General features: G+C 43.6%; 53 protein-coding genes and 1 tRNA gene (1 of these 54 running past the window's edge). 45 read left to right on the forward strand and 9 right to left on the reverse strand.

Going from position 1 to position 57,671, the window contains the following annotated elements:
• Positions 1 to 104: 104 nt before the first annotated feature.
• The gene (locus tag O3629_RS06465) at positions 105 to 350 is read right to left on the reverse strand and encodes a hypothetical protein (protein ID WP_023919916.1); all 246 of its coding nucleotides are present in this window, start codon (positions 348 to 350) and stop codon (positions 105 to 107) included.
• Positions 351 to 502: 152 nt separating this feature from the next.
• Entirely contained in the window at positions 503 to 2,191 is a 1,689-nt protein-coding gene (gene argS, locus O3629_RS06470; RefSeq protein ID WP_049515225.1) for an arginine--tRNA ligase, read from the reverse strand.
• 104 nt (positions 2,192 to 2,295) lie between these two features.
• On the opposite strand from argS, the gene argR reads away from it, so the two are divergent.
• Together argR and mutS are read left to right on the forward strand one after the other, a co-directional pair.
• Complete coding sequence (argR, locus tag O3629_RS06475; RefSeq protein ID WP_023919910.1) at positions 2,296 to 2,736, forward strand: arginine repressor; 441 nt, start codon at positions 2,296 to 2,298, stop codon at positions 2,734 to 2,736.
• Positions 2,737 to 2,868: 132 nt separating this feature from the next.
• Positions 2,869 to 5,418: a DNA mismatch repair protein MutS gene (gene mutS, locus O3629_RS06480; protein WP_371608930.1), complete on the forward strand. Its 2,550-nt coding sequence runs from the start codon at positions 2,869 to 2,871 to the stop codon at positions 5,416 to 5,418.
• 304 nt (positions 5,419 to 5,722) lie between these two features.
• Here mutS and O3629_RS06485 read toward each other — a convergent pair whose 3' ends face one another.
• On the reverse strand, positions 5,723 to 6,178 hold the full coding sequence (locus O3629_RS06485; protein WP_024054970.1) for a DUF3021 domain-containing protein: 456 nt from the start codon (positions 6,176 to 6,178) through the stop codon (positions 5,723 to 5,725).
• Complete coding sequence (locus tag O3629_RS06490) at positions 6,172 to 6,612, reverse strand: LytTR family DNA-binding domain-containing protein (RefSeq protein ID WP_049503862.1); 441 nt, start codon at positions 6,610 to 6,612, stop codon at positions 6,172 to 6,174. Before O3629_RS06490 ends, O3629_RS06485 begins: the two co-directional genes overlap by 7 nt.
• 248 nt (positions 6,613 to 6,860) lie before the next feature.
• On the opposite strand from O3629_RS06490, the gene mutL reads away from it, so the two are divergent.
• The 36 genes from mutL to O3629_RS06670 all read left to right on the forward strand — a co-directional run bounded on the left by mutL (position 6,861) and on the right by O3629_RS06670 (position 47,447).
• On the forward strand, positions 6,861 to 8,804 hold the full coding sequence (gene mutL / locus O3629_RS06495; protein WP_254728763.1) for a DNA mismatch repair endonuclease MutL: 1,944 nt from the start codon (positions 6,861 to 6,863) through the stop codon (positions 8,802 to 8,804).
• Between the two features lie 20 nt (positions 8,805 to 8,824).
• Positions 8,825 to 9,418: a Holliday junction branch migration protein RuvA gene (gene ruvA / locus O3629_RS06500; protein ID WP_003002260.1), complete on the forward strand. Its 594-nt coding sequence runs from the start codon at positions 8,825 to 8,827 to the stop codon at positions 9,416 to 9,418.
• 9 nt (positions 9,419 to 9,427) lie between these two features.
• A complete protein-coding gene (locus tag O3629_RS06505) occupies positions 9,428 to 10,003 on the forward strand; it encodes a DNA-3-methyladenine glycosylase I (RefSeq protein ID WP_371495700.1) in 576 nt (191 codons plus the stop codon).
• Between the two features lie 356 nt (positions 10,004 to 10,359).
• A complete protein-coding gene (locus tag O3629_RS06510; protein WP_125329284.1) occupies positions 10,360 to 11,628 on the forward strand; it encodes a competence/damage-inducible protein A in 1,269 nt (422 codons plus the stop codon).
• Between the two features lie 46 nt (positions 11,629 to 11,674).
• Positions 11,675 to 12,820 carry a recombinase RecA gene (gene recA, locus O3629_RS06515; protein WP_371495702.1) on the forward strand — a complete coding sequence of 382 codons (1,146 nt, stop codon included), beginning with the start codon at positions 11,675 to 11,677 and terminating at the stop codon, positions 12,818 to 12,820.
• Between the two features lie 87 nt (positions 12,821 to 12,907).
• Complete coding sequence (gene spx / locus O3629_RS06520) at positions 12,908 to 13,306, forward strand: transcriptional regulator Spx (protein ID WP_150906729.1); 399 nt, start codon at positions 12,908 to 12,910, stop codon at positions 13,304 to 13,306.
• Positions 13,307 to 13,442: 136 nt separating this feature from the next.
• The gene (locus O3629_RS06525) at positions 13,443 to 14,039 is read left to right on the forward strand and encodes an SP0191 family lipoprotein (RefSeq protein ID WP_031576799.1); all 597 of its coding nucleotides are present in this window, start codon (positions 13,443 to 13,445) and stop codon (positions 14,037 to 14,039) included.
• 124 nt (positions 14,040 to 14,163) lie between these two features.
• On the forward strand, positions 14,164 to 14,430 hold the full coding sequence (locus tag O3629_RS06530) for an IreB family regulatory phosphoprotein (RefSeq protein ID WP_003002070.1): 267 nt from the start codon (positions 14,164 to 14,166) through the stop codon (positions 14,428 to 14,430).
• Positions 14,430 to 14,849, forward strand: coding sequence for a Holliday junction resolvase RuvX (ruvX, locus tag O3629_RS06535; protein WP_023919889.1), 420 nt, complete (start codon positions 14,430 to 14,432; stop codon positions 14,847 to 14,849). The genes O3629_RS06530 and ruvX overlap by 1 nt, the downstream gene beginning before the upstream one ends.
• A gap of 22 nt (positions 14,850 to 14,871) precedes the next feature.
• The gene (locus tag O3629_RS06540) at positions 14,872 to 15,177 is read left to right on the forward strand and encodes a DUF1292 domain-containing protein (RefSeq protein WP_003001941.1); all 306 of its coding nucleotides are present in this window, start codon (positions 14,872 to 14,874) and stop codon (positions 15,175 to 15,177) included.
• Positions 15,178 to 15,384: 207 nt separating this feature from the next.
• Positions 15,385 to 16,617, forward strand: a complete 1,233-nt coding sequence (locus tag O3629_RS06545; RefSeq protein WP_371495705.1) for a folylpolyglutamate synthase/dihydrofolate synthase family protein — start codon at positions 15,385 to 15,387, stop codon at positions 16,615 to 16,617.
• Positions 16,618 to 16,693: 76 nt separating this feature from the next.
• Positions 16,694 to 17,104, forward strand: a complete 411-nt coding sequence (locus tag O3629_RS06550) for an SP_0198 family lipoprotein (RefSeq protein ID WP_024055234.1) — start codon at positions 16,694 to 16,696, stop codon at positions 17,102 to 17,104.
• Between the two features lie 276 nt (positions 17,105 to 17,380).
• Positions 17,381 to 18,916, forward strand: a complete 1,536-nt coding sequence (cls, locus tag O3629_RS06555) for a cardiolipin synthase (RefSeq protein ID WP_371495707.1) — start codon at positions 17,381 to 17,383, stop codon at positions 18,914 to 18,916.
• 171 nt (positions 18,917 to 19,087) lie between these two features.
• Positions 19,088 to 20,944 carry an MFS transporter gene (locus tag O3629_RS06560; RefSeq protein WP_371495709.1) on the forward strand — a complete coding sequence of 619 codons (1,857 nt, stop codon included), beginning with the start codon at positions 19,088 to 19,090 and terminating at the stop codon, positions 20,942 to 20,944.
• Between the two features lie 122 nt (positions 20,945 to 21,066).
• On the forward strand, positions 21,067 to 23,277 hold the full coding sequence (gene nrdD, locus O3629_RS06565; protein ID WP_201087993.1) for an anaerobic ribonucleoside-triphosphate reductase: 2,211 nt from the start codon (positions 21,067 to 21,069) through the stop codon (positions 23,275 to 23,277).
• 11 nt (positions 23,278 to 23,288) lie between these two features.
• Complete coding sequence (locus O3629_RS06570) at positions 23,289 to 23,429, forward strand: hypothetical protein (RefSeq protein ID WP_003002079.1); 141 nt, start codon at positions 23,289 to 23,291, stop codon at positions 23,427 to 23,429.
• A gap of 320 nt (positions 23,430 to 23,749) precedes the next feature.
• Positions 23,750 to 24,250 (forward strand): GNAT family N-acetyltransferase, encoded by a 501-nt coding sequence (locus tag O3629_RS06575; protein ID WP_023919877.1) that lies wholly within the window; start codon positions 23,750 to 23,752, stop codon positions 24,248 to 24,250.
• A 4-nt stretch (positions 24,251 to 24,254) separates the two neighbouring features.
• Complete coding sequence (gene nrdG / locus O3629_RS06580; RefSeq protein WP_023919875.1) at positions 24,255 to 24,860, forward strand: anaerobic ribonucleoside-triphosphate reductase activating protein; 606 nt, start codon at positions 24,255 to 24,257, stop codon at positions 24,858 to 24,860.
• Positions 24,861 to 25,048: 188 nt separating this feature from the next.
• Positions 25,049 to 26,518, forward strand: coding sequence for an LCP family protein (locus O3629_RS06585; protein WP_371495712.1), 1,470 nt, complete (start codon positions 25,049 to 25,051; stop codon positions 26,516 to 26,518).
• A complete protein-coding gene (gene cps4B / locus O3629_RS06590) occupies positions 26,515 to 27,246 on the forward strand; it encodes a capsular polysaccharide biosynthesis protein Cps4B (RefSeq protein WP_371608931.1) in 732 nt (243 codons plus the stop codon). Before O3629_RS06585 ends, cps4B begins: the two co-directional genes overlap by 4 nt.
• 44 nt (positions 27,247 to 27,290) lie before the next feature.
• Positions 27,291 to 27,986, forward strand: a complete 696-nt coding sequence (locus O3629_RS06595; protein ID WP_003009081.1) for a Wzz/FepE/Etk N-terminal domain-containing protein — start codon at positions 27,291 to 27,293, stop codon at positions 27,984 to 27,986.
• A gap of 12 nt (positions 27,987 to 27,998) precedes the next feature.
• Complete coding sequence (locus O3629_RS06600; RefSeq protein ID WP_021154082.1) at positions 27,999 to 28,691, forward strand: tyrosine-protein kinase; 693 nt, start codon at positions 27,999 to 28,001, stop codon at positions 28,689 to 28,691.
• A 19-nt stretch (positions 28,692 to 28,710) separates the two neighbouring features.
• Entirely contained in the window at positions 28,711 to 30,087 is a 1,377-nt protein-coding gene (locus tag O3629_RS06605) for a sugar transferase (protein WP_371495717.1), read from the forward strand.
• Between the two features lie 3 nt (positions 30,088 to 30,090).
• Positions 30,091 to 30,876 carry a phosphorylcholine transferase LicD gene (locus O3629_RS06610; RefSeq protein ID WP_023919863.1) on the forward strand — a complete coding sequence of 262 codons (786 nt, stop codon included), beginning with the start codon at positions 30,091 to 30,093 and terminating at the stop codon, positions 30,874 to 30,876.
• A 17-nt stretch (positions 30,877 to 30,893) separates the two neighbouring features.
• Entirely contained in the window at positions 30,894 to 31,619 is a 726-nt protein-coding gene (locus tag O3629_RS06615; protein WP_371495749.1) for a WecB/TagA/CpsF family glycosyltransferase, read from the forward strand.
• On the forward strand, positions 31,594 to 32,679 hold the full coding sequence (locus tag O3629_RS06620; protein ID WP_371495719.1) for a glycosyltransferase family 4 protein: 1,086 nt from the start codon (positions 31,594 to 31,596) through the stop codon (positions 32,677 to 32,679). Before O3629_RS06615 ends, O3629_RS06620 begins: the two co-directional genes overlap by 26 nt.
• Entirely contained in the window at positions 32,676 to 33,770 is a 1,095-nt protein-coding gene (gene wecB / locus O3629_RS06625) for a non-hydrolyzing UDP-N-acetylglucosamine 2-epimerase (protein ID WP_371495721.1), read from the forward strand. Before O3629_RS06620 ends, wecB begins: the two co-directional genes overlap by 4 nt.
• The gene (locus O3629_RS06630) at positions 33,770 to 34,735 is read left to right on the forward strand and encodes a glycosyltransferase family 2 protein (RefSeq protein ID WP_371495723.1); all 966 of its coding nucleotides are present in this window, start codon (positions 33,770 to 33,772) and stop codon (positions 34,733 to 34,735) included. The genes wecB and O3629_RS06630 overlap by 1 nt, the downstream gene beginning before the upstream one ends.
• 23 nt (positions 34,736 to 34,758) lie before the next feature.
• A complete protein-coding gene (locus tag O3629_RS06635) occupies positions 34,759 to 35,904 on the forward strand; it encodes a polymerase (RefSeq protein ID WP_371495725.1) in 1,146 nt (381 codons plus the stop codon).
• 1 nt (position 35,905) lies between these two features.
• Positions 35,906 to 36,613 carry a 2-C-methyl-D-erythritol 4-phosphate cytidylyltransferase gene (locus tag O3629_RS06640; RefSeq protein WP_343086015.1) on the forward strand — a complete coding sequence of 236 codons (708 nt, stop codon included), beginning with the start codon at positions 35,906 to 35,908 and terminating at the stop codon, positions 36,611 to 36,613.
• 1 nt (position 36,614) lies between these two features.
• The gene (locus O3629_RS06645; protein ID WP_031574407.1) at positions 36,615 to 37,640 is read left to right on the forward strand and encodes a zinc-binding dehydrogenase; all 1,026 of its coding nucleotides are present in this window, start codon (positions 36,615 to 36,617) and stop codon (positions 37,638 to 37,640) included.
• 6 nt (positions 37,641 to 37,646) lie between these two features.
• Positions 37,647 to 39,059 carry a flippase gene (locus O3629_RS06650; protein ID WP_371495728.1) on the forward strand — a complete coding sequence of 471 codons (1,413 nt, stop codon included), beginning with the start codon at positions 37,647 to 37,649 and terminating at the stop codon, positions 39,057 to 39,059.
• Positions 39,060 to 39,070: 11 nt separating this feature from the next.
• Entirely contained in the window at positions 39,071 to 40,168 is a 1,098-nt protein-coding gene (gene glf, locus O3629_RS06655) for a UDP-galactopyranose mutase (RefSeq protein WP_371495730.1), read from the forward strand.
• A gap of 15 nt (positions 40,169 to 40,183) precedes the next feature.
• Entirely contained in the window at positions 40,184 to 41,236 is a 1,053-nt protein-coding gene (locus O3629_RS06660) for a galactofuranosyltransferase (RefSeq protein ID WP_371495732.1), read from the forward strand.
• Between the two features lie 145 nt (positions 41,237 to 41,381).
• The gene (locus O3629_RS06665) at positions 41,382 to 44,855 is read left to right on the forward strand and encodes a GBS Bsp-like repeat-containing protein (RefSeq protein WP_247923674.1); all 3,474 of its coding nucleotides are present in this window, start codon (positions 41,382 to 41,384) and stop codon (positions 44,853 to 44,855) included.
• Positions 44,856 to 44,993: 138 nt separating this feature from the next.
• Positions 44,994 to 47,447 (forward strand): GBS Bsp-like repeat-containing protein, encoded by a 2,454-nt coding sequence (locus tag O3629_RS06670; RefSeq protein ID WP_247923673.1) that lies wholly within the window; start codon positions 44,994 to 44,996, stop codon positions 47,445 to 47,447.
• 447 nt (positions 47,448 to 47,894) lie between these two features.
• Here the strand turns inward: O3629_RS06670 and O3629_RS06675 are convergent, their stop codons facing one another.
• Positions 47,895 to 48,758, reverse strand: coding sequence for an RluA family pseudouridine synthase (locus tag O3629_RS06675; protein ID WP_070661561.1), 864 nt, complete (start codon positions 48,756 to 48,758; stop codon positions 47,895 to 47,897).
• A gap of 103 nt (positions 48,759 to 48,861) precedes the next feature.
• On the opposite strand from O3629_RS06675, the gene pbp2a reads away from it, so the two are divergent.
• Positions 48,862 to 51,096, forward strand: a complete 2,235-nt coding sequence (pbp2a, locus tag O3629_RS06680; RefSeq protein WP_272106865.1) for a penicillin-binding protein PBP2A — start codon at positions 48,862 to 48,864, stop codon at positions 51,094 to 51,096.
• A gap of 329 nt (positions 51,097 to 51,425) precedes the next feature.
• Here pbp2a and O3629_RS06685 read toward each other — a convergent pair whose 3' ends face one another.
• Positions 51,426 to 52,340 carry a neutral zinc metallopeptidase gene (locus O3629_RS06685; RefSeq protein WP_272106866.1) on the reverse strand — a complete coding sequence of 305 codons (915 nt, stop codon included), beginning with the start codon at positions 52,338 to 52,340 and terminating at the stop codon, positions 51,426 to 51,428.
• A 144-nt stretch (positions 52,341 to 52,484) separates the two neighbouring features.
• Between O3629_RS06685 and rpmG the strand changes: the two genes are divergently transcribed.
• From rpmG to nusG, 3 genes are all read left to right on the forward strand, one after another.
• A complete protein-coding gene (gene rpmG / locus O3629_RS06690) occupies positions 52,485 to 52,637 on the forward strand; it encodes a 50S ribosomal protein L33 (RefSeq protein WP_003009043.1) in 153 nt (50 codons plus the stop codon).
• A gap of 9 nt (positions 52,638 to 52,646) precedes the next feature.
• The gene (secE, locus tag O3629_RS06695) at positions 52,647 to 52,823 is read left to right on the forward strand and encodes a preprotein translocase subunit SecE (RefSeq protein ID WP_003002261.1); all 177 of its coding nucleotides are present in this window, start codon (positions 52,647 to 52,649) and stop codon (positions 52,821 to 52,823) included.
• Positions 52,824 to 53,161: 338 nt separating this feature from the next.
• Positions 53,162 to 53,698 (forward strand): transcription termination/antitermination protein NusG, encoded by a 537-nt coding sequence (gene nusG / locus O3629_RS06700; protein ID WP_003002077.1) that lies wholly within the window; start codon positions 53,162 to 53,164, stop codon positions 53,696 to 53,698.
• Between the two features lie 50 nt (positions 53,699 to 53,748).
• Here nusG and O3629_RS06705 read toward each other — a convergent pair whose 3' ends face one another.
• Both O3629_RS06705 and O3629_RS06710 read right to left on the reverse strand, forming a co-directional pair.
• Complete coding sequence (locus O3629_RS06705; protein WP_118227758.1) at positions 53,749 to 54,507, reverse strand: hypothetical protein; 759 nt, start codon at positions 54,505 to 54,507, stop codon at positions 53,749 to 53,751.
• 143 nt (positions 54,508 to 54,650) lie between these two features.
• Positions 54,651 to 54,721, reverse strand: a tRNA-Cys gene (locus O3629_RS06710).
• A gap of 263 nt (positions 54,722 to 54,984) precedes the next feature.
• Between O3629_RS06710 and rpsB the strand changes: the two genes are divergently transcribed.
• Complete coding sequence (gene rpsB, locus O3629_RS06715; RefSeq protein WP_003002189.1) at positions 54,985 to 55,767, forward strand: 30S ribosomal protein S2; 783 nt, start codon at positions 54,985 to 54,987, stop codon at positions 55,765 to 55,767.
• Positions 55,768 to 55,849: 82 nt separating this feature from the next.
• Positions 55,850 to 56,890, forward strand: coding sequence for a translation elongation factor Ts (gene tsf, locus O3629_RS06720; RefSeq protein WP_049496376.1), 1,041 nt, complete (start codon positions 55,850 to 55,852; stop codon positions 56,888 to 56,890).
• Between the two features lie 127 nt (positions 56,891 to 57,017).
• On the opposite strand, the gene O3629_RS06725 is transcribed toward tsf, so the two are convergent.
• Positions 57,018 to 57,488 carry a small multi-drug export protein gene (locus tag O3629_RS06725; protein ID WP_003002130.1) on the reverse strand — a complete coding sequence of 157 codons (471 nt, stop codon included), beginning with the start codon at positions 57,486 to 57,488 and terminating at the stop codon, positions 57,018 to 57,020.
• A 154-nt stretch (positions 57,489 to 57,642) separates the two neighbouring features.
• Between O3629_RS06725 and O3629_RS06730 the strand changes: the two genes are divergently transcribed.
• Positions 57,643 to 57,671, forward strand: the beginning of a protein-coding gene (locus O3629_RS06730; RefSeq protein WP_272144355.1) for a DNA starvation/stationary phase protection protein. The gene runs 493 nt beyond the window's last position; only the first 29 of its 522 coding nucleotides appear in the window; the start codon lies at positions 57,643 to 57,645; the stop codon falls past the right edge of the window.

Here is a 57,671-nt window from a genome sequence, read left to right on the forward strand (position 1 = left end):
ACAATCCAAAAATAATTGAGAGGCTAGGACTTTTGTCCCAGCCTCTTATTTGTTGCGACTGAATAGAAGAGGAGTCACATTTTATATGACTCCTCTTCTATGGCTTATTTTAATTTTTCAGTGATTTCTTTAGCAAGTAGGAGTCCCAATCGATAGTCTTTGTTGATGGCATGGATGACATCGTTGATATTGTCGGTCTCTTGGATTTTTTCCTTGATGCTATCTTTGAAAGCTTGATCTTTCAAGAGTTGCTCTTGTAAGAGCCGTTGTAGTTTTTCTCTTTCGTACTTGTTAAATAAAAAGAGGACCACTAAACTGATGAGGATTAAGATGTAAACGGTTTGATTCATAGATTTCTCCTGTATATAAAGAATCTGAAAATGTAGAGAATGAAGGGCATTGGACATGAGAAAAGGAGTGAGAAAGAACTAAATTGAATCGCATTTAGTTTCTCCTCTCACTCCCATAAGAGATGTTCTAATTATCCATCATAGATAAGAAATTACATTTTCTCAGGGGCATCGACACCAAGTAAGCGAAGGGCTTCTTTTAAGACTACTGCTGTTGAGTAGCTAAGAGCAAGACGGCTTTCGCGTTCTGGGCTTTCATCCAAGATACGAGTGTGTGCATAGTATTTATTGAAGGCTTGAGCCAAGTTGATAGCATATTTTGCGATCAAGGATGGATCATAGTTTTCAGCGGCACGTTTGACAACACGAGAGAAGTCTTGGAGAAGCTTGATGATTTCCCAGCTTTCAGGATCGCTCAAGCTGTATGTCGCGTCTGTAGATGGTGTGAAGTTGGCTTTGCGAAGGATGGATTGGATACGAGCGTAAGCGTATTGAACGTAAGGTCCAGTTTCTCCTTCGAAGGATACCATGGCTTCGAGGTCGAAGTCATAACCGTTGCGACGGTCTGTCTTCAAGTCGTAGAATTTAACCGCACCAACACCGACTGCATGTGCCACTTCTTCCTTGTTTTCAAGTTCAGGATTCTTTTCTTCAATCTGAGCTTTGGCACGAGAGATGGCTTCTTGAAGAGTTGGTTCGAGCAGGATGATATTTCCTTTACGAGTTGACAATTTTTGGCGGTTTTTTGTCACCAAACCAAAGTCAACGTGAACCATATCGTCACTCCAGTCAAATCCCATTTTCTTCAAAACAGCTTTCAACTGACGGAAGTGGTTGGATTGTTCTTGACCTACAGCATAGATGTTTTTCACAAAGTTGTAAGTCCGTGCACGGTAGATAGCGGTTGCGATATCACGCGTGATGTAAAGAGTGGCACCGTCTGATTTCTTAATCATAGCTGGTGGAAGGTTCACATCATCGAGCTCAACGATGCTAGCTCCCTTAGACTCTTTCAATAAGCCTTTTTCTTCAAGAATTTGGACAGCTTCATCCATCTTGTCATTGTAGAAAGCTTCTCCGTTTAAGCTGTCAAATTCAACACCGAGGAGTTTGTAGATACGGTTGAATTCTACCAAGCTTTCATCACGGAACCATTGCCACAATTCAGTTGCTTCTGGATCTCCATCTTCCAATTTCTTGAACCAGAGACGTCCTTCATCATCAAGCTCAGGATCGTTTTCGATTTCAGCGTTGATCCGAACGTAAAGTTTTAGCAATTCATCGATTGGATTGGCTTCGACAGCTTCCTTGCTACCCCATTTTTTGTAGGCTACCATCAAGAGACCGAACTGTTTACCCCAGTCCCCCAAGTGGTTGATTTTAATCGTGTTGTAGCCCATTTTGCGGAAGATGTTTGAAAGAGCATCCCCGATAACGGTTGAGCGCAAGTGACCAACTGAGAATGGTTTTGCGATATTTGGACTTGAAAGGTCGATGGTAATGTTTTGGCCATGACCTTCGTCTTGTTGACCGTAGTCTGCCCCTGCTTCGATGACGGATTTGATTACCTGATCAGAGATCTTAGATTTGTCTAAGAAGAAGTTCACGTAAGGTCCAGTTGCAACGACTTTTTCGAAGGCACTTTGGTCGATCTTTTCAGCAATGTCTGCAGCGATTGCTTGAGGAGCCTTGCGTTCCACTTTTGCAAGTGAGAAGGCTGGAAAAGCAATGTCACCAAGATCAGATGATTTTGGTTGTTCAAGCAAGTTTAAAATAGCATCTTGGTCAAGAGAGTCAATCACTTTGGCCAATTCACTAGCAATGAGTTCTTTATTGTTCATATTAGCTCCTTAGTCCTTTTAACTATTATTTTAACATAATTCTGAGCGAATTTTCAATTTTTTTGGTATAATTTAAAGTATATTTATTCAAAAGTGGAGGTCAAATGAAAAAGACAGAACGACACCTTTTGATTCAACAGATGATTCGAAATGAAAAACTGTCCACGCAAAAAGAGATTCAGGATCGTTTAGAAGCAAAAGGAATTGCAGTAACGCAAACGACCCTCTCACGTGATTTGCGGGATCTAGGTCTGGTCAAGGTGAAGCGAAAAGATCAATTGTATTATATTTTGCCAAATGAGCCTGAGGTGGCAGAGATTTATATTATGCTGTCCAGCCATGCCAAGTCTGTCTCACGGGCAGAATTCACCTTGGTCTTGCGGACAGAGCTAGGAGAAGCAGCTCTCTTGGCCAATGGTGTAGATGAGATGTCAGATGAGCGTATTTTGGGGACAGTAGCAGGGGCCAATACCCTCTTGATTGTCTGCCGTGACCAAGAGGCAGCTATTGAAATTCAAAATGAAATTTTAGGGATGATGCAGTAATCAAGCCCTGTTGGAGAGAAAGAAAATACCCCGTTAAGATGTCAAAAGGAGGAAGATAGTGAGCTATCTACTCCTGTTTTCATCTATGGAGCTTGTGTCAGAAAATGATGCAACAGTAAGGAATAAAGAAGTATGGCAGTAGAGAAAATATCCCCTGGAATGCAGCAGTATCTAGATATCAAAAAAGACTATCCGGATGCCTTTTTGCTGTTTCGAATGGGAGATTTTTACGAATTATTTTATGAAGATGCAGTGAATGCGGCTCAAATTTTAGAGATTTCCTTAACCTCACGGAATAAAAATGCAGAGAATCCGATCCCTATGGCGGGTGTTCCCTACCACTCGGCCCAGCAGTATATTGATGTTCTCATTGAACAGGGCTATAAGGTCGCGATTGCAGAACAAATGGAAGACCCCAAAGAAGCCAAGGGGGTCGTTAAGCGTGAAGTCGTACAGGTGATTACGCCGGGTACAGTGGTGGATTCGACCAAACCAGATAGTGAGAATAACTTCCTGGTTGCTTTGGATCGTTCAGGAAATGATTTTGGGCTAGCCTATATGGATCTGGTGACTGGGGAATTTCAAGTGACGACCCTCAATGACTTTAGCATGGTTTGTGGAGAAATCCGCAATTTACGTGCGCGTGAGGTGGTCCTGGGTTATGAGTTGCCAGAACAGGAAGAACGTGTGTTTGTGAGCCAGATGAATCTTTTGCTGTCACATGTAGAGACGGCGCTCGACGATGTTCAACTCTTAGGGGATCAGTTGAGTGAGCTCGAAAAGAAAACGGCTGGAAAACTTCTCCAGTATGTCTACCAGACACAAATGCGGGAATTGAGCCACCTCAAAAAAGCCCATCATTATGAGATTTGCGATTTCTTGCAGATGGACTTTGCGACCAAGGCTAGTCTTGATTTGACAGAGAATGCGCGGACTGGGAAGAAACATGGTAGCTTGTATTGGTATTTGGATGAAACCAAGACGGCCATGGGCGGTCGTTTGTTGCGGTCCTGGATTCAGAAACCCTCAGTCGATTTGAAACGGATTCGAGAGCGCCAGGACATCATTCAGGTCTTTATGGATCATTTCTTTGAACGGAGCGATTTGACCGACAGCCTCAAAGGAGTCTATGACATTGAACGCTTAGCGAGTCGGGTTTCCTTTGGCAAGATCAATCCTAAGGATCTCTTGCAACTAGGAGATACTCTGGGGCATGTGCCGACGATTAAGTCGATTCTACTGGGGATTGGCGATCCAGTCTTAGATGTCTTGATTGCACGCTTGGATGAACTTCCTGAGTTGCATCGCTTGATTACCTCAGCTATTGCTCCGGAAGCATCTGCTGTTATTACAGAGGGAAATATCATCCGAACTGGGTTTGACGAGCAATTGGACCAGTACCGTGTCGTTCTTCGGGATGGTACTGGTTGGATTGCTGAGATTGAGGCCAAGGAGCGCGAAGCCAGCGGCATTACAGGTCTAAAAATCGATTACAACAAGAAGGATGGCTACTATTTCCATGTCACCAATTCTCAATTGAGTCACGTTCCTGCTCACTTTTTCCGCAAGGCGACCTTGAAAAATTCAGAACGCTTTGGTACGGAAGAATTGGCACGCATCGAAGGAGATATGCTAGAGGCGCGTGAGAAGTCTGCTAATCTGGAATATACGATTTTTATGCGGATTCGGGAAGAAGTTGGCAAGTATATCCAACGTCTGCAACAGTTAGCTCAGGCGATTGCGACGGTTGATGTTTTACAAAGTTTAGCCAGTGTCGCTGAATCGCAACAATTGAATCGTCCCCTCTTCCATGAAGAAAGACGGATCACGATCGACAAAGGTCGTCATCCAGTTGTTGAAAAAGTGATGGGAGCCCAGTCCTATATTCCTAATAGCATCTTTATGGATGAAGAACGGGATATTCAGCTGATTACGGGGCCAAATATGAGCGGGAAGTCTACCTATATGCGCCAATTGGCGATCATTGTGATTCTTGCCCAAATTGGCTCCTATGTACCAGCGCAAAAGGCCGAGTTGCCAATCTTTGATGCGATTTATACCCGAATCGGAGCTGCTGATGACCTGGTATCGGGTCAGTCTACCTTTATGGTGGAAATGATGGAAGCCAATCACGCCATTCGCAAGGCAACACCCCAGTCCTTGATTTTGTTTGATGAGTTGGGGCGGGGAACGGCGACCTATGATGGGATGGCTCTCGCCCAATCCATCATCGAATACATTCACGATCGAACCGGTGCCAAAACCTTGTTTGCGACCCATTACCATGAGTTGACGGCTCTCTCAGAGACCTTGTCCCGTTTGGAAAATGTTCATGTTGCGACCTTGGAGCGAGATGGTCAGGTTACCTTCTTGCACAAGATTGAACCCGGCCCAGCAGATAAGTCCTATGGGATTCACGTGGCCAAGATCGCTGGTTTGCCAGAAGAATTATTGAAGCGGGCGGATGCGATTTTGACCAAGCTCGAAGGACAAGCCCAGCAAGTACCGCTTGCGGATGCAACTCCTAAAAAGGAAGTGTCTTCGCAGGTTGCTGAACAAATGTCCCTCTTTGAGGAAGAGACAGAAAATACGGTGATCACAGAATTGAAGAATCTGGATCTCTACAATATGACTCCCATGGAAGTCATGATGGCAGTCGCCGAATTGAAAAAGAAATTATAAAAGAAGATCCTCGTAGCATTGAGGATCTCAGATTGAAGACAAAGACATCTTAGAAACTTTCCTTAGGTGAGTCCGGACGTCAGCGAACTTCTATGAAGTTCCATGACTTAGTTTTGAGCCTAAGGTCTCAAAACTCCCGAGTGCCTGAAACACAATTGTTTCAGGCACTTTTCTCACAGCGGAAAGTTTCAGTAGATGATTGAATAACTATAACGAGTATAATTTTTATAGAATTTATTAGATTTGTATAAAGGAACAGTTTATCTCCACTTTCAGATCCTCGTGATGGCGAGGATCTTTTCTCTTAGTGGTTAGCAATGCTTTGATTGATTTCTTGAACTTGTTTTTTATAAAAATGATGGGAGACCAACCAGATGATCACGTAAACGAGGGTGAATTCGACAACGAGTGAGAGGTAAAATCCGAGTCGTGCTGGAAACCAGCCGGCCAAGGTAGCTAGGGGAATAAACCCAAGTAACATGAGTAGGTAATGGCTCAGAGTAGCTCGTAAGAGGCTCCAGTCTTTTTGAAAGAGGAGACTTCCGAAGCTAAAGAGGACCCCAATCGCACCCCAAACGAGGGCACAATAGAGCATGACCAGTGAGCCGTGAACATGATGCAAGAACATCCAGCGGCCGACTGCAGAGTTGGGACTTAAGGGAAGGTACAACTCAGGTGAGAAGAGGTAGGAAAAGAAGATGGATAGGATGAGCCCGATGAGAATACCTTTCAGGGCGTCAGAAAAAGATTGTTTTAGCATGATAATTTCTCCTTAATGGCTTTCAAGTAACGACGGGAGGAGTAGGTCAGACTCCCGTTTTTAAGATAGATTTGCACGGATCCCCCACTGGTAAAGTGCAGGTGATCGATTTCTTTTGTGTTGATAATTTCAGATTGGGAAATTTTGAGAAAGCAGGTCGGCAAGTCTTCAGATAGCTGATAGAGTGGTCCAGTCAGAATAAATTGATCTGTCATGGTCTCACCAATTACTTGCCGATTTTCAATGTAAAAACGTTGGAATAGCTGGCTTTCGATCAGATAAGCTTCCCCATCCTTTTTGGCACGTAAGCGCCCTTTTTGATCCAATTCTTCCACAAAGTCACGGATTTTTTCTACACGCGCAGACAGTGCAGGTGCTGTGATCATCACCGCTTCTTCTTGGAAGTGGGAATCAATGTGTACTTCAACTTTCATAAGATCGTTTCTCCCTCCTTTGGGTAAAGTCGGTTGGCCTGCTAGCCCGGCTCCTTCTTTACACTACTATTAAACACTTTTTCCAAAGGGAAGACAAGGGGATTTGTCTATGTGGTCGTTTTCTTTGCCTATGCGGTTTTTAAGGAAAAAGATGGGGCCAGCCTCTATTTTTTAAGAAAGGGAGTCTTGTGGATCTGTGGTATAATAGAGCTACATGTATCGGTGAAAAAATAGGTAAAGGAGCAGCTATGTCACAGATTATTGAATTGCCAGAAGTCCTAGCCAATCAGATTGCGGCAGGTGAAGTGATTGAACGACCTGCTAGTGTGGTCAAGGAATTGGTTGAAAACTCGATCGATGCTGGAGCTAGCCAGATTGTTGTTGAAATCGAAGAAGCAGGATTGAAGTCGATTCGGATTACAGATAATGGGGAAGGAATTGCGCACGATGAGGTTGCTTTGGCCCTCCGTCGACATGCGACCAGTAAGATCAAGAGTCAAGCAGATCTTTTTCGTATTCGAACGCTTGGTTTTCGTGGTGAGGCCATGCCTTCCATTGCTTCTGTCAGTATTCTAACCCTTCTAACGGCGCAAGAAGGAGCTGCCCACGGGACCAAATTGGTCGCAAAGGGTGGCGAAATTGAGGAATTGGAGCCAGCGACAAGCCCTGTCGGGACCAAGATCACAGTGGAAGATCTCTTTTTTAATACCCCTGCTCGTCTCAAGTATTTAAAGAGCCAGCAGGCAGAGCTATCCCATATCGTGGATATTCTCAACCGCTTGAGCTTGGCCCATCCTGAGATTGCCTTTACCTTGATCAATGATGGAAAAGAAATGACCAAAACAGCGGGGACGGGTAATCTCCGGCAAGCCATTGCGGGTGTCTATGGCCTCGCATCTGCCAAGAAGATGGTGGCCATTGAAAATCGCGACCTAGATTTTGAAGTGACGGGCTTTGTGTCTTTGCCTGAATTGACTCGTGCCAATCGCAATTACATCAGCCTCTTTATCAACGGCCGTTACATCAAGAATTTCTTGCTCAATCGAGCTATTTTAGATGGCTACGGCAGTAAACTCATGGTGGGTCGCTTTCCACTCGCGATCATTAATATCCAGATCGACCCTTACTTAGCCGATGTCAATGTTCACCCTACCAAGCAAGAAGTTCGTATCTCCAAAGAACGGGAATTAATGGCCTTGATCTCCCAGGCGATTGCGAATGCTTTGAAAGAGCAGGACCTGATTCCAGATGCTCTAGAAAATCTAGCCAAGTCGACCATTCGCCGAACAGAAAAGCCAGTACAGACAACCCTGCCTTTAAAAGAAAACCGTCTCTATTATGATCGAGAAAGCCAAGATTTCAAGCTTCGACCAGAAGTGGCAGATCCTCAATTGCCTCTAACAGATGAGGTGGCTGCTGATTCTACAAGCCAAGAAAACCCAGTAGAAAAACCGACAAGCGCGATCAAGTTTGCGGAAAGAAAGACTGCGGTTTATGATGAACTGGATCACCCAGAGTTGGATCTGGCTAGTCTAGACAAGGTCTATGATAAGTTGGATGGGGAAGAACATTCGACCTTCCCAGAGTTGGAATATTTTGGTCAGATGCATGGAACTTATCTCTTTGCCCAAGGCAATGGGGGCCTTTATATCATTGACCAGCACGCGGCCCAAGAGCGGGTCAAATACGAAGAATATCGGGAGAGCATCGGGGACGTAGACGGCAGTCAGCAACAACTGCTGGTGCCTTATATCTTTGAATTCCCTACAGACGATCTGATCCGCCTGCAACAGCGCAAGCACCTTCTAGAAGAAGTAGGCGTCTACTTAGAAGAGTACGGAGCCAACCAGTTGATCTTACGGGAGCATCCGATCTGGATGAAGGAGGAAGAGATCGAGTCGGGTATCTATGAAATGTGTGACATGCTCCTCTTGACCAAGGAAGTGTCCATCAAGAAATACCGGGCTGAGTTGGCCATCATGATGTCCTGCAAACGCTCCATCAAGGCCAATCATACACTGGATGATTACTCCGCACGGGATCTCATCTATCAACTGTCCCAATGTGACAACCCTTATAACTGCCCTCATGGCCGTCCGGTTTTGGTTAACTTTACCAAGTCAGATATGGAAAAGATGTTCCGACGCATTCAAGAAAATCACACTAGCCTGCGGGAATTGGGCAAATATTAAGTAAACGATAAAGGAATCTTATGTACGAATACATTAAAGGAATCTTAACGAAAATTACCGCCAAATACATCGTGGTAGAAACAGCTGGAATCGGCTATCTCTTGCATGTGGCCAATCCCTATGCCTACTCTGGCAAAATGAATCAAGAGGTGCACGTCTATCTGCACCAAGTGGTTCGGGAAGACGCTCACCTTCTCTATGGCTTTGCGACCGAAGAAGAGAAACAGCTCTTTTTAAACTTGATCTCAGTCTCTGGGATTGGACCTGTCTCAGCTCTAGCTATCATTGCTGCAGACGATAATGCAGGCCTTGTCCAAGCCATCGAAAGCAAGAACATTACCTACTTGACCAAGTTTCCAAAGATCGGCAAGAAAACAGCCCAACAGATGGTCTTGGATCTGGAAGGTAAGATCAATCTTGATCTAGAAGATGCACCGGCTCAGTCCAAAGCCAAAGTTGCAGAAGAAAACCAAGCCCTTGAAGAAGCTATGGAAGCCATGTTGGCATTGGGCTACAAGGCAACGGAACTTAAGAAAATCAAGAAATTCTTTGAAGGAACTTCTGATACTGCTGAAAACTACATCAAGTCTGCCCTTAAGATGTTGGTGAAATAGGAGAAGAAGATGCCAAAACGCTGTGGCTGGGTCAAAATGACCAATCCGTTATATGTAGCTTACCATGATGAAGAATGGGGTCGGCCCCTCCATGATGACCAGGCGCTTTTTGAGTTGCTCTGTATGGAGACTTATCAGGCCGGTCTATCTTGGGAAACGGTCCTCAATAAACGGCAGGCTTTCCGAGAATCTTTTCATGGTTACCACCTTCAACGCGTCGCAGAGATGACCGACTCTGAACTGGAAACTTTGTTAGACAATCCAGCCATCATCCGCAATCGTGCAAAGATTTTTGCGACACGGGCCAATGCTCAGGCTTTTTTACAAGTCCAGGAAGAATTTGGATCGTTTGATGCTTATCTTTGGTCTTTTGTCAATGGGAAAACCATCCTCAATGATGTTTCAGATTACCGACAGGCTCCAGCGAAGACAGCTCTTTCTGAGAAGCTAGCCAAGGACTTCAAAAAGCGGGGCTTCAAGTTTACAGGTCCCGTTGCGGTCCTGTCCTACCTACAAGCAGCAGGCCTGGTCAATGATCATGAGAATGCTTGTGAATGGAAGGGAAAATCCATAAAAGAAAAATGATTTTTCGTGTAATTCCAAATTTAATTAGAAATTGAATTATACTGTATTACAGAGAAAAATATTTATTGCAAAACTATAACAAATAATTTATAATATGATATGTAAAGCTACTGGATTAATCAAAGTATCTATAGCTACTATCAAAACAACTAACCAGGGGAAAATTATGAAGACCTTATTAATGTTAATCAAATGGACTATACTGTATGTTTTTTTCGGAATTATCACCATTCCTGTTATGATTATTCGTGAACTTAAAAAATGAAAGAAGAGCTGAGAGGCTCTCTTTTTTCTACGATTTTTCTGTTTTTGTGTTACAATGAAGAAAAATTACGAATAGTATAAGTGGAGGCGTTATGAAAGCAGAGATCATTGCAGTGGGAACCGAAATTCTCACAGGACAGATTGTCAATACCAATGCGCAATTCTTATCAGAAAAGTTGGCCGGCCTAGGGATCGACGTTTATTTCCAAACTGCAGTTGGAGATAATGCTGATCGCCTCTTGTCTGTTCTTGGGATTGCGCGTGATCGAAGTGATCTCGTCATCCTCACAGGAGGTCTCGGACCGACCGAAGACGATCTGACCAAGCAGACCCTAGCCCAGTTCTTGGATAGAGACTTGACCTTTGATCCCGAAGCCATGGCCAAGTTGGATCGCTTCTTTGCCAGTCGGCCAGACCATGTCCGAACGCCCAATAATCTAAGACAAGCGCAAATAGTAACGGGTTCTAAGCCCCTCCAAAACCTAACCGGTTTGGCAGTGGGAGGTCTGGTCGAAGTAGAGGGCATTAGCTATGTGGTCTTGCCTGGCCCTCCGAGTGAATTGAAACCCATGGTTACGGATGAGTTGGTGCCCCTGTTAGCGACAGGAGAGAAGCTCTACTCACGCGTCTTGCGCTTCTTTGGAATCGGGGAAAGCCAGCTGGTAACCGTCCTAGCGGATGTGATTGATAGCCAAACAGACCCGACGGTGGCTCCTTATGCCAAGACCGGAGAAGTGACCTTGCGCTTGTCGACCAAGGCTTCGTCACAAGAGCTGGCAGATCAGAAATTGGATCAGTTGGAGCAAGTGATTCTCCGTCATGAGACCTTAGATGGCCAACCCTTGAGCCAGCTCTTCTATGGCTATGGAGATGACAATTCCCTAGCTAAGATGGCTTTTGAACTCTTGCGTGAGCGAGGCTTGACCCTGACCGCAGCGGAGAGCTTGACGGCAGGGATGTTCCAGTCGACTCTGGCTAATTTCTCAGGAGCTTCAGCGGTCTTGCCAGGAGGTTTCGTCACTTACAGCATAGAGGAAAAGAGCAAAATGCTCCAAATCCCCCTAGCTGAGTTACGAGAACATGGCGTGGTCTCTGCCCATACAGCTGAGCGGATGGCGTCACAGGCCCGCCTCTTAACAGGGGCTGACTATGGAGTCAGTCTGACGGGTGTTGCCGGTCCAGACAGTCTAGAAGGCCACCCGGCAGGGACTGTCTTTATTGGAGTGGCAGGTCCAAAAGGAGTCCAATCAATCAAGGTCAATATCGCTGGCCGGAGTCGTATGGATGTTCGTAAAGTTGCAGTCCTACATGCCTTTAATCTGGTACGCAAGACTGTATTATTAGATGAAAATTTGCTATAATAAAAAGAAGGTGTAAAACATTACGCTTTGAATATAGGAGAAAAGAATGGCGAAAAAACAGAAAAAATTAGATGATATCTCTAAGAAATTCGGAGATGAGCGTGAAAAAGCGCTCAATGATGCCCTAAAGTTGATCGAAAAAGACTTTGGTAAAGGATCCATCATGCGTCTGGGCGAACGCGCAGAGCAAAAAGTTCAAGTCATGAGCTCAGGTTCCTTGGCGCTTGACATTGCCTTGGGTGCTGGTGGTTATCCAAAGGGTCGGATCATCGAAATCTATGGTCCAGAATCATCTGGTAAAACAACCGTTGCCCTCCATGCAGTAGCGCAAGCACAGAAAGAAGGAGGCATTGCTGCCTTTATCGATGCCGAGCACGCTTTGGATCCATCTTATGCAGCAGCTCTTGGGGTTAATATCGATGAACTCCTCTTGTCTCAACCAGACTCAGGGGAACAAGGACTAGAAATTGCTGGTAAATTGATCGACTCTGGGGCCGTTGACTTGGTTGTTATCGACTCTGTCGCGGCCTTGGTTCCACGCGCAGAAATCGATGGAGATATCGGTGACAGCCACGTTGGTTTGCAAGCGCGGATGATGAGCCAAGCGATGCGCAAACTCGGAGCTTCGATCAATAAGACGAAGACCATTGCTATCTTTATCAACCAATTGCGTGAAAAAGTTGGGGTCATGTTTGGGAACCCTGAAACCACACCTGGTGGTCGTGCCCTGAAATTCTACGCTTCTGTTCGTCTAGATGTTCGTGGAAATACTCAAATCAAAGGTACTGGGGACCAAAAAGATACCAACGTTGGTAAGGAAACCAAGATCAAGGTTGTGAAGAACAAGGTGGCTCCACCGTTCAAAGAAGCCATGGTTGAAATCATGTACGGAGAAGGAATTTCACGTACAGGTGAGTTGGTGAAGATTGCAACAGATTTGGATATCATCCAAAAAGCGGGTGCGTGGTACTCATATAATGGCGAAAAAATTGGTCAAGGATCTGAAAATGCTAAGAAATTCTTGGCTGACCACCCAGAAATTTTTGACGAAATCGACCACAAGGTTCGGGTTCATTTTGGTTTGATCGAAGAAGACGAAGCAGTGAAAACCCTTGATAAAACTGAAGAAGCAGTTCCTGTCGTAGAAGAAGTAACTCTAGATTTAGATGACGCGATTGAAATTGAAGATTAATTTTTTTCAAAATAGGTCGCTAGACTGATGGTTTTTGTGTTATAATTTAATACGATAGTATTATCGTGTAGCGAAAGGAGTGCATGCATGATTAAAATTTATACAGTGTCAAGTTGCACCAGCTGTAAAAAAGCAAAGACTTGGCTCAACGCTCACCAGCTAACTTATAAAGAACAAAACCTCGGTAAGGAAGGGATCACCAAAGAAGAATTATTGGATATCCTTACAAAGACTGAAAATGGAGTGGCAAGTATTGTCTCTTCAAAAAATCGATACGCTAAAAATCTAGGAGTGGACATCGAAGACTTGAGTGTCAATGAAGTCATTGACATCATCATGGAAACACCTCGTATTCTTAAAAGTCCGATCTTGGTAGATGACAAACGTCTCCAAGTGGGCTACAAAGAAGACGATATTCGTGCCTTCTTGCCACGATCAGTTCGAAATGTAGAAAATACAGAAGCGCGGATGCGTGCAGCTCTTTAAAGCGATTGAAAATCAGAAACAATTTGTTTCTGATTTTTTTCTTTTTAAAAATCGGAATGAAAAGCAGTTTACTGCGCCATTTTACGAAATCTATGATACAATATTTTAGAAAACAATAACTAGTAAGGAATGGAAAATGAAAAGGAAAATCTTCTTATTGGGTGCACTTGCCTTGTGTTTGACTGGATGCGGTCAAAAAAAACAAGCGAAAACGCCAAATTCAAGTGAACAAAAGGCAATCCAAGCAAAAGCAGAGCAACTGCAAAAGGATAATAAGAGTATCCTGCAAAAAGCTGAAGAAAATAAAGTCATCACTAGAACCTTTGTCTTTCCAAAAGATGACAAGGGGACACAACAGACGCAAATCGTCACCTATGTGGGGAATACCTTTAAAAAGTTGGAGACCATCAATGTGACGGCAACCGATGAGGAGTTGAAAAAAGGGATCCAACAGGTTGGAGTCGAGGAAGCACAAAAGCAATTGAGAGAATCCTTTAACAAGGACGATGCATTTAAGGAAGCTTTGACAGTGCCAGGTTTCACAGCTGATTTGACCTTGGAAAATGAGAATGAATACAAGGTAACCATCACCTATGATTTTGAAGCAATGGATGTGAAGAAGGCTGAAGGCATGACCTACTTCAAAAACAATCACTTACCAGAGTTGTTGAAGCTGACACCGAGTCAATTTGCGGATAATCTTATCAATGCTGGAGCGAGTGAGCAAAAATAAAAAAACAGTTTAGCTAAAATAGCTCAAAAATGCTTGAAAAAGCCGTAAAATCAAGGGCTTGGCCGTTGTGGAAAACTCTTAATTATGGTATAATAGTAATATTCTAAGGAAAGAGGGTGTTCTTGTGGGATTTACAGATGAAACAGTACGTTTTAATCTTGATGATTCAAATCGTAAGGAAATTAGCGAGACCTTGAAAGATGTTTACTTGTCACTGGATGAAAAAGGCTACAATCCAATTAATCAAATCGTAGGATACGTACTCAGTGGTGATCCTGCCTATGTACCTCGTTATAATAATGCACGGAACCAAATTCGTAAATATGAACGAGATGAGATCGTGGAAGAATTGGTACGTTATTATTTGAAAGGGCAAGGAATAGACCTCTAATGAGAATTATGGGATTGGATGTTGGCTCAAAGACCGTCGGGGTTGCTGTGAGTGATCCTCTCGGTTTTACAGCTCAGGGTCTTGAAATCATCCAAATCGATGAAGACAAAAAAGAATTCGGTTTGGAGCGCTTGGCCGAATTAGTGGCTCAATACAAGGTAGACCGTTTTGTTGTGGGCTTGCCGAAAAACATGAACAACACCAGCGGACCGCGTGTGGAAGCTAGTCAGGCTTATGGCGCAATGATTGCTGAAAAGTTTGGGTTGCCAGTCGACTACCAAGATGAACGGTTGACGACAGTTGCTGCAGAGCGGATGTTGATTGAGCAAGCAGATATTAGCCGTAGCAAACGCAAAAAAGTTATTGATAAGTTAGCGGCGCAGCTTATTTTACAAAATTATTTAGATCGCAATTTTTAGAAAGAAAACGAGGAAGAATAGTATGGCACATGATCATAACCACGACCATGAAGAACGTGAATTAATCACATTGGTGGATGAACAAGGAAATGAAACCTTGTTTGAAATTCTTTTGACCATTGATGGCAAAGAAGAATTTGGGAAAAACTATGTCCTTTTGATCCCTGCAAATGCAGAAGAAGATGAAAACGGCGAAGTTGAAATCCAAGCTTATTCATTTACAGAAAACGAAGACGGAACAGAAGGCGACCTTCAACCAATCCCAGAAGACTCAGATGCAGAATGGGATATGATCGAAGAAGTCTTCAACAGCTTTATGGAGGAGTGATACAGTCTGGGAGACTGTATCACCTCAACTCCTAGAAACTAGAAAGAGTTGAAACATCCGGTGGATGTTTTTAGCCCTGCTTTAAGAAATAAGAAAAAGCAGTAAGTCCGATGGACTTGCTGTAAAAATGAGAAAGAAATAACTACAAAAGAAAGGAGCGCAAACGTCAGAAGAGGTTTTGTCGCTTTTTTCTTTTAGGAGGAAGATGTGAATAAGATTGAGCAATGGATGAATAGTCGGATCGGTCTGAATTTTCGATCGGGCCTGGATCGTATGGAGCAGGCAGTGAGCCTTTTAGGGAGGCCAGATAAGGCTTATCCGATTCTTCATGTGACAGGAACCAATGGGAAGGGATCCACAATCGCCTTTCTGCGTCAATTATTGATGGCTCACGGAAAGAAGGTTGGGACCTTTACTTCTCCTCATATGATCAGTATCCATGATCGGATTTGTATTGGGGATCAGCCGATTTCAGATGAAGCTTTTACTCGGATTGGCCAAGAAGTCCAACAAATGGAGCAGACCTTGCTTCAAACCCAGGACCAACTCTCTTATTTTGAGATTATCTGCCTCATGGCTCTCTTGTATTTTAAGGAACAAGCTGTGGATGTGGTCTTGCTGGAAGTTGGTATCGGAGGGCTTCTAGATACGACCAATGTAGTGACGGGAGAGATCGCAGTGATCACTTCGGTTGGCCTGGATCACCAGGAAACACTGGGAGGGACGATTGCGGAAATCGCCCAGCAAAAGGCAGGAATCTTTAAGAAGGGCAAGACAGCTGTTGTGGGTCCCTTGTCGGATGATGCTATAGCTGTTTGTCAAGAAAAAGCGGAGCAATTGGCTGTGGCTCTCCACGCCTTCCAGAAAGATTTTGGGTTAGAGCAGGACCGTTTTTGGAATGAACGTGTGGAACTTGTCTTGCCGTCTCTGGGTTTGAAGGGTGATTACCAACGGGAAAATGCTGCAGTAGCTCTAGAAGCCTTTTTCCTCTATATGGAAGGCCAAGATCAAGAAGTGGATATGGATCAGGTCAAGCTGGCCTTACAAGAGACGCGGTGGCCGGGACGTCTAGAGTTGTTTGGTGACCAGGTGTATCTGGATGGCGCTCATAATCCTCATGCTATGTTGCGCTTGATCGAGTTTGCCAATAGCTTAGCAGGAAAGCGCGTGAAGATTTTATTTGGAGCCCTCAAGCGAAAAGATTATAGCGGGATGCTCCAAACGCTTCAAGCGGGATTGCCGGAAGCTGAATTGATTTTGACGACCTTTCATTACGGTGAAGTGGTGGCACAAGGCGACCGACAAGACCTGCCCTATGTAGCGGACTACAAGGCCTATATCAAAGAATTTATGGATCAGAGTTCCCCAGATGAAGTCTTATTTGTCACAGGATCCTTGTATTTTATTGCGGAAGTAAGGGCATTTTTATTAGAGGGGTAAACAATTGACCTAAAGACTTTCTTGGCGTATACTGGTGGTAGATAGTATACGGTTATGGCGAAAGGAGCCGATCTTAATGAAAAAAATCATGTCTATACTGACCTTGGCAGTAGCCCTTTTCCTGACTGCTTGTAGCCAGCAAGAACAAACGCCAAAAGCCTCAAGTAGCGCTAGCTCACATTCATCTGAGACAGTGGCTTCGACCAGTGAAAAATCAGAGCAGGGGGTGTCCATAGATGGAAGCTATCGAGGACAGGACGAGGAAAATACGATCCTCTTAGTTGTGACGGGTCAAAAAGGCACGTTTACGGTGCAAGATGCTGATGGAGAAGAAGAGACCAAAGAGGTCAGCATTGATCCGGTCAATCAATCCATGCGTATCGGGGATGAGCCTTATCGCTATCGAATCGAAGGGGATCAGTTGTCGCTAGAAGATTTAGAGCAAGCAGAGGATGATCAAGGGATTATCGTTTTGACTAAGCAATAAGGGATGAAACAAGAGAGAGTGGGACAGAAATCGGTAATTCGTTAGAATTCGATTTCGTCGTCCTACCTCCGCAAAGTTGAGTAGGGCTGTAAAAGCTGACGAAATCAGCGTAGTAGAGCCCACTCAACCATTGCGTCTTGCTCGACAATCCAAAAATAATTGAGAGGCTAGGACTTTTGTCCCACTCTCTTTTTGTTTGTCTAGAAGGGGCTTGGTTGGTCGTTGCAACGGGTAAAAAGAATTGGTATACTAGTAGAAAGAAAAAAGGAGGATGCTGTGACCTTTAGAAAATTACGTCTATTAATGTCCAAATATGGATTTAGTATTTTGTTTATGGGCTTTGAACTATGGGCATCCTTTGCGGCCTTCTTCTGGCTCAATAGATGGTTCCCTCATTGGCTATCTGTTGCAGTCATTGGGCTCTTATATGTGTCGACAATCTTAGCTATTGTTAATCGAAATACCCCGCCTGAAAATAAGGTGACCTGGCTCTTGATTGCCGTCATTCCTGTCTTTGGATCGCTTTTATACCTCATGTTTGGAGAGCGACGTTTGTCCAAAAAGGAAATGATCCAGCTGAAAAATATGGAGTCCATGAAGTTTCGAGAGGACAATAGTCATCAGTTGCGTAAGGAGCTCAAGCAAGAAAGCAAGGCGGTTTATGGCTTGGTCAAGTCGATTTTATCCATGGATCACAATGCGGATCTCTACAATGGGACGGCATCAACCTTTTACCCTCTAGGGGAGGAGATGTATGAGCAACTACTAGAGGATCTGAGAGCGGCGAAAAAATTTATCTTCATCGAGTTTTACATCATTGATGAGGGCTTGATGTGGAACAGTATCCTAGAGATTTTAGAGCAGAAAGTGAAAGAGGGGGTCGAAGTCAAACTCCTTTATGACGATATCGGCTGTATGGCAACCTTGGCTGGGAACTATACCAAACGATTGCGAAAGATGGGAATTGATGCCCATAAATTTAACAAGGTGATCCCCCGTATAACAGTGGCTTATAACAACCGAGACCACCGTAAGATTCTGGTCATTGATGGGCAGATCGGCTATACGGGTGGTGTCAATTTGGCAGACGAGTACATCAACCATATTGAGCGGTTTGGTCACTGGAAGGATAGTGCCATCCGTTTGGATGGACGAGCTGTTAAGGCCTTGACGCGACTCTTCCTCATGAACTGGTACATCAACCGTGGAGAAATCGAGGATTTTGACCGCTACCATATTGAAAACAAGGCAGTCGAAGGTGAAGGGCTCTACATTCCCTATGGGAGTGGACCAAAGCCGATTTACAAGTCGCAGGTTGGAAAGACGGTTTATCAAAATATGATCAACCAAGCGACGGATTACGTCTATATCACGACTCCTTACTTGATCATCGATTATGATTTGACAGAGGATATCCGCAATGCAGCCCTTCGAGGGGTAGATGTTCGGATCGTGACCCCGCATATTCCAGATAAAAAATTGATCCAAATCGTCACTCGTGGGGCTTACTTGGATCTGATGGATGCAGGAGTAAAGATTTATGAGTATACACCTGGTTTTGTCCATAGCAAGCAAGTCCTGGCAGATGACGAAATGGCGGTTGTAGGGTCGATTAACTTTGACTACCGCAGTTTGGTCCATCACTATGAAAATGCCGTCTGGATGTATCGGACGCCTGCCTTGAAAAAGATTCGTGAGGACTTTGACCATATCTTTGAAGTGTCTCAAGAAATTACAGAGGATACCTTCCGCTTTACATGGCACCAAAGCTTAATCAAGGAAATTATGCAATTGTTCGCACCGATGTTGTAATAGGTGTGAGAATACAGAAGAAAGAGTCAGAAGCTGAGAGATCTGACTCTTTTTCCATAGGACTATGTGGCAAGAGGCTGACATGGTCGGCAGAATTTGGTATACTAGAGAAGATAATGGGCTTTTTTCTAAAAGGAAAGAGCAGAGGAATAGCGAAGAAAAGGAAAAAGAATGAGCGAAAAAGAGCAAGAAATGACTTCGAAAAAGCTAGGGCTTCACGTGGGAGATAGTTTTCAGGATACACGTGAAATTCGCGAAGTGCTAGATAAATCAGTCTTTCGTGAAGAAGAGCCGACTCATAGCCAGCAGGCAGAAGTCTTGGAGGAGCCGGTTGCAATGGAGGCATCAGAGGAAATGAGTGATGTGGAGCCAGCAGTGGAAACAGAGCTAGAACCAGTAACAGAGCCTAAGCAAGAACCAGAACAGGAAGCGGAGCAACCGCTCAGTCGGATGAGTCGTCGTTCCCGTAAGGCGGGAGTTGAAGCGGCAAAAGTGGAAGCATCTAAGGTAGAAGAGGATACGGAAGAGCTAGAAGCGGATGTGGCAGTTGAGCCGATCCGTCGTCAATCCAAGCGTCCAGTCCCCCTAGCGATTCCTTTTGTGTTGAGTCTCTTGATTAGTTTGCTGCATGTCGGGGTGCCATTTTTAACCCGTTTTGCAACCAATCAACAATCGCAAAACTTGTATGCTGGCTGGGCAATGACCAAGGGTCAAGTACCGTTTGGTGATTTTTACGGAACCAATGGTCTGCTCTATTATGCGATCAACTGGTTGGGAAGCTTGGCTGGTGGACATTGGATCTTGATGATTCTCCAAGCGATTGCTCTCTTCTTTGCGGGGACTTACCTCTATCGGGTTGTGCGCTTGCTGGTGTCTGATAAAGATACAGCGAAGAATGTCCAGTTACTCTTTTATTTCTTGGTGCTAGGCCTTGGTTTTGGAGGGACTTATGTGACTCTCTTTAGCCTTCCAATCCTATTTGCTAGCATGAATTTCATTTTGGCTTATTTGATTGGGCATCGTAAGGATGAAGGCTTTATCCTTTATGGTGCGATTGCAGCTGTGGCTTTCCTGATTGATCCGATGACCAGTGCCCTGTTTTATTTGTTGGCTTTCCTTGGATTAACAGCTTTTAATATCAAGCAGAAGAGATGGGCGCGTGGCTTTTATCAACTGCTGGCAGCTCTCCTTGGTTTTTCACTCGTCTTTTACCCAATTGGCTATATCACCGTTTTGAATCAGACTTTTGGCTATGCCATTAACCAAGTAACCTATGTCTTTAATGCCTTGAATTTTACTAATGGACAGACCTTCAGTAATGCCATTTATTATGGACTGTTAGCGCTTGCTTTTGGCTTAGTCTCTGCCTTTTTGATGTCCTTTACGAAGCAAAATAGCAGTGCTCGCCGGATCTTCCGCTTTATGGGATGGGCAGGTAGCCTGGTAGTCCTCATCGTGTCGATTGGTCTTCCGGAACAAGGCGCTTACCAATTGTTGCCAATGTTGCCATTTGTTCTTCCTTTGTTTGCGATCTGGTTCTCACGAGATGGGGAAGAAAACGATGGGATCGAACGTCGTGGTCGGAAGAAGAAAAACAAGGAAGTTTGGGCCGCTTACTTTACGAGCCAAGTTTTCTTACCGCTAGTAGCCCTCGTCTATCTCTTGGCGAATCCAGTGGTTCAAGATGTCGTGCTTCAGTCTGGTCAATCCAGTGAACGGAGCGCTATTGCCAGCTACATTAAACATCACACCAAGTCGAAAGATACCATTTATGCTTGGGATACGACAGCTACTCTCTATCAAGAAAGTGATCGTTTGGCAGCTTCTGCTCTACTAACTCCGACGTCTTATCTGGGAATTAATGAAAATCGGACAAATGTAACCCAACAAATCGATCGGTCTAAACCCAAGTATATTGTGGTCAATAATCAGGTAGAATTGACCTCCAAAATGAAGGACTTGCTCAAAGAAAATTATCGTCTCGTTGAGAAGAAATACCGTCATTTCAAACTCTATCAACGCTCTTAAGAAAATCAATATCTTGTGCTTTAGAAAGTTTTTTATAAAATTTTCCACAAGATATTGATTTTTATTTTTGGAGTGGTATAATACAACTTGTATGTAAATAAATGAAGAGAGGCATGTTTGGTATGATCACCTTGAGAGAAGAAAAACTGAGAATGGCCCCGGATATTTTTGTTGAAAAACGAGATGGCCGTCGTGTTCCATTCGATGTTGAAAAAATTTATAAAGCCTTGTTGAAGGCGACAGAAGAAGTGACTTCTCTCACTCCAGTGATGGAAGCCAAACTAGAAGCCATTGTCGATCGTGTAATCGCAGAGATTTTGGAACGTTTTCCAAATGGCGTGAAGATTTATGAGATCCAAAATGTTGTCGAACATGAATTGCTTCAAGCCAATGAATATGCGATTGCTGAGAGCTACATTACTTATCGGACTCAACGGGATTTTGAGCGCTCAAAAGCGACGGATATCAACTTTACGATTGGAAAACTCCTCAACAAGGACCAAGCGGTTGTCAATGAAAATGCCAATAAGGACAGCGATGTCTTTAATACGCAACGGGATTTGACGGCAGGGATCGTTGGTAAGTCTATTGGTCTTAAAATGTTGCCTAAACACGTAGCCAATGCCCACCAAAAAGGGGATATCCACTACCATGATTTGGACTATAGCCCTTATACACCGATGACCAACTGCTGTTTGATCGATTTTGAAGGCATGCTCAGAAATGGCTTTAAAATTGGGAATGCAGAAGTCGAAAGTCCTAAGTCCATCCAAACTGCAACGGCTCAAATCTCGCAGATTATTGCCAATGTAGCTTCTAGTCAGTACGGGGGTTGCTCGGCTGACCGGATCGATGAGGTCCTGGCCCCTTATGCAGAAAAGAACTACCAAAAACACTTGGCAGATGCCAAAGAGTGGGTGCTTCCTGAAAAGCAAGAGGACTATGCTTGGAGCAAGACTCAAAAAGATATCTATGATGCCATGCAATCGCTGGAATATGAGATCAATACCCTCTTTACTTCGAACGGGCAAACTCCCTTTACTTCGCTTGGCTTTGGTCTTGGAACCAATCGCTTCGAACGGGAAATCCAAAAGGCGATTTTGGAAATCAGAATCAAGGGACTTGGATCGGAACATCGGACAGCCATCTTTCCAAAACTGATCTTTACCCTCAAGCGGGGGCTCAACCTAGAACCTGGAACGCCCAACTATGATATCAAGCAATTGGCCTTGGAATGTGCGACGAAGCGCATGTACCCAGACGTTTTGTCTTATGACAAGATTGTCGAGTTGACAGGCTCCTTCAAGGTGCCGATGGGATGTCGCTCTTTCCTTCAAGGTTGGAAGGACGAGAATGGTGTGGAAGTTAATTCTGGCCGGATGAATCTTGGGGTCGTGACCGTCAATTTACCTCGGATTGCCTTGGAATCGGGCGGAGACAAGGAGAAGTTCTGGCAAATCTTTAATGAACGGATGAACATCGCTGAAGATGCCTTGGTTTACCGCGTGGAACGCACCAAAGAAGCGACACCAGCCAATGCGCCGATCCTCTACCAATATGGGGCTTTCGGGAAACGCTTGGGTAAATATGATCAGGTAGATCAGCTCTTCCGTCATCGCAGAGCGACCGTTTCTCTTGGCTATATCGGACTTTATGAAGTCGCAACCGTCTTTTATGGTCCAAATTGGGAACACAATCCAGAAGCCAAACAATTCACGATCGATATCATCAAGGATATGAAAGCGCGCGTGGAAGAATGGTCTGACCAGTATGATTACCACTTCTCCATCTATTCGACACCGTCAGAAAGCTTGACAGACCGCTTCTGTCGCCTGGATACGGAGAAATTTGGTCAGGTTCCAGATATCACAGATAAGGAATACTACACCAATAGTTTCCACTACGATGTTCGTAAGAACCCAACGCCATTTGAGAAGTTGGATTTTGAAAAAGTTTATCCTGAAGCTGGAGCTTCTGGTGGCTTTATCCACTATTGTGAATACCCTGTGCTCCAACAAAATCCAAAAGCCCTTGAGGCAGTTTGGGATTATGCTTATGACCGGGTTGGTTATCTCGGAACCAATACGCCGATTGACCGTTGTTACAAGTGTGATTTTGAAGGAGATTTCACGCCGACTGAGCGCGGATTTGCTTGTCCAAACTGTGGCAATAGCGATCCGAAAACGGTTGATGTGGTCAAACGGACCTGTGGTTATCTAGGAAACCCGCAAGCTCGTCCCATGGTCAATGGCCGTCATAAGGAAATCGCTGCACGTGTCAAACACATGAATGGATCCACGATCAAATCAGCTGGACACCAAGTGACAGATTAGAAAAGGACATTATGGGAAAATACCAATTAGATGATAAGGGCAAGGCTCAGGTTCAACGATTCCACGAAAAGCATTCAAAGGGTGGAATCAATAAAAAAGACCGAGTAGCCAGCCTGAGAGAACAATTTTTAAATAAGAACAAGAAAAAATAAAGGTGAGAATTCTCGCTTCATATTGAAGATGGAATTCTCTTTTGAGACTTCCTTGGGTGGGGTACGGACGTCAGCGAACTTCTACGAAGTTCCATGACTAATTATTGAGCCTAGGGTCTCAATAATTCCGGATGCCTGAAACTTGTTGGTTTCAGGCATTTTTCCCACGGCGGAAAGTCTCAGTAGATTCTTGAAAAAGTTTAATAAATAAGCGTCATCTTATTGATTCAGTATTTATTAACTCATTTTATTAAAAATGATTGTTTATGTTGTAAAGTGAGAGTCCGCTCTCGCTTTTCTCGTATGGGGGGGAGGTAAAGATGGAATTACGTAGACCAACTTTAGCAGATAAAGAAACCATTCTAAACATGATGGCAGAGTTCGAAGAGACCCAGTCGGCCCACGACGGCGGCTTTTGGGATGCTGAGAACTTTGATTATGAGGAGTGGCTAGAAACTAACCTTAATAAAGAAATGGGAATAAACTTGCCTGAAAATCGCGTTCCATCAATTCAGTTCGTATTGTTTGATGAATCAGGTCATGCTTTAGGTTTTTTGAATCTACGGCTGAGACTAAACGAGGGATTGCTGAATTATGCTGGTCATATCGGCTACTCCATCCGTCCTTCTGAAAGGGGAAAAGGTTATGCCAAGGAAGCTCTCCATCAAGGTCTGCAAGTGGCTAAAGAAAAGAACATCCATCGTGCTCTGGTAACTTGTAGCACGGAAAATCCGGCCAGTCGAGCGGTTATCTTAGCTAATGGCGGTCAATTTGAAGATGTTCGAAATGGAACGGAGCGTTATTGGATAGAAGTGGAGTAGAAGGATGACATGGAATACACCTAAACCAGGCGAATGGAAGAGTGAGGAACTGAGTCAAGGGCGCATCATTGACTATAAGGCTTTTAACTTTGTCGATGGCGAAGGAGTCCGCAACTCCCTTTATGTGGCTGGCTGCATGTTTCACTGTGAGGGCTGTTACAATGTAGCGACCTGGTCTTTCAAGGCGGGTATCCCCTACACCAAAGAGTTGGAAGAACAGATTATGGCAGATCTTGCCCAGCCTTATGTTCAAGGTTTGACCCTACTTGGGGGGGAACCCTTTCTTAATACCGGCATCCTTCTGCCCTTGGTCAAGCGCGTGAGAAAAGAGTTGCCCGACAAAGATATTTGGTCTTGGACCGGCTATACCTGGGAAGAAATGATGCTAGAGACACCAGACAAGCTAGAGCTTCTCTCACTGATTGATATTCTGGTCGATGGCCGCTATGATAAGAGTAAACGCAACCTCATGTTGCAGTTCCGTGGCTCTTCTAACCAGCGGATCATTGATGTTCAAAAATCCCTCAAAGAAGGAAAAGTCGTCATCTGGGATAAGCTCAATGACGGCAAAGAAAGTTTTGAGCAGGTCAAACGAGATGATCTTTTGTAGGATCTTCAAAAAACCGGGTTTTTTACCCGGTTTTTTTGGATTCTCTGCATAAGTATACAAGGGGTTTCGCCTGTTTCAGAAAACGCTTACTTTTCAAATGTCCATAATGGACAAAAAAGTGATAATTAATGCATTTTTTGCTAAAAATATGTTACAATAAACATGATTAGGACTAATTGGAGGTATTTATGTCACAAAGGAGACGGAGTCGTCGTTCAGAACATAAGTGGGGGCAATTGCGAATCATTAATTCCGTATTGCTTATTTTTTTGCTTATGACTGCAAGTTGGGCGACCTATACCATGTTGGCCAATAACATCTTGGCTTTTCGTTATGTCAATGTTCTCGTGATTGCACTACTAGCTCTTCTCTTGCTCTTATCAGCTTGGTTTGTGATCAAAAATCAGGCCAAAAAGACAACTTTGGTCCTGCTTCTTGTCGGCTTATTAGCTAGTTCAGGAGTTTTGTTTGCTAGTCAACAGCTGCTGAATCTGACCAGTAATGTCAACGGCCACTCTAACTATACAGAGTTTGAGATGGCTGTCTATGTCAAGAAAGACAGTGACATCAAAGATATCAAAGAAATCAAGGAAGTGGTAGCACCAAAGGGCAACAATAACGAAGCTAATCTTACTGCCCTCTTGGACAACATCAAAAAGACCAAGGGTCAGGAAATTTCTGTAGTGGATGCACCGACTTATCTAGATGCCTATAAGAGCCTGCAAGAAGGGAATGCTTCTGCTATGGTCCTCAACAGTACCTTTGAGGATACCATTGCCGCAGAAGATGCGGACTATGCCAAGAAGTTGAAGAAAATCTATTCCTACAAGATCCGAAAAGAAGTGGCAGCGACGAGCAAGGTGTCTGCCAATGCGGATGTCTTTAACATCTATGTCAGCGGGATCGATACCTATGGTCCGGTAACCTCGGTTTCTCGTTCAGATGTCAATATCATCATGACCGTCAATCGGAAGACCAAGCAAGTCCTATTGACAACGACTCCACGGGATGCCTATGTACCGATTGCAGATGGTGGTAACAACCAAAATGATAAGTTGACTCATGCGGGGATCTACGGAGTGGATGCTTCGATCCATACCCTTGAAAATCTCTATGATATCAAGCTCAACTATTATGTTCGTCTCAATTTCACGTCCTTCCTCAAGTTGATTGACCTTCTAGGGGGAATCGATGTGGAAAATGACCAAGAATTCACGAGCCTGCATGGCAAGTTCCATTTCCCAGTTGGAAAGGTTCATTTGAATTCAGAGCAAGCCCTCGGTTTTGTTCGCGAACGCTACTCACTCCAAGGTGGCGACAATGACCGTGGGAAAAACCAAGAAAAAGTCATTGCGGCCATTATCAAAAAGTTGACCTCAACTAAGGTCTTAAGCAACTACAATGAGATTATCGGAAACCTCCAAGATTCTGTCCAAACCAATATGCAGTTGCCAACTATGATGAACTTGATCAATACCCAGTTAGAATCGGGTGGTTCTTATGAGGTGACTTCTCAAGCGATTACTGGTCAAGGACGAAATGACTTGCCGTCTTATGCTATGCCTGGTTACAACCTCTATGTCATGGAGTTGGATCAAGCGAGCTTGACCAAGGCTAAGGAAACCATTCAAAAAGTAATGGAAGGAAAAGAAAAATGATTGATATCCACTCGCACATCGTCTTTGATGTGGATGATGGACCAAAGACAAGAGAAGATACGCGTGCCTTATTGGAAGAAAGCTATCGCCAAGGGGTGCGGACCATTATCTCCACTTCTCATCGTCGCAAGGGGATGTTTGAAACTCCCGAAGAAGAGATTTCTGAAAATTTTCAAGAAGTGAAAAAAATTGCGGCAGAGGTCGCGCCAGATTTAACGATTCATTACGGGGCAGAGATCTACTTTACCAATGATGTCTTGAAAAAACTGGAAGAAAAGATCATTCCACGTTTGGCAGATACGCGCTTTGCGCTGATTGAATTCAGTATGGGAACGCCTTACAAGGACATTCATACGGCCTTGGACCGTTTGCTCCATCTAGGTGTGACACCGGTGGTGGCCCATATTGAGCGCTACAAGTGCTTGGAGAAAAATGAGGAGCGCGTGCAAGAGATGATTGACATGGGCTGCTACATGCAGATCAATAGTTCCAGTGTTCTCAAGCCTCGCCTCTTTGGGGATGAACAAAAACAACTCAAAAAACGAGCTCGGTACTTCTTAGAAAAAGACTTGGTCCACTTTGTGGCAAGCGATATGCACAATGTGGATAAACGGCCGCCTTATATGGCAGAAGCCTATCGCTTGATCAAGGAAGAATACGGAGAACAACGAGCACAAGCTCTCTTTGTCAGCAATCAAGAACTCTTGTTAGCGGATGAATTAATCTAACCAGGAAACAGGTGGAGAGATCCACATGAAGGAGTAATTAGGAAATGAACAATCAAGAAAATCAAGCAGTGGAAATTGATGTTTTCGCTATGCTGAAGACCCTATGGAAACGCAAGTTTTCGATCGTTTTGGTCGCTCTTGTCTTTGCCATTGCAGCATTTGGCTACAGTGCCTTTTTAGCCAAGAAAGAATACCAAAGTACTAGCCGGATCTACGTGGTCAGTCGTCAAAACCAAGACAACAATGCCTTGACAAACTCTGATTTGCAGGCGGGTTCTTACTTGGTTAAGGACTACCGTGAGATCATTCTTTCTCAGAATGTCTTGAGCCAAGCCATCGAAGAATTGAAACTCGATATGACACCTGCTGAATTGTCGAAAAAGATCAGTGTGTCCGTTCCGACAGATACTCGTATCCTTTCGATCACGGCTAAGGATGGAGATCCAAAAGAAGCGGCTCGTATTGCCAATGGCCTTCGAAATGTAGCAGCTGAAAAGATCATTGCTGTGACCAAGGTGTCAGATGTTACGACCTTGGATGAAGCAGAAGTGCCTCAATCACCTTCTTCACCAAATATCCGACGCAATGTCCTTCTTGGCTTTATTGCTGGAGCAGGCCTCATGGTGGTGCTCATGGTCGTAGTAGAAGTCTTGGACGATCGTGTCAAGAGACCAGAAGATATCGAAGAGTTGATGGGCTTAACCTTACTTGGTATTGTGCCAGATATTAAGAAACTGTAGACTGGGGATCGCATGAATACGTTAGAAATTTCAAAAAATAAATTACAAGAAATTCGGAAGGCAGAAGAGTACTTTAATGCCCTAGCGACGAATATCCAATTGAGTGGGGTGGACTTAAAAGTCATCGCTATCTCATCTGTTCAAGAAAATGAAGGGAAATCAACCACTTCAACCAACTTGGCCGTTGCCTTTGCGCGTGCGGGTTACAAGACCCTCTTGGTCGACTGTGATATCCGGAACTCTGTCATGACAGGGATTTTCCGTAGTCGGGATAAGATCCAAGGCTTGACTGACTTCTTATCTGGTCGTAGCCAATTGGACCAAATCTTGTATGCGACTGATTTTCCAAACTTGGATATCATTGAGTCTGGACAGGTCGCGCCAAACCCAACAGGTCTCTTGCAAAGCAAGAACTTCACTGTGATGATGGATGCTCTGCGTGAGCATTTTGACTACATCATTGTCGATACGCCTCCAATCGGGGTCGTGATCGATGCGGCCATTATCGCCCAACGCTGTGATGGAACTGTCTTGATCACAGAATCTGGTGCCAATGGACGCAAGGCTGTCCAAAAGGCCAAGGACCAATTAGAACAAACAGGCACACCTTTCTTAGGAGTGGTGCTCAATAAATTTAACATTAAAGCTGCTGAGTATGGTTCATACGGTGGATATGGATCTTACGGAGAGTACGGGAAAAAGTAAAGAATAGGATCGAGGGAAAATGGGAGAAGAAAGAATTGAACTGGAAAAACTAAATATTGTTCTCTTTCAAAGTTTGGCTGTCCTATTTTCAGCTTACATTGTGAGTCTTTTTAAGGATGCAGAATACACATCGCAGACAATTGCCATTCTCTATCTCTTGCATTTTGTAGCCTTCTACATTAGCAATATTGCCTATCGTTTTTACAGCAGAGGCTATCTAGATGAGCTCTTTCAGGTCTTGAAATACAATGTATTTTTCGCTGTTGGGATCACCTTTACCTCTTTTATGCTCGACGGGGTCTTTTCCATTTCTCGTCGGGGGATGATCTACTTCTTTCTTTTCAATACGTTTTCCGTCTACATCATGGATCTCTTGCTCAAGAGATACCGGAAGTCTGTTTCGCCACGGCGGAAAAGTTCGCGAAAGATTTTCTTGATCACAGCGACCAGTCGGATGGAAAAGGTATTTGATATTCTGCATTCGCCTAGCCTTTATCATGGGGAATTGATCGGTGTCACTGTCATGGACGATACGGATTTCACCCATTCGGGTGTACGGGTGGTGCAGCCAGATCAAATGATGAACTTTGTGACCAAGGAAGTGGTAGATGAAGTGTTTATCAATCTGCCAAGTGAGGACTACAATATTAGTGACTTCGTCTCGGAGTTTGAGAGTATGGGGATCGATGTATCGGTCAATCTTAATGCCTTTAACTTCGCTTCCTTGGGCAATAAACGGGTTCGAGAAGTCGGGGGACTAAGTGTCGTCACTTTCTCAACCAATTTCTATAAACCAAGCCACGTCTTTGCTAAACGTCTCTTGGACATTGTAGGAGCTCTCTTTGGACTCTTGATTTGTGGACTAGTGAGTATCGTTTTGGTCCCTTTAATCCGCAAAGATGGCGGACCTGCCTTCTTTGTACAGAAGCGGGTCGGAAAGAACGGACGGTATTTCAACTTCTATAAATTCCGCTCCATGCGCGTGGATGCTGAAGAGATTAAAAAAGATCTGATGGCGCAAAACACCATGACAGGTGGGATGTTTAAAATGGAAAACGATCCAAGGGTAACACCAATCGGACGCTTTATCCGTAAGACCAGTCTTGATGAATTGCCACAATTTTACAATGTTCTGATCGGTGATATGAGTCTAGTCGGAACTCGTCCTCCAACGGTAGACGAATACCAAGACTACACGCCAGCCCAAAAACGCCGACTCAGTTTCAAGCCAGGGATTACCGGCCTTTGGCAAGTGAGCGGACGCAGTGAGATTACAGATTTTGACGAGGTAGTCAAGCTCGACGTTGCATATATGGATGGTTGGACGATCTGGAGAGATATTCAGATCCTGCTCAAGACCGTGAAGGTTGTACTTAGAAAAGAAGGAGCGAAGTAGGCTGTGAGTAAAGTTAGACAGATTCAATTAGGAGAACTATCCTTATTAGAAAAGTATATTGAGATTTGCACAAAACACAATCTTCGATACTATGCTTTAGGGGGCACTTTGTTGGGAGCCATTCGTCACAAGGGCTTTATCCCTTGGGATGACGATATGGATTTGGGCATGCCTAGGAAAGACTATGAAAAATTTCTGGAAATTTGCCAAAATGAATTACCAAGCAATGTCATCTTGAGAATCCATGATGATAATTTAGGCAATACATCTATCATGGATACCTCGCTTCAAATTGAATTTGGTGGGGTTGTGTGTAGTCCTTTTATCGATGTGTTTCCTTTAGATGGATACCCATCAGATGGGTTCCACTATTTCTTGCACACTAATAAAATTAAGTATTACCGTGCCCTTTCCAAAATATCTGTCATCAATCGATTGCACAATCGCGACCGAGGTTTCTTTGAAAATTCAATTGTGAAGGTTTCTAAGATCCTTCACCTAGACAAATTACTAAATACTGAAAAAATCAATCAAAAGTTACAAAATACGATTAAAAAATATGACTTTGAGACAAGTGATCTCGTGGGAAATGTCTTAGGATCCTATCGCGAGAGAGAATTGGCCTACAAAGAGGTATTTGGGGAGCCACAACTCCTTGATTTTGAAACTATTAAAATCAGTGGTCATGCTGATCCGGATGCTTATCTGACAAAGATCTATGGCGATTATATGAAGTTGCCAGAAGAATCAGAGCAAAAAGGTCACTTTGAATCCACTTGGGGAGAATAAGCTTGAAAAGTTTTACAATGATGGGGGTCAGAATTGACCCTTTAACAATGGCAGAAACCGTTGCTGCTACAGAAGAATTTGTCCGAGATAAAAAACCGCTCCATTTGATGGGGGTCAACGCAGATAAGCTCAATCAATGTGCGACAGATGAGGCCATCAAGAAGATAGTCAATGAGTCTGAAATCATCAATGCAGACGGTGCTTCTGTTGTGCTCGCGGCGCGCTATTTGGGCTATTCTGTACCAGAGCGCGTGGCAGGCATTGATTTGATGCAGGAATTGCTCCATTTGGCCAATGAAAAAGGCTACTCTGTCTACTTCTTCGGGGCAAAAGAGGAAGTCTTGACCGATATGTTGGCCATCTTTAAAAAGGATTATCCAAATCTCCGAGTAGTGGGCCATCGCAATGGCTATTTCTCTGCTGAAGAGGAGGAGGCTATTCAAGAGGATATTCGTGAGAAGAATCCAGATTTTGTCTTTGTCGGCATTACCTCTCCTAAAAAAGAGTACTTGATCCAGAAGTTTATGGACAATGGAGTCAATTCTGTCTTTATGGGTGTGGGAGGAAGCTTTGATGTCCTCTCAGGTCATATCAAGCGGGCACCTATGTGGATGCAAAAGGCCAATCTGGAATGGTTGTTCCGTGTGGCCAATGAACCAAAACGGCTCTTTAAGCGCTATTTTGTCGGAAATGCCACTTTTATTAAGAGAGTAGTACATGAAAAACGGAAAGCAAAAAAATAATATTCTGCACATTTCGCGGACCATGGATATCGGTGGGGCAGAACGCATTGTCTATCAGTTGGCGACAGACCTCAAGGAAGAATTTGACCAGGTTCATGTTGCGTCTACTGGTGGATTGTGGGAAGAAAAACTAGCAGAGAATGGGATTCAACACCATCGGATTCTAGATGTCGATAGCAAACAGCCAGCTACTGTGCTTAAGATTCTTGCTAGTCTTTCCAAGATCATCAAAGAAAATGAGATCACACTTGTTCACACCCATCACCGGATGGCTGCTTTCTATATTCGTTTGCTGCAGATGCGCCATCCAAAATTGATCCATGTCTATACAGCCCATAATGTTTTCAAGGATAAATTACCACTTTATAAATTCGCCCTAGGAAAGGCTCGAACGGTTGCTGTCAGTCAAGCTGTCCAGGAAAATATCCTTAATGATGTAGGGTCAAAAAACTCTGTTGTGATTTATAATGGAGTGAAAATGAAACAAAGTGAGCATACAGTAAATGAAATTACTCAGTGTGACGGTATCAAAATAGGCTGTATCGCTCGCCTGTCCGAACAAAAAGGGTTACCCTATCTGATCCAAGCCATGTCACTTGTGACAAATCCAAGTGTATCCTTGTTTCTTATCGGTGACGGAGAATTGAAAAATGATTTGATAAATCAAACAAAAGAGTTGAATCTGGAAGAAAGAATTCATTTTTTGGGCTACCGTAGTGACGTGGTAGAGTGTATCAATAGCTTTGACTTTTGTGTTCTTCCATCGATCTTTGAAGGATTTGGATTGGTCGCAATCGAGGCCTTTATGAACGGCAAAACGATGATTGCAACAGATATTCCAGGTGTGAACGAAGTGGTGAATTCTGGCAATGGGATCCTCGTCCCAGCTGAGGATCCGCAGGCCTTAGCTCAAGCAATTAAACAATTGGCAGAGGATCCTGAGAAAAGAGCCTCTTTAGCTGCTCGAGCAAAAAGAGATTATGATAACAAGTTTAGCTATCCGATCTTTTTAGACAACTATCGGAACTTTTACCAATCGATGAGGAAGGGTTCAAAATGAAAAAAGTAATGTTAGTGTTTGGGACGCGTCCAGAAGCCATTAAAATGTGTCCTTTGGTCAATGAACTCAAACAACACGATACCATTGAAACTGTAGTCTGTGTAACAGGGCAGCACAAGGAAATGCTGGACCAAGTGTTAGACGTTTTTCGTGTTGTTCCAGACTATAATCTTGGCATTATGAAGGCCAATCAAACCTTGTTTACTATTACGACCTCTATCTTGAAAAAAATCCAACCGGTATTAGAAGAGGAAAAACCTGATATTGTCCTCGTCCATGGAGATACCACAACCACCTTTGCAACAGCTTTGGCGGCCTTTTATATGGGCATCAAAGTGGGGCATGTGGAGGCAGGGCTTCGGACTTACAATCTTCAAAGCCCATATCCTGAAGAGTTTAACCGTCAAGCTACTTCCATAGTGGCAGATTACAATTTTGCTCCAACCCAGGTTTCAAAAGAGAATCTTCAAAAAGAAGGACGGACAAATATTTTCGTTACGGGAAATACCGTTATTGATGCCTTAAAAACTACAGTCCAAGAAGACTACGACCACCCTATATTGGAATGGGCGAAAGGAAGCAAGCTCATCATGTTGACGGCCCATCGTCGCGAAAATCTTGGAGAACCTATGGAGCACATGTTCCGTGCGGTCAACCGGATTTTAGAAGAGTTTGAAGATGTCAAGGTGGTCTATCCTATTCACAAAAATCCAAAAGTCAGAGAATTGGCTAGCAAGATTTTTGGAGAGAATGAGCGAATGAAAATCATTGAGCCCTTGGAAGTGATTGATTTTCATAATTTCATGAACCAAAGCTATATGATCTTGACAGACTCAGGTGGCGTCCAAGAAGAAGCGCCTTCTTTAGGAAAACCCGTCCTTGTCATGCGTGATACGACAGAGCGTCCAGAAGGTGTGGCTGCAGGGACTTTGAAATTGGTCGGAACAGAAGAAGAAAACATCTATCGCAACTTCAAGCTCCTTTTGGAAGACCAAGATGAATACGAGAAGATGAGTCAGGCAAGTAATCCTTATGGGGATGGAACGGCTTGTCAACAGATTGTAGAAATTATCATGAAGGGATTAGCATAATGGAAAAGGTTTCGATTGTCATACCGGTCTATAATGTCGAGGAGTATTTACAGTATAGCGTCGGTAGTCTTAGACAACAGACCTATTCAAATATCGAAATCATCCTGGTCGATGATGGATCGACTGATCGATCAGGAGAAATTTGTGACCAGTATGCTCAGGAAGATGACCGTATTCGAGTGCTCCATCTTCAAAATGGGGGAATATCTTATGCTCGAAAAAACGGTGTAAGAGTGGCAACAGCTGATTGGATCATGTTTCTAGATTCAGATGATTATTATGATCGTAGAACTGTTGAATATTTAATGGGATTGAAAGACCAGTATAATGTTGACCTTGTATCGACCCCGGTCATTGAAGTCAGAAATCATGAGGACAAAGATTTTTCAGGAGATCTAAATGAAAAAAGTTCAAGGAAATTAGATCGTCATACAGCCCTCAAAGAAATGTTCTATGGTCACCACGTTGGAACTCATTCAGGAGGAAAACTCTACAAGAAAGAGATCTTACTCCAACATCCCTATCCAGAAGGAATGATTTATGAAGATTTGGCCATTGCCTATGAGCATATTGCAGCTTGTAAGGAGATTGCTGTAAGCAATCTTAATCTTTATAAATACTATCGAAGAGCGGGTAGTACAGTCAATTCGAAGTATAGCGATCGGCTCTTGGATTTCTACAAGGCCATGGAATGGAACAGAGCCTATGTCGAGAGAGACTATCCTGATGATCCGGAAATGAAAAAAGCGCTCAATACCCGCTATGTCTTTAATGGATTTCATGTGGTTCATGCTATGTTAGGTTCTCATATGTACAAAGAAATCAAAAAAATTCGTCGAGATTATAGTCATTATTTTGGAACGATAGTGCTGGATAAACATATTACAACAAAAAACAAGCTAAAATATGTGCTATTTTTATGTTCTCCAAGATTATATGATATTGTTAGGAAAAAGATAGGATAGTTTAGGTATACCTAGGTAAACAAATGAAAATAAAAATTAAATTATCAGAGTTGTTGTATTTTTTAGCTTTCTTTATTTGGTTGCTCTTTAATTTCATAGCTCAAACAAATTTGGTCAATAAGTACCCTAACATATATAGATATCGGATAGTTGCTATGGTGGCTTGTATCCTTATACTTTTTGTCAAACTAGTATTAGAAAAAACCAAAAGTAGATTTTTATTTTTCTTTCTTTTGATGATTTGTTTGGCACTGGCAATTGGTGTTACAACCCATAAATTATTTGACGGACTAACCATCATTTCGACTATTTTGTTAATTATTTCCATTCAAAATGTGAGCTTTAGAAAAATATTGATTCTCTGGTCAAGTTCAATTTTTATATTTATGCTTTTTGTTTTTATGGGATTAAAAGTAGGATTTATAGAGAATACTTTACGAATTCAATTGGGTGGTAGGCTTCGTTTAAGCCAGGGGTACCAATATGTTAGTCTTGGAGCGAATTATTTATTTCATTTCACTCTAGTTTATCTGTATTTGCGAAGAAATAGAATTACATTTTTTGAAACACTCCTTCTTGGATTGGTGAACTATTATTTTTACGTCAACACAGATACAAAATCGGCTTTTTATCTTTCGATTGTAGCATTGGTATTGGTTTACTTATTTAAAAATAAGGTGATTGATCAAAAAATACTGAATAGAACTGGTCACATTGTCCTAACAGCAGGAATGGTTATCCCGATTCTTTTGACTTATTTTTATAATGCAAATAGCAGATTTCTTCAAACATTAAACATTGCCTTAACCGGGCGACTAAGTTTAGGAAATAAAGCGATGTCCTTATATGGTGTGCATCTATTTGGACAAAGAATTGATTGGGAACTTCAACAGAGAGCGACATCAGTTTTTGATAACTACTTATATGTTGATTCCTCTTTTGTAAATATCTTATTGCACTATGGAGTAATACTATTAATCGTTATTTGGTTCAGTTATTATCGCTTAATTAAGAGAGGATATTTCAACACAGTTGAAACACTTGTGTTTGTTGTATTGATTATTCATTCAATGTTTGATCCACAATTTTTTGAATTAATGTATAACCCATTATTGTTATTGATTGGGATTGCTTGGAGTGCGGATAGGTATAAGTATCAGGAGGTTTAAAATGATTTATGCAGGAATTTTAGCAGGTGGAACAGGCTCACGGATGGGGATTACGGATATGCCCAAACAATTTTTGGATTTGGGTGGACGTCCTATTTTAATCCACACGGTTGAGAAGTTCTTATTGGTCCATGAGATTCAAAAGATTGTATTGGGGATTCATCCGGACTGGGTGACCTATACGGAAGATCTGGTCGACAAGTACTTGTCTTCTTATAAGGACCGGATCTTGGTTGTAGAGGGAGGAAGTGACCGCAACTCTACCATCGAAAACATCATCCTGGCTATCGATGAGCTGCAGCCTTTGACAGAAGAGGATATTATCGTCACCCATGATTCGGTTCGTCCCTTTGTCAGCCTAAAAACCATCCAAGAAAACATTGAATTGGCCAAGAGCCATGATGTTGTAGATACAGTGGTCGAAGCGACCGATACCATTGTTCAAAGCTTGGACAATACCTTTATCACGGATATCCCTGAACGCCAATACCTCTATCAGGGTCAAACCCCTCAAACCTTCAAAATGAAAGACTTTCTTGCCTTGTATCATGATTTAAGTGACCAGCAAAAAGAAGTCTTGACAGATGCCTGCAAGATCTTTGTCATTAATGGCAAAAAAGTTGCCCTTGCAAAAGGGGAATATTCCAATATTAAAATTACGACGATTACAGATTTGAAAATTGCACGCGGTATGATTGAGGACAATTAATATGTTGAACCAAATCTTTCAGCTGACCCAGCCGAAAAATATTACCATCAAATACCAAGAAGAAGACATGAGCCGTGGAGACAAGGTGTTAATACGCCCTTATTACATGGCTATTTGTCATGCGGACCAACGTTACTATCAAGGAAAACGGGATCCTAAGGTGCTTAAAAAGAAATTACCCATGGCCCTGATCCATGAGTCGTCTGGTATCGTGGTAGCGGATCCTACGGGAACCTATCAACCAGGACAGATTGTGGCCATGGTTCCCAATCAACCTCCTCATCAAACAGAGGGTGTCTTCTTTGAAAATTATTTGGAGGGGACGCACTTCTTATCTAGTGGCTTTAATGGCTTTATGCAGGAAGTCGTTGCCTTACCGCTGGATCGTGTAGTGGCTTACCCAGAGGAAGTTCGGGGCCCTGTGACAGCCCTGGCGGAATTTAGTAGTGTTGCCATGCATGCCATTCATCGCTTTGACCTCATTGCCCACCAACGAAGAGAGTCCGTTTTGATTTTAGGAGATGGGAGTCTTTCATATGTGGTTGCGACTTCTTTGCACTATCTTTATCCAGATTTGAAAATTACAGTCGTAGGGCGCAACAGTGATAAACTACAATTGTTTAATTTCATTCATCAGGCCATTTTAACCAGCGAGTTGACAGATGATCAACGGTTTGATCACGCCTTTGAGTGTACTGGTGGCCAAGGAAGTGAACCGGCCATCAATGACATTATCGATCATATCAAGCCTCAAGGAACCGTGATGTTGATGGGGGTTAGTGATAACCGGGTCGCGGTCAATACAAGAGATGTTCTTGAAAAGGGCTTGACTTTTGTAGGGTCTTCTCGCTCAGGTCGTGAGGATTTTGAGCGGGCTGTAGAGATGCTGGCTAATCGTCGGGTCCAAAGTCGTTTGAAAAACATTATCCACGTTGATGGAGAAGTTCAAACCATTCCAGATATTCATCGAGCTTTTGCGACGGATTTGATCACACCGTTTAAAACGGTCTTCAAGTGGGGATTGTAGACAGTCATGAAAGTGTTAAAAAATTACGCCTATAATCTCTCCTACCAGTTGCTGGTGATTATTTTGCCGATTATTACCACTCCGTATGTGACGCGGGTCTTTAGCTCGAATGACTTAGGAACCTATGGTTATTTCAACTCCATCGTCACCTATTTTATCCTTTTAGCGACCTTGGGAGTGGCTAACTATGGAACCAAGGAGATCTCAGGACACCGCAAAGACATCCAAAAGAATTTCTGGGGGATTTATACCCTCCAGTTAGGTGCGACCTTTGTGTCCATCCTACTCTATGTCTTGCTGTGCGTGGCGCTTCCTTCTATGCAAAACCCTGTGGCCTATATCTTGGGGCTCAGTTTGGTTTCAAAGGGACTCGATATCTCCTGGCTCTTTCAGGGATTAGAGGATTTTCGTAAGATTACCGTTCGAAATATAACGGTCAAACTGGTTGGAGTCATCTCCATCTTCTTGTTTGTCAAATCTGCCAATGATCTGTATCTCTATGTATTCTTGCTCACTATCTTTGAGCTCTTAGGTCAGCTCAGTATGTGGCTACCTGCTCGGGAGTTCATTGGGAAAGCCCATTTTGATATGGCCTATGCACGGGTACATTTAAAACCGGTCATTCTGCTCTTTTTACCGCAGATTGCTATTTCCCTCTATGTTACCTTGGATCGGACTATGCTGGGGGCTCTCGCCTCTACAAAGGATGTAGGGATTTATGACCAGGCCTTGAAATTGGTTAATATTTTGCTGACCCTTGTGACGTCTTTAGGAAGTGTCATGCTTCCGCGCGTATCGAGTCTCTTGGCTTCAGGAGATCACAAGGCTGTCAATAAGATGCACCAAATGTCCTTTTTGATCTATAATTTGGTCATCTTCCCAATCATTGCGGGTATGCTGATCGTCAACGATGACTTTGTTCGATTCTTCTTAGGGAAGGATTTCCAAGATGCTCGCTATGCCATCGCTATCATGATCTTCCGCATGTTCTTCATCGGATGGACCAATATCATGGGGATTCAAATTCTCATCCCACATGATAAGAACAAAGAATTTATGCTGTCAACTACGATTCCTGCTATCGTCAGTGTCGGGTTGAATGTGCTCTTCTTACCTCATTTTGGTTTTATCGGTGCAGCCATTGTATCCGTCTTAACAGAATCCTTGGTATGGCTGATTCAACTGTACTATACCCGTCATTACCTCAAGGAAGTTCCAATTATCGGGTCTATGACAAAAATTATTTTTGCATCTGCTCTGATGTATGGCCTCTTGCTACTTGTAAAACCATTCCTACATTTCACCCCTACGCTGAACGTACTCGTGTATGCGGTGCTTGGTGGGATCATTTATCTGATTGCTATCCTATCTCTGAGAGTGGTAGATGTGAAAGAATTAAAACAAATATTTAAGAAATAATGGAGTCTACTATGTTCGATTATCTGATTGTTGGTGCTGGTTTGTCTGGAGCCATTTTCGCACATGAAGCTACAAAACGTGGTAAAAAAGTAAAAGTGATTGACAAGCGAGATCACATCGGTGGAAATATCTACTGCGAGGAGGTTGAAGGCATCAACGTCCATAAGTACGGTGCCCACATTTTCCATACCTCCAACAAAAAAGTGTGGGACTATGTCAACCAGTTCGCTGAATTCAACAACTATATCAACTCACCAGTAGCTAACTACAAGGGCAGTCTGTACAATCTTCCCTTCAACATGAATACTTTTTATGCTATGTGGGGAACCAAGACTCCTCAAGAAGTCAAGGACAAGATTGCCGAGCAGACAGCTGACATGAAAGATGTTGAACCGAAGAACTTGGAAGAACAAGCCATCAAGTTGATCGGCCCAGATATCTACGAAAAGTTGATTAAGGGCTATACAGAAAAACAATGGGGACGTTCTGCCACAGACCTTCCACCCTTTATCATAAAACGTCTTCCGGTTCGTCTGACCTTTGATAATAACTACTTTAATGACCGTTACCAAGGGATTCCAATCGGTGGCTACAACGTCATCATTGAAAACATGCTGGGTGATGTAGAAGTAGAGCTTGGGGTTGACTTCTTTGCCAATCGTGAAGAGCTAGAAGCTTCAGCTGATAAAGTTGTCTTTACAGGAATGATTGACCAGTACTTTGACTACAAACATGGGGAGTTGGAATATCGTAGCCTGCGCTTCGAACATGAAGTTTTGGATGAGGAAAACCATCAAGGGAATGCGGTCGTCAACTACACAGAGCGTGAGATTCCTTATACTCGTATCATTGAGCATAAGCACTTTGAGTATGGTACACAACCCAAGACAGTTATCACCCGCGAATACCCAGCTGACTGGAAACGTGGAGATGAACCATACTACCCAATCAATGATGAAAAGAACAACGCTATGTTTGCCAAGTACCAAGAAGAAGCAGCTAAAAATGATAAGGTTATCTTCTGTGGACGTTTGGCAGACTATAAATACTACGACATGCACGTGGTTATTGAGCGTGCTCTAGAAGTCGTAGCAAATGAGTTTGATTGAAAGAAACCATAATCTATGAAATACTACTTAAAAGAAGAATTCCTGCATGATGTCAACGCAAAGAACGCAGGAAATAAAGCACGCAATGACGTAGAAAGTATTGTGAAAGAAGAAGGCTATCATCCCTTGGTCCTTTCTGTCGACAATTGGTATCAGATGAGTACCCTTGCGGCTCAACGCCATAAGGCAAAGGCTTTTGGTCAAGCCTTGGATCAACTAAAGCAAGGAGATGAGTTGCTGATCCAGTTTCCAATGCTTCACCATAGTTTTTTCTCAACCCATTTGGTTAAAAAAGCACAAAAAAGAGGGATTAAAGTCTATCTCTTGATTCATGACCTAGAAGTGCTTCGCCATGCCAACATGACGTCACTACCTTTAAAACACAGAATTCGGATGTACCTTCAAGAAGCAAGTTTTCTCAAAGCGGCTGATGGGATCATCGCCCACAATCCAGTTATGAAATCTGTCTTGGTGGATAAAGGAATTGCGGAAGATAAGATTGTCAGCCTTGGCATTTTCGACTATTTGATTCCAAATTTCCAAGAGAAAAGCGGCCAAACAAAAGACCAGCCGATCATTGTGGCTGGTAATTTGGCCCAGGAAAAAGCTGGTTATCTCTATGGTCTTCCTGCAGAACCTGCCTATAACCTCTATGGTGTTGGTTTTGATGAAAGTAGAGCTTTAGAGAATGAAACTTACTTTGGCTCCTTCCTACCGGATGAGCTTCCTGCAGCCCTTGAGGGTGGTTTTGGACTTGTCTGGGATGGGGATAGTGCGGAAACCTGTAGTGGTGTTTTTGGCGAGTATCTTCGCTACAACAACTCTCACAAGGCGTCGCTTTATCTAGCATCGGGCTTCCCGCTGGTGGTGTGGAAACAGTCAGCCTTGTCTCACTTTGTACTTGAGAAGGGCTGTGGGATTGCAGTAGAGTCTCTTCATGACTTGAAGGAGACAATCGACAATCTTTCAGATGCCGATTACCAAGATTTGGTAGACAATGCCAAGCGTGTTGGCCAAGAAATCCGAGATGGTCACTACTTAAAGACAGCCTTAAAGCATTTATCATAAGATCAAAAGAAGTCAGACAGACTTCTTTTTTTAGTTTTTCAAAAAAATATCACTAATTTTAAAAATTTGCCTTATAAAACTTTTCATCGCTGAAACCGTGTGGTAAAATGATTAACGTATAAAATTTGTATAAAGGGAAGTTTATATGAAAAAGAAAGATCTTATTTTTTATGCCGGAGCGGCAGTCTTGATGGCTGTGTCTGCTCAGGGAGTCAGTGCAGATGAGCTGGTTTCAAACGAGGCCGCTACTACTGAAGGCAACCAAGTCCAAGCTGAAAAAGCGCCAGAAGTAGCCGTTGCTGAAAAGTCGGTAGCACCTGTCGCAAGCAACTATGCAGCACCAGCAAATGTGACTGAACAGTCTGTAGCACCTGCGAGCAAGACCACGGCTTCAGAAAGTGGAACCCCATCTGTAGAGAAAGCTACAGAAGCATCGACGACTGAGAAAGAAGAAACTCCTCTTCCGTCTAATACAGGAAGCACGACCTTCTTTAACACAGGCGCTCACGCTCCTGCTGGTCGTTCAACAGATGTGGCGGTTCAACCAAAATCATTCGTTGATGTGAGTAGCCACAACGGAGACATTAGTATTGGCGACTACCGTACCCTAGCTAATAAAGGCGTGGGCGGTGTCGTTGTCAAATTGACAGAAGACACTTGGTACAAGAACCCAAATGCGGAGAACCAAATTCGTAATGCACAGGCTGCGGGTCTGCAAGTATCGACCTACCACTTCTCACGCTATACTTCTGAGGAAGCAGCGCGTGCAGAAGCGCGATTCTACATTGCAGAAGCGCAACGCTTGAATATTCCAAAGAACACCCTCATGGTCAATGACTTTGAGGATGCCAAGATGCAGCCAAATATTAACCGCAACACCCAAGCTTGGGCGGACGAAATGCGTAAAAATGGTTACACCAACTTGATGTTCTACACCAGTGCTAGCTGGTTGGATGAAAATAACCTTCGCAAGAAAGGTCCTGTCAACACCGCTCAATTTGGTCTTCAGAATTTCTGGGTTGCCCAATACCCTTCTCCAAAACTGTCTGTAAACGATGCGAAAAGTTTGCGTTACAATGGGAAAGCTGGCGCCTGGCAGTTCACTTCTCAAGCGGAATTGCTTCCAGGGAAACACCTCTTTGACCACAGTGTGGACTATACCGGTCGCCTCACCGCGAACGCAAAACCTGCAGCGGATCCAACAGAAGGCAGTTTAAGTGGGAAGATTGACATTGTCAATAACGATACTATGACGGGCCGCTTTGACGTTGTCATCTCAAATGTTAAGGCGCCAAATGGAGTTCGAACCGTTTCTGTACCGATCTGGTCAGAAACAGGTGGTCAAGATGACCTTGTTTGGTATACAGCCAATCGTCAAGCAAATGGGACCTATACCGTCAATGTAAAAGCAGCGGACCATAAAAACTCAACCGGTCTTTACAATGTTCACCTTTACTATGTTCAGAACAATGGACAAATGACAGGTGTAGGTGGAACAACGACGACAGTAGCCGTTGGAAAGAAAAATCAGACACCAGTATCAGCTGATTTGACTATTGCAAAATCAGAAAAAGACGGGACCTTCACCATTACAGCTAAGAACCTTCAAGGCTTCGATGGCTACAAGGAAGTGAAGATTCCATTCTGGTCTCATGCGAATGGCATGAAAGACATCATCTGGTATACTCCGACTCGACAGGCAGACGGTTCTTATACTGTAACAGCCAAAGCTAGTGACCACGAAAACGCTGATGGCAAATACGAAGCGCAGGTCTTCTATGTAGATGCCCAAGGTCAAAACAAATTTGTGAAAAAGGCCTTTATCGATTATACGGCGACAAAACCGGCCAATGCTGTCGCAGCTGATCTGACCATTACAAAATCAGAAAAAGACGGCACCTTCACCATCACGGCTAAGAATCTTCAAGGCTTCGACGGCTACAAGGAAGTGAAGATTCCATTCTGGTCTCATGCCAATGGGATGAAGGATATCATCTGGTATACTCCGACTCGCCAGGCAGACGGTTCTTATACTGTAACAGCTAAAGCCAGTGACCACGAAAACGCTGATGGCCAGTATGAAGCGCAAGTTTTCTATGTGGATGCCAAAGGCCAAAACAAGTTTGTCAAGAAAGCCTTTATTGATTACACAGCTTCTAAACCATCTGCTGATCTGACCATTACAAAATCAGAAAAAGACGGCACCTTCACCATCACAGCTAAGAACCTTCAAGGCTTCGATGGCTACAAGGAAGTGAAGATTCCATTCTGGTCTCATGCCAATGGGATGAAAGATATCATCTGGTACACGCCAACTCGCCAGGCAGACGGTTCATATACTGTAACAGCCAAAGCCATTGACCACGAAAACGCTGATGGCAAGTACGAAGCGCAGGTCTTCTATGTAGACGCTCAAGGCCAAAACAAGTTTGTCAAGAAAGCCTTTATTGATTACAAAAATCAATCTCGTCCAACCGGCACTCTCTTGATCCAAAACAACAACAAGGATACAGGAACATTTGATGTCATCATCAAGGATGTCTACAGCCCTAAAGGGGTGCAGACTGTGCAAGTTCCTACTTGGTCTGATAAGGATGGCCAAGACGATATTCGCTGGTATGAAGCGACTCGTCAAGCGAACGGAGATTACAAGGTATCGGTCAAAGCTAGCGATCACAAGAACTCTACTGGTAAGTACCATGTTCACCTTTACTACATTCAAAATGATGGTTCTCGGATTGGTATTGGTACCACAACAACAGACGTAGAAGTTAGAAATGCCATGACTAAGACGCAGGCTTCTATCAAGAATGTCAATGCAACGAACGGGACTTATACAGTAGCTGTAGATCAAGCACCTCAGGGACGTCAGATTAAGAATATTCGTGTCGCAGCTTGGTCTAAAGCGCACCAAGAAAATCTTTACTGGTATTCCGCAACACCGACAGGTATGCACACAGAGATCACTGTCTCTGCCAATAATCACGGTAATGAAGCGGGCAACTATACCACTCACGTCTATGTAGACTACAAAGATGGAGGAGTTGAAGGTTTTAACCTCGGTCAGACAGCCTTGTCTCCACGAAATCAAAAGGTGAATCCACAGACAACCTATTATTCTCAACGGGATCCTCGTTGGGCTGGGAAATATTACGGTGTGAGCAATGTCGATCAGTCAGGTTGTGTGCCAACCTCTCTTGCTATGACCTTTACAGATATCCTAGGTAGAACTATTTTGCCAACAACAGTAGCTGATTATCTCTACAACAATACTGATTCATTCAACAAAGGTGAAGCAGGAACAGATTCTGATGGGATTGTAGCTGCCACTCGTAACTGGGGCTTGAAGAGCCAATTGATTAATGGAGCTGGAGGCATTGCAGAAGCCCTCATGGCTGGCAAGCATGTACTTGCTGCAGTAGGTAATAGCCAATTTACTAGTGATCCTTATACTCATGAATTGGTCTTGCATGGTTATGACAATGGAAGAACCTATGTTCGCGATCCATATAATAGCGGCAACAACGGCTGGTACTCCATCAATTATCTTCACTCTATTAAGAGTAAGGACCCGATGGATAACAAGCTTGGAGCACCTTTCTTCTCAATTTTTGCATAAGCTAATCAGAAGGCCAATCTGGCCTTCTGTTTTCTTTAAAAATAGGATTCTTCTCATGATATTGTTTCTTGATCCGGCGGTTTGTGCTATAATACTACTATGTGGGTACAACCGTATAAAAAATTGTAAGGAAGATACATGAAAAAGAAAGATCTTATTTTTTATGCTGGGACAGCCGTTTTGTTGGCTTTTTCGACACAACAAGTCAAAGCCGATGAGCAACATGCGTCTGATCAAACACCAGAAAATACATCAGCTATCGTTGCAACAACAACTTCATCAGAAGCACAGAATACCGCGAGCGAAGAAGTGGGAGTTGAGAAAGGTATTCAGACAGAAAATACCGTTGCAACAGAGGCAGCACCTGTCACACCGACTCTTAGCAATAACCAGTCTTCTGACAAGGGCACTAGCGACAAGGTTGTATCAGAGCAACCAGCACCAGCTGTGGTAGCTAGTCGTGCACCATATGGCGCACGCGCACGAGTGGTAGCAGCAAGAAATGAGAGTGTTCCTCAACAGGAATCTCCGGTTTCCGCAGATTTGACTATTGCAAAATCAGAGTCAGACGGCACCTTTACCATTACGGCTAAGAATCTTCAAGGCTTGGATGGTTATGAAGAAGTGAAGATTCCATTCTGGTCTCATGCCAATGGGATGAAAGACATCATCTGGTACACTCCAAATCGTCAAGCAGATGGTTCTTATACCGTAACAGCCAAAGCCAGTGACCACGAAAACGCGGATGGCAAGTACGAAGCGCAAGTCTTCTATGTGGATGCCAAAGGCCAAAACAAGTTTGTCAAGAAAGCCTTTATTGACTACACAGCTCCTAAACCATCTGCTGATCTAACCATTACGAAATCAGAGTCAGACGGGACTTTCACCATTATAGCTAAGAACCTTCAAGGCTTCGATAGCTACAAGGAAGTGAAGATTCCATTCTGGTCTCATGCCAATGGGATGAAAGATATCATCTGGTACACTCCAAGTCGTCAAGCAGATGGTTCATATACTGTAACAGCCAAAGCCAGTGACCACGAAAATGCTGATGGCAAATACGAAGCGCAAGTTTTCTATGTGGATGCTAACGGACAAAACAAGTTTGTCAAGAAAGCCTTTATTGACTACACAGCTCCTAAACCGTCAGCCGATCTGACCATTACAAAATCAGAAAAAGACGGTACTTTCACTATTACAGCTAAGAACCTTCAAGGTTTCGATGGTTATAAAGAAGTGAAGATTCCATTCTGGTCTCATGCCAATGGGATGAAAGACATCATCTGGTACACTCCAACTCGCCAGGCAGACGGTTCATATACTGTAACAGCCAAGGCTAGTGACCACGAAAACGCTGATGGCAAGTATGAAGCGCAAGTTTTCTATGTGGACGCTCAAGGCCAAAACAAGTTTGTCAAGAAAGCCTTTATTGATTTCAAAAATCAATCTCGTCCAACTGCTAGTCTCTTAATCCAAAACAACAACAAGGATGCGGGTACCTTTGATGTCATCATCAAGGATGTCTATAGCCCTAAAGGTGTGCGGACTGTGCAAGTTCCTACTTGGTCTGATAAGGACGGCCAAGACGACATCCGCTGGTATGAAGCGACTCGTCAAGCAAACGGAGACTACAAGGTATCTGTAAAAGCGAGTGACCACAAGAACTCTACTGGTCAGTACCATGTTCATCTTTACTATATTCAAAATGATGGTTCTCGTGTGGGTGTCGGTTCAACGACTACAGAAGTTGAATTCCGAAATGCCCAGACCAAGACACAAACAGGGATCAAGAATGTCAATTCTGGTGCTGGAACCTATACAGTAACGGTGGATCAAGCGCCTCAAGGCCGTCGGATTAAGAATATCCGTGTCGCAGCCTGGTCTCAAGCACACCAAGAAAATCTTTTCTGGTATTCAACAGCACCTTCTGGAATGCATACAGAAGTGCAGGTCTCAGCAGCAAATCACCAGTACCAATCAGGTAACTATACCACTCACGTCTATGTGGATTATGTCGATGGTGGCGTTGAAGGCTTTAACCTTGGTCAAACAGCCCTTCATCCCCGTGCGACAGTAGATCAAACAGCTTTTAGTCCTCGTGTAACGAATGGACAACGGGACCGTGTCTTACGGGCAGCAGCTAGTCTAGTCGGTGTTCGTGGCGGAACTGCAGCTCACCATCAATTGGTCAATGATTACAACAGTGTCAAACCACTTCCAGTTGGTTATGCAGTGAAGACGACCGATGACTGGTGTGATATCTTTGTCACAACAGTCTTCCAGCGGGAAGGTTTGAGCGGTTTGATTGGTCGTGAATGTGGAGTCGAACGTCACATCCAGATCTTCAAACGCTTGGGCATCTGGAATGAAGATGGTACCACTACACCAAAAGCAGGGGACATCATCACCTTTAACTGGGATCAAAATAGCCAACAAAACAATGGCTTTGCGGATCACATCGGAATTGTCGAAAGCGTCTCAAACGGAATCATTCATACCATTGAAGGAAACTCCAACAACCAAGTCCGTCGCAATACCTACCGAATCGGACATGGCAATATCCGTGGATTTGCAACCCCTCGCTATCAATAATAAAAAGGGAGTGGGAAAGAACTCTGACTAGTTAAAAAGAGTTCGTCTTCCCACCCCCGCACAGTTGATTAGGTCATCTTTGGAGCTTAAAAAGCGAACAAAGATGCCAATCAACCACTGCGTCATACAGTTATTTCTATCAAATATAAAAAGGCTGAACAGTTTTTGTCCAGCCTCTTTTTGTGGCTTCTTTTTTGAATGCAGATAAGTTTTTAAAATAAAATGAGAGATTCTGTCAATTGTTTTAAATGATTTTTATCTTTTGAATTATTCGATAATGACTGGAGACTTTACGCAGTGAGAAAAGTGCTTGAAATATTAGAATTTCAAGCACTCGGGAGTTTTGAGACCTTGGGCTCAAAACTAAGTCATGGAACTTCTTTGAAGTTCGCTGACGTCCGTACTCACTTAAGGAAAGTCTCTAAGAATACTATTTCGGTTCTTTTCTTATTTTTTCAACCCTTCTTCGAAACTCTTGGAAGGGGCCTCGACTTGGATGGTTTCAAGGGTTAATGGATTGGTGAAGGTCAAGCGGTGAGCATGGAGCATGAGTCGCTCTCCGCGTGCAGGGTTATAGAGAGGGTCCCCGACAATCGGGTGCCCATGATGGGAGAGATGCACCCGGATCTGATGGGTACGCCCCGTTTTGAGCTGGCATTTGACCAGGCTGTTTCGTCCGATTTTTTTCAGTTGCGTCACCTGAGTTTCTGCGTACTGCCCCTTGCGTGGATCGACCAGGCGCTTGCGCCGATCATGGCGATCGCGTCCGATTTTATCCTTGTAGACGATGGTTTTTTGTGCTAAGCTGCCTTGGATCAAGGCCCAGTACTCACGTTGGATGTTTTTATCTTCTAAAATGCGGTTGAGAATGGGCAGGATAAAAGGATTTTTGGCAAATAAAATCGCTCCGCTGGTTTCCTTGTCTAAGCGGTGCACGACGTAGCAGGTAGATCCAACATAGCTGGAAACATGGTTGAGAAGAGCAATTTCTGTCGGCTCATTGGCATGGGTTTTCATACCTTCGGGCTTATTGACGATGATGACATGCTCATCCTGATAGAGTTCTTCGACCAGACTCGGGTCTCCGGCTGGGAGCTCTTTTTCAGGGTAATCGTCCGCGTCAAAGATCAGCTGGATCTGGTCTCCTTTTTGAACGGGGCTCTGCCAGTTGATGGTCTCGCCATTGACCAAGACGTGCTTCTTGGTTCGTAAAAAATGCCGGATCTTACGGGGAATGAGGAAGTAGTCCTCAAGCAACTCTTTCACAGTCATCTGGGGAAAGGATTGTGGAATGGTAAATTGATAGTTCATGACCCTATTGTAGCAAAATCTAAGCTTAAAGAAAACTAAATGAGAAATAGCGAGGAGCTATCTTTTCTTGCTAGGACAAGGATAAGGTGTTACAATAACAGGTATGAATAGAATAAAAGAATTATTTGAAAACCTGATCACTTTTTTTAGAAAGGATCATCCGCCCAAAGCGGTGGCAGAAGAAGTGCCCGACACGGAATTGCCGGAAGAGACAGTGGAGCCAACTTATAGTCGCTCAGGCAAGCACAGAAGCAAGCCTCTCTCTCAGCACCCCTTCCGTCGTTTCTGGCGCCGATTCCATTTGACCAAGATTCTCCTGATCATTGGGCTAGGCTTTAGCCTCTTGACAGGGGGTTATCTCTTCTACCTCGCAAAGACGACCAACGTCAAGGATTTGCAGAATGCACTCAAGGCGACTACCATTATCTATGATAAGAATGGGGACCAGGCGGGAAGTTTGACCGGGCAAAAAGGAACCTATGTCGAACTCGATGCTATTAGTGAAAATCTGCAAAATGCTGTGGTCGCAACAGAGGACCGGAGCTTTTACAAGAATAGCGGGATCAACTATGGTCGCTTCTTCTTAGCGATTTTGACCCTAGGTCGCTCAGGTGGTGGATCGACCATCACCCAGCAGCTAGCCAAAAATGCTTACCTGTCTCAGGACCAGACGGTGGAGCGCAAGGCCAAGGAATTCTTCCTGGCACTTGAAATCAATAAGAAATACAGTAAAAAAGAGATCCTCACCATGTACCTCAACAATGCCTATTTTGGAAATGGGGTTTGGGGTATTGAGGATGCATCCAAGAAGTATTTTGGGGTTTCAGCCAGTCAATTAAGCCTGGATCAGTCTGCGGTTCTCGCAGGTATGCTCAAAGGGCCTGAAATCTATAACCCGCTCTATTCAGTAGAGAATGCGACCAATCGTCGCAATACTGTCCTCCAAAATATGGTGGCAGCTGGCTATATTGACCAGGCAACGGCTGATCAGTCTGCTGCTGTGGATATCCATGGCCAGCTGGTCGATGCCTATGAAGGCAAGTCGGAGGACTACCGCTACCCATCCTATTTTGATGCGGTCATCAATGAAGCGGTCAATGAATACGGCCTGACCGAAGAAGATATTGTCAAAAATGGCTACCGGATCTACACCGAGCTGGATCAAAATTACCAAGCAAGCATGCAGGTGATCTATGACAACACAGCCCTCTTCCCAGTAGCGGAAGACGGCACGCGCGCAGAGTCTGGTAGTGTCGCCCTCGATCCTAAAACCGGAGGGGTTCGGGCTCTGGTAGGGCGTGTCGGAAGCGATCAAAATCCAGGATTCCGGACCTACAACTATGCCACCCAGGCTGCCCGTAGTCCAGGATCAACCATCAAACCTTTAGTGGTCTATAGCCCAGCTGTTGCAGAAGGTTGGTCGACCAATAAGGAATTGGACAATAGTACCACCCAATATGGAAGCTATGAAGTTAATAACTATGCGGGAATCCAGTCTAGCCCAACGGTACCGATGTACCAGGCCTTGGCAGAATCCCTTAACCTTCCAGCCGTAGCGACGGCTAATGATTTGGGCCTCGATACGGTCTTTGAGTACGGGAAAAAATTCGGACTCAACATGGATAAGGTAGACAAGTCGCTTGCCGTTGCCTTGGGAGCTGGTGTGACAACCAATCCGATGCAGATGGCCCAGGCCTATGGGACCTTTGCTAACGGTGGGGTCATGAATGATGCTCACCTCATTACCAAGATCGAAAATGCAAGTGGTCAAGTGGTCAAGAGCCACAGCCAGAAATCAACCCGAGTGCTGAGTGGTTCAACGACAGATAAGATGACCAATATGATGCTTGGTACCTTCAGTAATGGTACAGGGGTTAACGCTGCGCCTTATGGCTATACCATGGCAGGGAAAACCGGTACGACAGAGACCAGCTTTAACAAGGACCTCTCTGGAGACCAATGGGTGATCGGCTACACGCCAGATGTGGTCATCAGTCAGTGGCTTGGTTTCCCAACGACCGATGAAAATCACTACCTGACGGACAGTAGTGCTGGAACGGCATCTGAGATCTTCCGCAATGTTGCCAACAGTGTTCTGCCTTATACAGACGGTACCCAGTTTGACTCGGTGAAGAACTCTTATGCTGAAAATGGCATTGCGCCAGTCGGAGAAGAAACGACAGAAACAGATAGCAAAGAAGACAAAGGTTTCTTTGAGGATGTCAAAGAAAAGGCGTCGAATATGGTCGATAATGCGAAAAAAGCAATCGACGAGGCCGATATTCCAGGAAAAGCGAAAAACGCTTGGGATACCTTCAAAGGCTGGCTTGGTTTCTAATCAAAAAACGATTCAGAAGAATTTCTGAATCGTTTTTTGCAGATTGAAGACAAAGTCTTCTTAGAAACTTTCCTTAGGTGAGTACGGACGTCAGCGAACTTCGAAGAAGTTCCATGACTTAGTTTTGGACCTAAGGTTCCAAAACTCCCGAGTGCTAGAAACAATAGTGTTTCTAGCACTTTTCTCACAGCGGAAAGTTTCTGTTGAAATGATCCTAATAGTATTAATTATTTTAATTTTTCAACGTTACTTAGATTGTTTTATGTAAAATGCAATTTGTCTATATTCTAAAAAGATCCATTCAGAAGGATTTCTGAATAGACCTTTGTTTAGAGTTCGCTATCTGACAAGCTAAAGGTATCGCCGTGTTGGAGATCCCCGTACTGGTAGCCCCGTTTGAACCAGCGCATGCGTTGTTCCGAAGTTCCGTGGGTAAAGCTATCTGGCACCGAGTAACCGTAGGCTTGCTCTTGGAGTGTGTCGTCACCAACTGCATGAGCCGCATTCATGGCTTCTTCGATATCGCCGATATCTAGAAGATTTCGGTCTTGAATGGAGCGGGCCCAGACACCTGCTAGGTAATCGGCTTGTAGCTCAATGCGGACACTGATGGCATTTCGTTCCTTTTCAGAAAGACCTTGTTGCATCCGATGGTATTTGCCAAGGATTCCCAGCTCGTTTTGTACGTGGTGGCCGACTTCATGGGCGATGACGTAGGCCATGGCAAAGTCGCCACTAGCCTTGTATTTGGTGGTTAATTCCTTGTAGAAGCTCATATCCAAATAAATCTTTTTGTCGGTCGGACAGTAGAAGGGACCAGCCGATGCTTGCCCAACCCCACAGCCTGTCTGTGTCCGTCCGGTATAGAAGACTAGTTTGGGCTCATGGTAAGTACGTCCTTCGGCTTGAAAGGCCTTGTGCCAATGATCTTCTGTTGTTCCAAGGACCTTGCTGACGAACTCGGCATCTGCATCGTCGACATGGGTCTTGTTGGTGCGCGTGACTTGGGTGGACTGGTAAGGTTGGGAAGAAGTCCCATTTCCAAAGAGACCCCCAAGGCTAGCGCCACCACCTCCTAGAAGAACCAGAAGAAGGATGAGGACGATCTTACTTTTGAAGCTCCCCGGCGATAGTAAGATTTGTAAAATGCCCCCACCAAGGTTACTGTTGCCTGAAGACTGGGAGTAGCTTTGCCCTCGGCGGTCTTCGATATTTCTACTTTCTTTTAGATGATCGCTTTTCATATTCGTCTCCTTTTGTTTTATTTTACCAAAAATGAGGAGAAAACCAGAGTGATAACGCTTTAGATTTGCTTTTTTCTTGACAGGAGATTTTCTGTTCTTGTCAAAACGTGGAAAACTTGCTATAATGGGGTGAACGGAGGCGTTATGGCATTAAAAAAAGCAAGTCTAGCGTGTACGGTTTGTGGGTCACGCAATTACTCCATTAAGTTGAGTGGGACGCCAAAACCAACACGTCTAGAAGTCAATAAATTCTGCAAGCATTGCAGCAAGTATACCATCCATAAAGAAACACGATAGGAGAGAGTTGTGAAATTCATTAAAGATATTTTCGTCTTACTAAAAGATACAACTTGGCCAAATCGCAAGGAAAGATGGAAAAACTTTATCTCAGTGATTGAGTACACCGCTTTCTTTGTGGCATTGATTTATTTGTTTGACAAAGTCATTGCACGTGGCCTATTGCACATGATCAATTTCTTTTAAGAAAAGAAGCCATGAGGCTGGGCAACAACTGTCCAGCCTTTGATTTTTGATAGGAATAACTGCAATACGCAGTGGTTAATTGGCATCTTTGTTCGCTTTTTAAGCTTCAAAGATGGCCTAATCAACTGTGCGGGGGTGGGAAAACGAACTCTTTTTAACCAGTCGGAGTTCTTTCCCACTCCCATTTTTTGTTGCCTTTTCTTAAAAATAAATCAGCAAACCTCTTTGAATTCCTGCAAAATGTGGTATAATGAAGCTAGGAAAAGGAAAGCCAAGAGGCTTTTTTTAGTATGTTCACAAAAGCTCGAGCAGGCTAAACAGAAAGAAAGGATGCCCAAATGGACAGTTTTGATAAAGGCTGGTTTGTACTACAAACCTACTCAGGATATGAAAACAAGGTAAAAGAGAATCTTTTGCAACGTGCGCAAACTTACAATATGTTAGAAAACATCTTGCGCGTAGAGATTCCAACTCAAACCGTACAAGTTGAGAAAAATGGTAAAACAAAAGAAATCGAAGAAAACCGCTTCCCAGGTTATGTCTTGGTAGAAATGGTCATGACAGATGAAGCTTGGTTTGTCGTTCGGAATACACCGAACGTTACTGGTTTCGTTGGATCACACGGAAACCGTTCAAAACCAACTCCATTGTTGGAAGAAGAAATCCGTAGCATCTTGCTCTCTATGGGTCAAACCGTTCAAGAGTTTGATTTGGATGTCAAGGTGGGCGACACAGTTCGCATCATCGACGGTGCCTTCACAGACTATACTGGTAAGATCACTGAAATTGATAACAACAAGGTGAAAATGGTCATTTCTATGTTCGGTAACGATACAGTTGCAGAAGTGAACCTGAACCAAATTGCTGAATTGTAAGAAAAATAGAACCCTCCAAGAAAAACTTGGAGGGTTCTTTGTATGGATCGTTATTGATTTTTATCCAGGCCAGTGATCTTTTTTAACTGCTTGGTTTCTGCAGCAGACGTAACATTGAAGATCTTATTGCCTTGTGTAGAGAAGCTAGATTCATCTCCGTTGCTATCTTTATAGACATAGCTGGTCCCATTTTCTGAACGCATAATGGCATAGGGTTTTCCGAGACGTTCGAGGGCCGTTTTTGGTGTATCGGATTTGGAAATGCTGCCAGTAGACTGGTGGTTGGCATCGCCCCCTCTTAGTCGGAAGGTGATATCTGTTAACACATTATTGCGGAAGAAAGCCATGATATCGCCATTGTCTGTTGCCCAAACATTGACTCCATCACCAGGATTCGCACTGTCTGTACTACTTACGGGTTGACCAAAGGCTGCAACTACGTCATCGTAACTGCTTCTTTCTTTTGGCCCACCAACCTCTTGTCCATCTTCGGTTCTCAATACAAAACCGGTGGTAGGGTGGAGGTTCTTGAGTTTTTCGATCTCAGGAATGGATGCAGCTCCTGGCACATATTGGAGAGATGCGCCATCATCTGGATCCAAGCTGAAGCGACCTGAAAAATCATCTGAGCTACTGCTGTCTGAAGAAGTGCTCGACGATTTACTAGATGATGCTTTGGTAGAAGATTGTTTGATCGGTTTTCTAGAGCTAGAAGCTGTTTTTGCTTGTTGCGCAGAATTGGCAGGTGAGCAAGCGGCTAGTGTCACTAGTGAAAGAAGGCCGATCGCAAAGAAACGAATGTTTTTCATAAATACCCTTTCTAATGTGCTTCGCCGATCAGGCGAGGTTTTATTATATCAATAATCAAGGAAAGGAGCAAATGGCAACAAAAAACCCCCTATTGCTAGGGGAATTTTTAAAAGATAAAAGATGATAAAAAATTTTATTATCAAGGCGGTAGACGGATTTGAACCGACGATCAAGCTTTTGCAGAGCCGTGCCTTACCACTTGGCTATACCGCCATAACATATAATATTGTAACCTAAAAATAAAGATAGGTCAAGAAAAACTTTTTACGTCAAACAACTTTAGAAAACCATTTCATCGTAGGGATTGAAAAAATCTCTCAAATAGCTTGCGAATTCTAGTGATTTCTGCTATACTTATAGAGTTGTCTAAGACAGCAAATACTCATCTCGGATCCATTGTGGCACCGTTGCCCTTGTGGTCGTGCTGCAAGTTGACGTCTGAGAGAGGAGAAAAAACAAAAAAGGAGAAACTACTCATGGCAGTAATTTCAATGAAACAACTTCTTGAGGCTGGTGTACACTTCGGTCACCAAACTCGTCGCTGGAACCCTAAGATGGCTAAGTACATCTTCACAGAACGTAACGGAATCCACGTTATCGACTTGCAACAAACTGTAAAATATGCAGACCAAGCATACGACTTCATGCGTGATGCAGCTGCAAACGATGCAGTGATCTTGTTCGTAGGTACTAAGAAACAAGCTGCTGATGCTGTTGCAGAAGAAGCTGTTCGTGCAGGTCAATACTTCATCAACCACCGTTGGTTGGGTGGAACTCTTACTAACTGGGGAACAATCCAAAAACGTATCGCTCGTTTGAAAGAAATCAAACGCATGGAAGAAGATGGAACTTTTGAAGTTCTTCCTAAGAAAGAAGTTGCATTGTTGAACAAACAACGCGCTCGTCTTGAAAAATTCTTGGGCGGTATCGAAGACATGCCTCGTATCCCAGACGTAATGTACGTTGTGGATCCACATAAAGAACAAATCGCTGTTAAAGAAGCTAAGAAATTGGGTATCCCAGTTGTAGCGATGGTCGACACAAACACTGACCCAGATGATATCGATGTTATCATCCCAGCGAACGATGACGCTATCCGCGCTGTTAAATTGATCACTGCGAAAATGGCTGACGCTGTTATCGAAGGACGTCAAGGTGAAGACAGTGTTGCTACAGTAGAAGCTGAATTGGCAGCTACTGAAGGTCAAGCTGATTCAATCGAAGAAATCGTTGAAGTTGTAGAAGGCGACAACGCTTAATTCATTCAATAAGTAACGAACCTAAGAGGGCAGGGCTCAGCCCGACCCTCTTATTTTATTAAAAAAATATAGGAGAACAAAAATGGCAGAAATTACAGCTAAGCTTGTAAAAGAATTGCGTGAAAAATCTGGTGCCGGTGTCATGGACGCTAAAAAGGCATTGGTTGAAGTTGAAGGTGATATCGAAAAAGCGATCGAATTGCTTCGCGAAAAAGGTATGGCTAAAGCAGCTAAGAAAGCTGACCGTGTTGCCGCTGAAGGTTTGACTGGTGTTTATGTCAATGGTAACGTTGCAGCAGTAGTTGAAGTAAACGCTGAAACTGACTTCGTTGCGAAAAACGCTCAATTCGTTGAATTGGTAAACGCAACAGCGAAAGTCATCGCTGAAGGTAAACCAGCTAACAACGAAGAAGCTCTTGCTTTGACAATGCCTTCAGGCGAAACTCTTGAAGCTGCATACGTATCTGCAACAGCTACAATCGGTGAAAAAATTTCATTCCGTCGTTTTGCCTTGCTTGAAAAAACAGATGCACAACACTTCGGTGCTTACCAACACAACGGTGGACGTATCGGTGTTATCTCTGTGATCGAAGGTGGAGACGAAGCACTTGCTAAACAAATCTCAATGCACATTGCTGCGATGAAACCAACTGTTCTTTCATACAAAGAATTGGATGAACAATTCGTGAAAGATGAATTGGCACAATTGAACCACGTCATCGACCAAGATAACGAAAGCCGTGCAATGGTTGGTAAACCAGCTCTTCCACACTTGAAGTATGGTTCTAAAGCTCAATTGACTGACGAAGTTGTCGCTCAAGCTGAAGAAGATATCAAAGCTGAATTGGCAGCTGAAGGTAAACCAGAAAAAATCTGGGATAAAATCATCCCTGGTAAAATGGATCGTTTCATGCTTGACAACACTAAAGTTGACCAAGCCTACACTCTTCTTGCACAAGTTTACATCATGGATGACAGCAAGACAGTGGAAGCTTACCTTGAATCAGTAAATGCTTCAGTAGTTGAGTTTGCTCGCTTTGAAGTTGGTGAAGGTATCGAAAAAGCAGCTAACGACTTTGAATCAGAAGTTGCAGCTACAATGGCAGCAGCTCTTAACAACTAAGAATACAAAAAAAGAGGTTTCGATGGGAACCTCTTTTTTTGTAAGATAAATTCATCTAAATAACTCACCTAAGGAAAGATTCAGAGAAGATATTATGTGAATTGATATCATGGGCTCATTCTTTTGCTTAATGTGCGAAGGTATCGATTCCTAAGAGCAGGGACAGGGTTCCCATGATGAGGCCGGCTAGGATCACTCCGAGCATGACTGCGAGGCTACTGCGTTTGAAGTCCCAGTCAAGGATAGAAGCCGCAAGGGCACCGGTCCAGGCACCAGTTCCCGGAAGAGGAATTCCCACAAAGAGCAATAAGGCCCAGAAGATTCCCTTGTCTCCTGCAGCTTTTTCTAATTTCTGTCCGCCTCTATGGCCCTTATTGAGACACCAGCTAAAAAAGCCTCCTATGATTGGTTTTTTTGCCCCCCAAGTGAGGATATGGCGGGCGAAAAAGAAGATCAGAGGGACGGGGAGAAGATTTCCGATCACTCCGATCAGGAGCGCTGTCCATAAGGGAATACCATTTGCAATGGCAAAAGGGATGGCTCCGCGCAATTCAACAAGGGGAACCATGGAGATCAGGAAGGTAAAGATATATTTCATTAGTCAAGCCTTTCGATTAGTCTTCTTCATTCTATCGTATCTTTTCTCAATTGGCAACAATGATATTTTTAAATCTTTTATCTTGACTTTCTGAATGAGGAAGCATATAATAAAGACATAGTTAATTAGAATCATTATAAAAAGGAGAAACGATATGACAACTATGAAACATGAAGCAGCTAC

The organism is Streptococcus sp. 27098_8_12 (assembly GCF_041432115.1).
Taxonomy (GTDB): Bacteria; Bacillota; Bacilli; order Lactobacillales; family Streptococcaceae; genus Streptococcus; species Streptococcus parasanguinis_V.

What these genes read in the sequence shown, in the direction of transcription:
- O3629_RS06465 (WP_023919916.1), bottom strand. Translation starts at nt 350, where the DNA reads ATGAATCAAACCGTTTACATCTTAATCCTCATCAGTTTAGTGGTCCTC.
- argS (WP_049515225.1), bottom strand. Translation starts at nt 2,191, where the DNA reads ATGAACAATAAAGAACTCATTGCTAGTGAATTGGCCAAAGTGATTGAC.
- argR (WP_023919910.1), top strand. Translation starts at nt 2,296, where the DNA reads ATGAAAAAGACAGAACGACACCTTTTGATTCAACAGATGATTCGAAAT.
- mutS (WP_371608930.1), top strand. Translation starts at nt 2,869, where the DNA reads ATGGCAGTAGAGAAAATATCCCCTGGAATGCAGCAGTATCTAGATATC.
- O3629_RS06485 (WP_024054970.1), bottom strand. Translation starts at nt 6,178, where the DNA reads ATGCTAAAACAATCTTTTTCTGACGCCCTGAAAGGTATTCTCATCGGG.
- O3629_RS06490 (WP_049503862.1), bottom strand. Translation starts at nt 6,612, where the DNA reads ATGAAAGTTGAAGTACACATTGATTCCCACTTCCAAGAAGAAGCGGTG.
- mutL (WP_254728763.1), top strand. Translation starts at nt 6,861, where the DNA reads ATGTCACAGATTATTGAATTGCCAGAAGTCCTAGCCAATCAGATTGCG.
- ruvA (WP_003002260.1), top strand. Translation starts at nt 8,825, where the DNA reads ATGTACGAATACATTAAAGGAATCTTAACGAAAATTACCGCCAAATAC.
- O3629_RS06505 (WP_371495700.1), top strand. Translation starts at nt 9,428, where the DNA reads ATGCCAAAACGCTGTGGCTGGGTCAAAATGACCAATCCGTTATATGTA.
- O3629_RS06510 (WP_125329284.1), top strand. Translation starts at nt 10,360, where the DNA reads ATGAAAGCAGAGATCATTGCAGTGGGAACCGAAATTCTCACAGGACAG.
- recA (WP_371495702.1), top strand. Translation starts at nt 11,675, where the DNA reads ATGGCGAAAAAACAGAAAAAATTAGATGATATCTCTAAGAAATTCGGA.
- spx (WP_150906729.1), top strand. Translation starts at nt 12,908, where the DNA reads ATGATTAAAATTTATACAGTGTCAAGTTGCACCAGCTGTAAAAAAGCA.
- O3629_RS06525 (WP_031576799.1), top strand. Translation starts at nt 13,443, where the DNA reads ATGAAAAGGAAAATCTTCTTATTGGGTGCACTTGCCTTGTGTTTGACT.
- ruvX (WP_023919889.1), top strand. Translation starts at nt 14,430, where the DNA reads ATGAGAATTATGGGATTGGATGTTGGCTCAAAGACCGTCGGGGTTGCT.
- O3629_RS06540 (WP_003001941.1), top strand. Translation starts at nt 14,872, where the DNA reads ATGGCACATGATCATAACCACGACCATGAAGAACGTGAATTAATCACA.
- O3629_RS06550 (WP_024055234.1), top strand. Translation starts at nt 16,694, where the DNA reads ATGAAAAAAATCATGTCTATACTGACCTTGGCAGTAGCCCTTTTCCTG.
- O3629_RS06560 (WP_371495709.1), top strand. Translation starts at nt 19,088, where the DNA reads ATGAGCGAAAAAGAGCAAGAAATGACTTCGAAAAAGCTAGGGCTTCAC.
- nrdD (WP_201087993.1), top strand. Translation starts at nt 21,067, where the DNA reads ATGATCACCTTGAGAGAAGAAAAACTGAGAATGGCCCCGGATATTTTT.
- O3629_RS06570 (WP_003002079.1), top strand. Translation starts at nt 23,289, where the DNA reads ATGGGAAAATACCAATTAGATGATAAGGGCAAGGCTCAGGTTCAACGA.
- O3629_RS06575 (WP_023919877.1), top strand. Translation starts at nt 23,750, where the DNA reads ATGGAATTACGTAGACCAACTTTAGCAGATAAAGAAACCATTCTAAAC.
- nrdG (WP_023919875.1), top strand. Translation starts at nt 24,255, where the DNA reads ATGACATGGAATACACCTAAACCAGGCGAATGGAAGAGTGAGGAACTG.
- O3629_RS06585 (WP_371495712.1), top strand. Translation starts at nt 25,049, where the DNA reads ATGTCACAAAGGAGACGGAGTCGTCGTTCAGAACATAAGTGGGGGCAA.
- cps4B (WP_371608931.1), top strand. Translation starts at nt 26,515, where the DNA reads ATGATTGATATCCACTCGCACATCGTCTTTGATGTGGATGATGGACCA.
- O3629_RS06595 (WP_003009081.1), top strand. Translation starts at nt 27,291, where the DNA reads ATGAACAATCAAGAAAATCAAGCAGTGGAAATTGATGTTTTCGCTATG.
- O3629_RS06600 (WP_021154082.1), top strand. Translation starts at nt 27,999, where the DNA reads ATGAATACGTTAGAAATTTCAAAAAATAAATTACAAGAAATTCGGAAG.
- O3629_RS06605 (WP_371495717.1), top strand. Translation starts at nt 28,711, where the DNA reads ATGGGAGAAGAAAGAATTGAACTGGAAAAACTAAATATTGTTCTCTTT.
- O3629_RS06615 (WP_371495749.1), top strand. Translation starts at nt 30,894, where the DNA reads ATGATGGGGGTCAGAATTGACCCTTTAACAATGGCAGAAACCGTTGCT.
- O3629_RS06620 (WP_371495719.1), top strand. Translation starts at nt 31,594, where the DNA reads ATGAAAAACGGAAAGCAAAAAAATAATATTCTGCACATTTCGCGGACC.
- wecB (WP_371495721.1), top strand. Translation starts at nt 32,676, where the DNA reads ATGAAAAAAGTAATGTTAGTGTTTGGGACGCGTCCAGAAGCCATTAAA.
- O3629_RS06630 (WP_371495723.1), top strand. Translation starts at nt 33,770, where the DNA reads ATGGAAAAGGTTTCGATTGTCATACCGGTCTATAATGTCGAGGAGTAT.
- O3629_RS06635 (WP_371495725.1), top strand. Translation starts at nt 34,759, where the DNA reads ATGAAAATAAAAATTAAATTATCAGAGTTGTTGTATTTTTTAGCTTTC.
- O3629_RS06640 (WP_343086015.1), top strand. Translation starts at nt 35,906, where the DNA reads ATGATTTATGCAGGAATTTTAGCAGGTGGAACAGGCTCACGGATGGGG.
- O3629_RS06645 (WP_031574407.1), top strand. Translation starts at nt 36,615, where the DNA reads ATGTTGAACCAAATCTTTCAGCTGACCCAGCCGAAAAATATTACCATC.
- O3629_RS06650 (WP_371495728.1), top strand. Translation starts at nt 37,647, where the DNA reads ATGAAAGTGTTAAAAAATTACGCCTATAATCTCTCCTACCAGTTGCTG.
- glf (WP_371495730.1), top strand. Translation starts at nt 39,071, where the DNA reads ATGTTCGATTATCTGATTGTTGGTGCTGGTTTGTCTGGAGCCATTTTC.
- O3629_RS06660 (WP_371495732.1), top strand. Translation starts at nt 40,184, where the DNA reads ATGAAATACTACTTAAAAGAAGAATTCCTGCATGATGTCAACGCAAAG.
- O3629_RS06665 (WP_247923674.1), top strand. Translation starts at nt 41,382, where the DNA reads ATGAAAAAGAAAGATCTTATTTTTTATGCCGGAGCGGCAGTCTTGATG.
- O3629_RS06670 (WP_247923673.1), top strand. Translation starts at nt 44,994, where the DNA reads ATGAAAAAGAAAGATCTTATTTTTTATGCTGGGACAGCCGTTTTGTTG.
- O3629_RS06675 (WP_070661561.1), bottom strand. Translation starts at nt 48,758, where the DNA reads ATGAACTATCAATTTACCATTCCACAATCCTTTCCCCAGATGACTGTG.
- pbp2a (WP_272106865.1), top strand. Translation starts at nt 48,862, where the DNA reads ATGAATAGAATAAAAGAATTATTTGAAAACCTGATCACTTTTTTTAGA.
- O3629_RS06685 (WP_272106866.1), bottom strand. Translation starts at nt 52,340, where the DNA reads ATGAAAAGCGATCATCTAAAAGAAAGTAGAAATATCGAAGACCGCCGA.
- rpmG (WP_003009043.1), top strand. Translation starts at nt 52,485, where the DNA reads ATGGCATTAAAAAAAGCAAGTCTAGCGTGTACGGTTTGTGGGTCACGC.
- nusG (WP_003002077.1), top strand. Translation starts at nt 53,162, where the DNA reads ATGGACAGTTTTGATAAAGGCTGGTTTGTACTACAAACCTACTCAGGA.
- O3629_RS06705 (WP_118227758.1), bottom strand. Translation starts at nt 54,507, where the DNA reads ATGAAAAACATTCGTTTCTTTGCGATCGGCCTTCTTTCACTAGTGACA.
- rpsB (WP_003002189.1), top strand. Translation starts at nt 54,985, where the DNA reads ATGGCAGTAATTTCAATGAAACAACTTCTTGAGGCTGGTGTACACTTC.
- tsf (WP_049496376.1), top strand. Translation starts at nt 55,850, where the DNA reads ATGGCAGAAATTACAGCTAAGCTTGTAAAAGAATTGCGTGAAAAATCT.
- O3629_RS06725 (WP_003002130.1), bottom strand. Translation starts at nt 57,488, where the DNA reads ATGAAATATATCTTTACCTTCCTGATCTCCATGGTTCCCCTTGTTGAA.